The 57,671-nt window shown below is 66.3% G+C and carries 45 protein-coding genes and 1 pseudogene; 20 read left to right on the top strand and 26 right to left on the bottom strand.

The annotated features are described in order from the left end of the window. Together DID99_RS20605 and DID99_RS20610 are read right to left on the bottom strand one after the other, a co-directional pair. A partial coding sequence (locus DID99_RS20605; protein ID WP_185733796.1) for an autotransporter-associated beta strand repeat-containing protein occupies positions 1-2,548 on the bottom strand: 2,548 nt, incomplete at its 3' end. Positions 2,549-3,403: 855 nt separating this feature from the next. After that, the gene (locus DID99_RS20610; RefSeq protein ID WP_044847899.1) at positions 3,404-4,438 is read right to left on the bottom strand and encodes a rod shape-determining protein; all 1,035 of its coding nucleotides are present in this window, start codon (positions 4,436-4,438) and stop codon (positions 3,404-3,406) included. A gap of 270 nt (positions 4,439-4,708) precedes the next feature. On the opposite strand from DID99_RS20610, the gene DID99_RS20615 reads away from it, so the two are divergent. Next, a complete protein-coding gene (locus DID99_RS20615) occupies positions 4,709-7,126 on the top strand; it encodes a patatin-like phospholipase family protein (protein ID WP_124667435.1) in 2,418 nt (805 codons plus the stop codon). Between the two features lie 70 nt (positions 7,127-7,196). Here DID99_RS20615 and DID99_RS20620 read toward each other — a convergent pair whose 3' ends face one another. After that, the gene (locus tag DID99_RS20620) at positions 7,197-8,327 is read right to left on the bottom strand and encodes an ATP-binding protein (protein WP_044846904.1); all 1,131 of its coding nucleotides are present in this window, start codon (positions 8,325-8,327) and stop codon (positions 7,197-7,199) included. Between the two features lie 64 nt (positions 8,328-8,391). Beyond that, entirely contained in the window at positions 8,392-9,102 is a 711-nt protein-coding gene (locus DID99_RS20625; RefSeq protein ID WP_124485306.1) for a response regulator, read from the bottom strand. Between the two features lie 220 nt (positions 9,103-9,322). On the opposite strand from DID99_RS20625, the gene DID99_RS20630 reads away from it, so the two are divergent. Continuing rightward, positions 9,323-10,237, top strand: a complete 915-nt coding sequence (locus DID99_RS20630) for a glutaminase (protein WP_124523240.1) — start codon at positions 9,323-9,325, stop codon at positions 10,235-10,237. A gap of 228 nt (positions 10,238-10,465) precedes the next feature. On the opposite strand, the gene DID99_RS20635 is transcribed toward DID99_RS20630, so the two are convergent. Further along, the gene (locus DID99_RS20635; RefSeq protein WP_124667436.1) at positions 10,466-11,257 is read right to left on the bottom strand and encodes an SDR family NAD(P)-dependent oxidoreductase; all 792 of its coding nucleotides are present in this window, start codon (positions 11,255-11,257) and stop codon (positions 10,466-10,468) included. Between the two features lie 75 nt (positions 11,258-11,332). Then, the gene (locus DID99_RS20640; protein ID WP_124485304.1) at positions 11,333-12,097 is read right to left on the bottom strand and encodes an SDR family oxidoreductase; all 765 of its coding nucleotides are present in this window, start codon (positions 12,095-12,097) and stop codon (positions 11,333-11,335) included. 138 nt (positions 12,098-12,235) lie between these two features. Here DID99_RS20640 and DID99_RS20645 point away from each other — a divergent pair, with 138 nt between their 5' ends. Then, positions 12,236-13,180, top strand: a complete 945-nt coding sequence (locus DID99_RS20645; protein ID WP_124485303.1) for a LysR family transcriptional regulator — start codon at positions 12,236-12,238, stop codon at positions 13,178-13,180. A gap of 384 nt (positions 13,181-13,564) precedes the next feature. Here DID99_RS20645 and DID99_RS20650 read toward each other — a convergent pair whose 3' ends face one another. Beyond that, a complete protein-coding gene (locus DID99_RS20650) occupies positions 13,565-14,446 on the bottom strand; it encodes an AraC family transcriptional regulator (protein WP_124667437.1) in 882 nt (293 codons plus the stop codon). Positions 14,447-14,598: 152 nt separating this feature from the next. Between DID99_RS20650 and DID99_RS20655 the strand changes: the two genes are divergently transcribed. Together DID99_RS20655 and DID99_RS20660 are read left to right on the top strand one after the other, a co-directional pair. After that, positions 14,599-15,576, top strand: a complete 978-nt coding sequence (locus DID99_RS20655; RefSeq protein WP_124667438.1) for an oxidoreductase — start codon at positions 14,599-14,601, stop codon at positions 15,574-15,576. Between the two features lie 107 nt (positions 15,577-15,683). Then, positions 15,684-16,655, top strand: a complete 972-nt coding sequence (locus tag DID99_RS20660; protein WP_260426272.1) for an aldo/keto reductase — start codon at positions 15,684-15,686, stop codon at positions 16,653-16,655. A gap of 322 nt (positions 16,656-16,977) precedes the next feature. On the opposite strand, the gene DID99_RS20665 is transcribed toward DID99_RS20660, so the two are convergent. Next, positions 16,978-17,538 carry a hypothetical protein gene (locus DID99_RS20665; RefSeq protein WP_124667439.1) on the bottom strand — a complete coding sequence of 187 codons (561 nt, stop codon included), beginning with the start codon at positions 17,536-17,538 and terminating at the stop codon, positions 16,978-16,980. Between the two features lie 260 nt (positions 17,539-17,798). Between DID99_RS20665 and DID99_RS20670 the strand changes: the two are divergent. Further along, a pseudogene (locus DID99_RS20670) lies at positions 17,799-18,344 on the top strand (transposase); the annotation flags it as partial. 204 nt (positions 18,345-18,548) lie between these two features. On the opposite strand, the gene DID99_RS20675 reads toward DID99_RS20670, so the two are convergent. Next, a complete protein-coding gene (locus tag DID99_RS20675; RefSeq protein ID WP_124667440.1) occupies positions 18,549-20,138 on the bottom strand; it encodes a tetratricopeptide repeat protein in 1,590 nt (529 codons plus the stop codon). Positions 20,139-20,980: 842 nt separating this feature from the next. On the opposite strand from DID99_RS20675, the gene DID99_RS20680 reads away from it, so the two are divergent. After that, the gene (locus DID99_RS20680; protein ID WP_124667441.1) at positions 20,981-21,862 is read left to right on the top strand and encodes a PGN_0703 family putative restriction endonuclease; all 882 of its coding nucleotides are present in this window, start codon (positions 20,981-20,983) and stop codon (positions 21,860-21,862) included. Between the two features lie 77 nt (positions 21,863-21,939). On the opposite strand, the gene DID99_RS20685 is transcribed toward DID99_RS20680, so the two are convergent. The 6 genes from DID99_RS20685 to DID99_RS20710 form a co-directional block, all read right to left on the bottom strand. Beyond that, a complete protein-coding gene (locus DID99_RS20685; RefSeq protein ID WP_124523247.1) occupies positions 21,940-22,323 on the bottom strand; it encodes an ATP-dependent protease in 384 nt (127 codons plus the stop codon). 597 nt (positions 22,324-22,920) lie between these two features. Next, entirely contained in the window at positions 22,921-24,240 is a 1,320-nt protein-coding gene (locus DID99_RS20690; protein WP_124667442.1) for an MFS transporter, read from the bottom strand. A gap of 58 nt (positions 24,241-24,298) precedes the next feature. After that, positions 24,299-25,513 (bottom strand): tricarballylate utilization 4Fe-4S protein TcuB, encoded by a 1,215-nt coding sequence (tcuB, locus tag DID99_RS20695; RefSeq protein ID WP_124667443.1) that lies wholly within the window; start codon positions 25,511-25,513, stop codon positions 24,299-24,301. Further along, a complete protein-coding gene (gene tcuA, locus DID99_RS20700; RefSeq protein ID WP_124667444.1) occupies positions 25,500-26,909 on the bottom strand; it encodes an FAD-dependent tricarballylate dehydrogenase TcuA in 1,410 nt (469 codons plus the stop codon). The genes tcuB and tcuA overlap by 14 nt, the downstream gene beginning before the upstream one ends. Positions 26,910-26,972: 63 nt before the next feature. Beyond that, a complete protein-coding gene (locus DID99_RS20705) occupies positions 26,973-27,926 on the bottom strand; it encodes a LysR family transcriptional regulator (RefSeq protein WP_124485294.1) in 954 nt (317 codons plus the stop codon). Between the two features lie 218 nt (positions 27,927-28,144). Next, positions 28,145-28,771: a bifunctional 2-polyprenyl-6-hydroxyphenol methylase/3-demethylubiquinol 3-O-methyltransferase UbiG gene (locus tag DID99_RS20710; protein WP_185733798.1), complete on the bottom strand. Its 627-nt coding sequence runs from the start codon at positions 28,769-28,771 to the stop codon at positions 28,145-28,147. A gap of 256 nt (positions 28,772-29,027) precedes the next feature. Here DID99_RS20710 and DID99_RS20715 point away from each other — a divergent pair, with 256 nt between their 5' ends. Next, positions 29,028-29,663 carry an isochorismatase family cysteine hydrolase gene (locus tag DID99_RS20715; protein ID WP_124667446.1) on the top strand — a complete coding sequence of 212 codons (636 nt, stop codon included), beginning with the start codon at positions 29,028-29,030 and terminating at the stop codon, positions 29,661-29,663. Positions 29,664-29,742: 79 nt separating this feature from the next. On the opposite strand, the gene DID99_RS20720 is transcribed toward DID99_RS20715, so the two are convergent. Further along, positions 29,743-30,474, bottom strand: coding sequence for a ribonuclease T2 (locus DID99_RS20720; RefSeq protein ID WP_124523259.1), 732 nt, complete (start codon positions 30,472-30,474; stop codon positions 29,743-29,745). A gap of 416 nt (positions 30,475-30,890) precedes the next feature. Then, positions 30,891-32,294 (bottom strand): HdeD family acid-resistance protein, encoded by a 1,404-nt coding sequence (locus DID99_RS20725; protein WP_124523983.1) that lies wholly within the window; start codon positions 32,292-32,294, stop codon positions 30,891-30,893. Positions 32,295-32,839: 545 nt separating this feature from the next. On the opposite strand from DID99_RS20725, the gene DID99_RS20730 reads away from it, so the two are divergent. Together DID99_RS20730 and DID99_RS20735 are read left to right on the top strand one after the other, a co-directional pair. Further along, complete coding sequence (locus DID99_RS20730) at positions 32,840-33,397, top strand: helix-turn-helix transcriptional regulator (protein ID WP_044846911.1); 558 nt, start codon at positions 32,840-32,842, stop codon at positions 33,395-33,397. A gap of 109 nt (positions 33,398-33,506) precedes the next feature. Further along, complete coding sequence (locus tag DID99_RS20735) at positions 33,507-34,088, top strand: HD domain-containing protein (protein ID WP_124667447.1); 582 nt, start codon at positions 33,507-33,509, stop codon at positions 34,086-34,088. A gap of 176 nt (positions 34,089-34,264) precedes the next feature. Here the strand turns inward: DID99_RS20735 and DID99_RS20740 are convergent, their stop codons facing one another. Continuing rightward, positions 34,265-35,803 (bottom strand): MFS transporter, encoded by a 1,539-nt coding sequence (locus DID99_RS20740; protein ID WP_124667448.1) that lies wholly within the window; start codon positions 35,801-35,803, stop codon positions 34,265-34,267. Between the two features lie 188 nt (positions 35,804-35,991). Between DID99_RS20740 and DID99_RS20745 the strand changes: the two genes are divergently transcribed. Continuing rightward, positions 35,992-36,927 carry a LysR family transcriptional regulator gene (locus tag DID99_RS20745; protein WP_124667449.1) on the top strand — a complete coding sequence of 312 codons (936 nt, stop codon included), beginning with the start codon at positions 35,992-35,994 and terminating at the stop codon, positions 36,925-36,927. A 42-nt stretch (positions 36,928-36,969) separates the two neighbouring features. Here DID99_RS20745 and DID99_RS20750 read toward each other — a convergent pair whose 3' ends face one another. The 6 genes from DID99_RS20750 to DID99_RS20775 form a co-directional block, all read right to left on the bottom strand. Then, the gene (locus DID99_RS20750) at positions 36,970-38,109 is read right to left on the bottom strand and encodes an enoyl-CoA hydratase/isomerase family protein (RefSeq protein WP_124667450.1); all 1,140 of its coding nucleotides are present in this window, start codon (positions 38,107-38,109) and stop codon (positions 36,970-36,972) included. Further along, entirely contained in the window at positions 38,106-38,897 is a 792-nt protein-coding gene (locus DID99_RS20755) for an enoyl-CoA hydratase (RefSeq protein ID WP_124523269.1), read from the bottom strand. The genes DID99_RS20750 and DID99_RS20755 overlap by 4 nt, the downstream gene beginning before the upstream one ends. Next, complete coding sequence (mmsB, locus tag DID99_RS20760) at positions 38,894-39,796, bottom strand: 3-hydroxyisobutyrate dehydrogenase (protein WP_044846886.1); 903 nt, start codon at positions 39,794-39,796, stop codon at positions 38,894-38,896. Before mmsB ends, DID99_RS20755 begins: the two co-directional genes overlap by 4 nt. Before the next feature lie 18 nt (positions 39,797-39,814). Then, on the bottom strand, positions 39,815-41,344 hold the full coding sequence (locus tag DID99_RS20765) for a CoA-acylating methylmalonate-semialdehyde dehydrogenase (RefSeq protein WP_124667451.1): 1,530 nt from the start codon (positions 41,342-41,344) through the stop codon (positions 39,815-39,817). A gap of 114 nt (positions 41,345-41,458) precedes the next feature. After that, positions 41,459-43,165 carry an AMP-binding protein gene (locus DID99_RS20770; RefSeq protein WP_124667452.1) on the bottom strand — a complete coding sequence of 569 codons (1,707 nt, stop codon included), beginning with the start codon at positions 43,163-43,165 and terminating at the stop codon, positions 41,459-41,461. Between the two features lie 300 nt (positions 43,166-43,465). Continuing rightward, positions 43,466-44,599: an acyl-CoA dehydrogenase family protein gene (locus DID99_RS20775; protein ID WP_044846910.1), complete on the bottom strand. Its 1,134-nt coding sequence runs from the start codon at positions 44,597-44,599 to the stop codon at positions 43,466-43,468. 137 nt (positions 44,600-44,736) lie between these two features. On the opposite strand from DID99_RS20775, the gene DID99_RS20780 reads away from it, so the two are divergent. From DID99_RS20780 to DID99_RS20790, 3 genes are all read left to right on the top strand, one after another. Next, a complete protein-coding gene (locus DID99_RS20780) occupies positions 44,737-45,771 on the top strand; it encodes an AraC family transcriptional regulator (protein ID WP_124667453.1) in 1,035 nt (344 codons plus the stop codon). Positions 45,772-45,892: 121 nt separating this feature from the next. Then, entirely contained in the window at positions 45,893-47,479 is a 1,587-nt protein-coding gene (locus DID99_RS20785; protein WP_124667454.1) for a nodulation protein NfeD, read from the top strand. After that, positions 47,476-48,249: a slipin family protein gene (locus tag DID99_RS20790; RefSeq protein WP_044846881.1), complete on the top strand. Its 774-nt coding sequence runs from the start codon at positions 47,476-47,478 to the stop codon at positions 48,247-48,249. The genes DID99_RS20785 and DID99_RS20790 overlap by 4 nt, the downstream gene beginning before the upstream one ends. 134 nt (positions 48,250-48,383) lie before the next feature. Here DID99_RS20790 and DID99_RS20795 read toward each other — a convergent pair whose 3' ends face one another. After that, positions 48,384-49,661, bottom strand: a complete 1,278-nt coding sequence (locus DID99_RS20795; protein WP_124667455.1) for a haloacid dehalogenase-like hydrolase — start codon at positions 49,659-49,661, stop codon at positions 48,384-48,386. Between the two features lie 498 nt (positions 49,662-50,159). On the opposite strand from DID99_RS20795, the gene DID99_RS20800 reads away from it, so the two are divergent. The 5 genes from DID99_RS20800 (at position 50,160) to DID99_RS20820 (ending at position 54,840) form a co-directional block, all read left to right on the top strand. Further along, positions 50,160-51,059, top strand: a complete 900-nt coding sequence (locus tag DID99_RS20800; protein ID WP_124667456.1) for a M24 family metallopeptidase — start codon at positions 50,160-50,162, stop codon at positions 51,057-51,059. Between the two features lie 49 nt (positions 51,060-51,108). After that, the gene (locus tag DID99_RS20805) at positions 51,109-52,896 is read left to right on the top strand and encodes an SDR family oxidoreductase (protein WP_124667457.1); all 1,788 of its coding nucleotides are present in this window, start codon (positions 51,109-51,111) and stop codon (positions 52,894-52,896) included. A 34-nt stretch (positions 52,897-52,930) separates the two neighbouring features. Further along, positions 52,931-53,836 carry a metal-dependent hydrolase gene (locus DID99_RS20810; protein WP_124485276.1) on the top strand — a complete coding sequence of 302 codons (906 nt, stop codon included), beginning with the start codon at positions 52,931-52,933 and terminating at the stop codon, positions 53,834-53,836. 89 nt (positions 53,837-53,925) lie between these two features. After that, positions 53,926-54,213 carry a hypothetical protein gene (locus DID99_RS20815; protein WP_044846876.1) on the top strand — a complete coding sequence of 96 codons (288 nt, stop codon included), beginning with the start codon at positions 53,926-53,928 and terminating at the stop codon, positions 54,211-54,213. Between the two features lie 252 nt (positions 54,214-54,465). Then, positions 54,466-54,840, top strand: a complete 375-nt coding sequence (locus tag DID99_RS20820; RefSeq protein ID WP_124485274.1) for a DUF2917 domain-containing protein — start codon at positions 54,466-54,468, stop codon at positions 54,838-54,840. A 173-nt stretch (positions 54,841-55,013) separates the two neighbouring features. On the opposite strand, the gene DID99_RS20825 is transcribed toward DID99_RS20820, so the two are convergent. After that, positions 55,014-55,292: a hypothetical protein gene (locus DID99_RS20825; RefSeq protein ID WP_027807295.1), complete on the bottom strand. Its 279-nt coding sequence runs from the start codon at positions 55,290-55,292 to the stop codon at positions 55,014-55,016. A 775-nt stretch (positions 55,293-56,067) separates the two neighbouring features. Between DID99_RS20825 and DID99_RS20830 the strand changes: the two genes are divergently transcribed. Beyond that, positions 56,068-57,369: an NCS2 family permease gene (locus tag DID99_RS20830; RefSeq protein ID WP_044846874.1), complete on the top strand. Its 1,302-nt coding sequence runs from the start codon at positions 56,068-56,070 to the stop codon at positions 57,367-57,369. Positions 57,370-57,671 lie beyond the last annotated feature (302 nt).

Genomic DNA, 57,671 nt, shown 5'->3' on the forward strand with positions numbered 1-57,671 from the left:
TCGCGCCGCTGTACGTGCCGCTCGCGGTTCCGCCGAGCGTCAGCGCGTTCGCGCCGAGATTCACGTTCGTGCCGGCCACGCCCGACAGCGCGCCGAGCGTTTGCGCACCCGACGCATTGCTCAGGTCGAGCGTCGCGCCCGCGTTCGCGAGATTCATCGCGCCGGTCGCCGACAGGCTGCCGCCCGCGCCGATCGCCAGCGTGCCGGCATTGATCGTCGTGCCGCCCGTGTAGGTGTTCGCGCCCGTCAGTGTCACCGTCGCCGCGCCGTTTTTCACGAGCGCGCCGGCGCCGGAAATCACGCCGCCCAGCGCGAGCGCATTGCTGCCGCCGAGCGTGAGTGCCGTGGCCGTGCCGAGATCGATCGCGTTGGCGACCGACAGGCTCGTATTCGCATCGAGCGTCGCCGCACCGCCGACGGTCAGCGTGCCGGCGCCCAGCGCCGCGGCGTTGCCGAGCACGAGGGCGCCGGCGTTCAGCGTCGTGCCGCCCGTGTAATTGTTCGCGCCGCTCAGCGTCAGCGCCGCCGCGCCGTTCTTCACGAGCCCGCCGCCGCCGGAGATCGTCCCGCCGAGCCCGAGATCGGTGCTGCCGCCCAGCGTCAGCGTCGTGCCGGTGGCGACGTTGATGCCGTTCGCGAGCGACACGTTGGTGGTCGCATCGAGCGTCGACGAGCCGTTGACGTTCACCGCGCCGGAGCCCAGCGCCGTGTTGCTGCCGACGACGAGGTTGCCGCCGTTCAGGTTCGTGCCGCCGGAGTAGACGTTCGTGCCGGTCAGCGATTGCGTCCCGGGGCCGGACAGCGTCACGCTGCCCGAGCCGCCGATCGTGCCCGCGTAGGTCGCGTTGATGGTGCCGTTGAGCGTCAGCGAATTGCCGCCGAGGTCCACGTTCGTGCCGGCCGCTCCCGCCAGCGCTCCGATCGTCTGCGCGCCCGACGCGCCGCTCAGGTCGAACGTCGCGCCCGCGCCGGTCAGGTTCACCGTGCCGGTCGCCGCGAGGCTGCCGGCGCCGCTCAGTGCGAGCGTGCCGCTGTTGATCGTCGTGTCGCCCGTGTAGGTGTTCACGGCCGTCAGCGTGGCCGTCGCGGAGCCGTTCTTCACGAGGCCGCCGTTTCCGCTGATCGTGCCGGACAGCCCGAGGCTGTTGCTGCCGCCGAGCGTCAGCGTCGCGCTGTTGTTGAGATTGATCGCATTGTCGAGCGTGACGTTCGCGCTCGTGTCGAGCAACGCCGACGCATTGACGTTCACCGCGCCGGTGCCGAGCGCCCCGTTGTTGCCGACCACGAGGTTGCCGCCGTTCAGGTTCGTGCCGCCCGTATAGGTATTGGCACCCGACAGCGCCAGCGTGCCGCCGTCGTTCTTCGTCAGCGCACCGCTGCCCGACACCGTGCCCGACAGCGTGAGCCCGGTCGCGCCCTGCACCGTCAGCCCGGTGCCGAGCGTCACGTTGTTCGACACGTTGAGCCCCGCCGTGCCCGCCTGCAGCGCGCCGCCGTTGGCCGTGATCGTGCCGGTGCCGAGCGACGCGTTGTCGTTGATGATCGCGACGCCGCCGCTCGACAGCGTCGCGTCCTGCACGGTCGCCGCGCCGTTGATCGTCCAGTTGCCGCTCGCGACGTCGAGGTGATTGAAGTTGACGTAGTTGTTGATCGCGATCGTGCCGTTCGCGGAGGTGCCCTGCTGCAGGTTCAGCGTGTTGTTGCCGCCCGCGCCGCCGTCGACGATCCCCGTCGCCGCCACGTTGAGCGTGTTCGGGCCGACCGTGATGTTGAACGCGCCGCCGGTGCCGCCCGCCGCGTTGACCGACGAGCCCGTCACCGCGTTGAACGTGTTGGTGCTGTTCGCGCCCATCGACACGCTGCCGTTGATCGTGCCCGAGTTGGTGAACGTGTTGCCGCCCCCGGGCGTGCCGTTCGTGGCGAGCGACACGCGGCCGTTGATCGTGCCGCTGTTCGTCATGTTGACCGTGCCGCCGCCGTATGCGGCGACCACCGGCGCATCCGCGCCGGACAGCGTCGCGCCGACCAGCGGGTTCGAACCGATCGTGCCGGTGTTGTTGATCGTCGACGTGCCGCCGGTGCCGTTCTGGACCGACAGTGCCATGCCGGTCACGCCGCTGATCGCGACCCCGGTCGAGCCGAGCATCGTGCCGTTGTTGGTGACGGTGGTATTGCTCGCCGACGCATTGCCGAGCACCGCGCCGCTCGACAGCACGCCGAGCCCCGAGCCGAGCGCGGACGGGTCGATCGTGCCGTTGTTGGTCAGCGTGTTGTTGTTGCCGGTCAGCGACATCGCGGTGCCGCCGACGCCCAGCAGCACGCCGACGCTCGCGCCCGGATTGACGGTGACGTTCAGGTTGTTGGCGCTGTTTGCATAGCTCGGCGCCAGCGGATTCGCGACGCCCGAGCAGGTGACAGTGGTGCCTGCCGTGCTGCAGGTCGCGTACGCGGGAACGATGCCTGCGCCGGACAAGGCCAGGAAGACGCCCGTCGGCAACAGGAATTTCGGAAACGGCTCTCCGCTCTTCTTCGAATGCGCAATGTTCATGCTTCCCCTCGTGCTCGGCATGGCCGGTGAATCGAGCCGGCGGCGGCGGAAAATCCGGGACGCAAGCGTGCCCTCCGGCGGTCGCGGAACGACGTCGGTCTATTCGTGGATGAACTGCGGGTTAATCGATTCTCGTTTGCGAGTGCAAACTCAACCGGACGACATGATCGTGGCCCCTTGTTCTTATGCAGCGACTTTCTGGTTGATTTGATTACCGCCCTGCTTTTTGTCAGACAAGGCTATATCAAATAAACAGGGTTTTCCAGTCGATGTTTGGTTATCGGAGCGAGGTCGATGGAATACGTATTTTTTACTCGTGCGATTGCGTGAAACGACTGTATTAAAAGGATCTTTCGGTCATTCCGTCATGCCAGGCAAAGTTACCTGCACCACGAGATCAGTAAAAACACCGATAATTCATACTAATCGCCGGCCGGTTTTTCGCGACTCAATTTAAATAATGACGGCGGCAGTTGGCGCAAATAATCCGAACCCATTTTATTTAAAGAATTGAGAGCATGGATTCTCAACACACTTGCAGAGTGCCTTCGAATTCGGCGCACATGATCCCGCCGCCTTGAAATGAAAAATGAAAGCCGGAAGGTTAATCGCCCCCCGGCCACGCGGCCCCGCTTGAAACGCGGGTTCAAAGGTGTCGGACTTCAGGACAAGCGTGCCGCCGGCTTGCACGGCACGCGGCCCGGCATGCTGCCACGGCCCGCTCGCGCATGGCCAGGCACTGCGGTCGACACGGCGTGTCGAGCGTGTCCGGAGCAGCCGGACGATGTTCGGCATGCCGGAGCTTCGGGGTTCGAAGAATGTTCAACGAAGGTCGACGCGCCTGCCCGGCCGGCGTCAATCCACCGGACACATCGCGAGCCGCCCCATCGCCTCCCCGGCGCCGCGCACCGCGCAGGTGGCCGGCTCGTCGGCGATCCGCGCGCTCAGCCCGGTCTCGTCGCGCAGCAGGCGTTCGAGATCCGCGAGCAGCGCGCCGCCGCCCGTCAGCACCACGCCGCGATGCGCGATGTCGGTCACGAGTTCGGCCGGCGCGTTTTCCAGCACCGACTTCACCGCGCCGATCACCTGCTTGAGCGGCGCGGCCAGCGCGTCCGCCACATCGTGGTTGGACAGCTCGATCGAACGCGGCAGGCCGTCCTTGACGCTGCGCCCGATCGCGCGCGTCGACGCGCGCGGCACGGCGCTGGTGGCCGAGCCGATCGTCTCCTTCACGCGCTCGGCGGTCTGCTCGCCGAGCAGCACGCCGTACAGGTTGCGCACGTGATTGACGATCGCCGCGTCGAACTGGTTGCCGCCGACCCGGATCGCCTCGCGATAGACGACACCGCCGAGCGCGATCACCGCGACTTCGGTCGTCCCGGCACCGATGTCGACGACCATCGAGCCGACCGGCTCGGTCACCGGCAGGCCCGCGCCGAGTGCGGCGGCGAGCGCTTCCTCGATCAGTTCGACGTCCGATACACCGGCCGCGAACGCCGCCTCGCGCATCGCGCGACGCTCGACCGCCGTCGCATCCGACGGCACGCACAGCGTGACCTCGACGCGGCGGCTGAAGCGCGAGCGCGTGCGCGACATGTCGATGAAGCGCCGAAACATCTGCTCGGCGGCGTGCGCATCGGCGATCACGCCGTGCCGCATGGGCCGCACGGCCTCGAGATGCCCCGGCTCGCGGCCGAGCAGCGCCTTCGCGAGTTCGCCGACCGCCTCGAGCGTCGGTCGCGCATCGGACGCGCCGCCCTTGCGAAAGCAGACGACCGACGGCTGGTCCAGCACCACGCCGCGCTCGTGCGTATAAATCCGCGTACTCGCCGTTCCAGGGTCGATCGCAACGGGTTGCGCAAACAACTTTCCGAACAGCGGTGTCGACATGGTTACCCTTTTGTTGAACAAACGGCCGAAGCGGCCAGGCCGCATCCCCGCGGCGCACCTTCGCCGCCCCATTGAGGTCTTAGCGGCAAATCGTGCCGATACTTTAAGCAATTCCAATGATTATTTCGCGACGAAATTGCCGAAACCGCGTTTCGGCAGGCCCGCGGCTACGCATCGGCCGCTCGCGTTGCGCTTGTAAAACACGGTAATCTCTCGGTCTTGCCTGCTCCCGGCAGGCGCCCGACGCCCGATCACGCCAGGTATTCCACCATGACAGCGACCGCCTCTCTCCGCTGGCTCGGGGTGCGCCGGCTCGGCGCCACGCTCGTTGCGCTGTGGTGCTGCACCGTTGCCGCGCAGCCCTTGCCGGCCGCCGACACCGCCGCGCGCACCGCGCCGGCGGCTACTCCCGCCGCACCGGCCGCCCCTGCCACGGCGGCCGCCCCCGCCGCCACGCCCGCATCGACCTGCAACGCCGACGGCGGTCCGGCCGGCCGGCCACCGGTCGGCCTCGTGCTGTCCGGCGGCGGCGCGCGCGGTTACGCGCACCTGGGCGTGCTGAAGGTGCTCGAGGAGAACCGCATCCCGATCGACTGCATCGCCGGCACGAGCATGGGCGCCGTGGTCGGCGGCCTGTATGCGAGCGGGATGGCCGCCGACGAGATGCAGAAGCAGCTGTCGGAGGTGAACCTGGCCGACATCGCGTTCGACGTGACCGACCGCGCCGACCTGCCGCAAACCAGCCGCGAGGACGAGCGCCTGTACATCAACAGCCTGACGCTGGGCTTCGGCAAGAAAGGCGTGAAGGCGCCGGTCGGCCTCGTGCAGGGCAACCGGCTGCAGGCGCTGCTCGCGAACTGGACCGCCGCCGTACCGACCAACCAGCCGTTCGACCAGTTGCCGATCCCGTATCGCGCGGTCGCGACCGACCTGCAGACCGGCCAGATGGTCGTGCTGGACCGCGGCTCGCTGCCGCTCGCGATCCGCGCGAGCATGGCGATGCCCGGCCTGTTCGCGCCGGCCGAGATCAACGGCCGCGCGCTCGTCGACGGCGGGCTCGTCAGCAACCTGCCGGTCGACACCGCGCGGCAGATGGGTGCGAAGGTCGTGATCGCCGTCGACATCGGCTCGCAGTTGCGTCCGCTCGACGCGCTCGCGTCGCCGGCGGACGTGATGCAGCAGATGGTCGGCATCCTGATCCGCCAGAACGTGACGTCGCAGCGCAAGCAGCTTGCCGCGCAGGACGTGCTGCTCACGCCCGACCTCGGCGCGCTCGCGTTCACCGATTTCCAGAACGCGAAGCAGGCGATCGCCGCCGGCGCGGCCGCCGCGACCGCGGCGCTGCCGCGGCTCAGGCACCTCGCGCTCACGCCGGAACAGTACGCGGCCTACCGGTCCGCGCATGCGCAGCCGCTGCCGCCGCCGATCCGCATCACGCGGGTCGAGATCAAGACGACCGGCGGCGTGCCCAGGCGTGTCGTCGCCGACGCGCTGCACGTGAAACCGGGCGACACCTACGATCCGGCGACCGTCAGCCAGGACCTGCTCGGACTGACGACCGGCGGCAATTTCGAGAGCGTGACGCAGCAGATCGTGAGCCACGGCGACGAGAACGTGCTCGAGATCGATGCGCGGGAGAAATACTGGGGGCCGAATTTCCTGCTGTTCGGCGTCGGGATGTCGAGCAGCTCGACCGACGAAGGCGGCTTCCGCCTGCACGTCGGCTACCGGCGGCCGTGGCTCACCGAATCGGGCCTCGAGTTCCGCGCGGACACGACGATCGGCAGCGACCTGCAGTCGGCGCGCGTCGAATTGCGCCAGCCGTTGCCGGCCGCATACGGCTTGTACATTTCGCCCTATGCGGAATACCAGCGTCGCTACGTGAACCTGTACGACAACAGCGGCGAGGTGAAGCTGAACCAGTACTTGATGCAGACGGCGCGCACCGGGCTCGACTTCGGCCTGCCGATCGCGCGGCTCGGCGACTTCCGGATGGGTATCGGCTATGCGACCGGGCACGGCTCGCCGAACTACAACCTGCCGTTCCCGTTCGATGACGGCAGCTCGACGCTGATCTGGCCGAGCTTCACGTCGCAGGCGCTGACCGCGCGTGCGCGGCTCGTCATCGATCAGCTCGACGATCCGATGTTCCCGCGCCGCGGCTACTACGGCGAATTCCGTGTCGAACGGTCGCTGTGGTCGCACAACAGCCAGTCCGCGGAGGACCTCGCCGATACATCCAACACGCCTTACACCGAGCTCTACGCCAAGGCGATGATCGCGCAGCAGTTCGGCCGGCACAGCGTCAGTGCAACGATCGAGGGCGGCAAGAGCATCGGCGGCACCAACCTGATCAACGCGTTCAACTTCACGCTCGGCGGGTTCCAGCATCTGGCCGCGTATGCGGCCGACCAGCTGACGGGCAACGAACTCGCGTACGGCAACGTGACCTACATGAACCAGCTGATGACGTTCAACGCGTCCCCGATCAAGGCGCTGTCGGTCGGCGCCAGCGCGGAACTCGGCAACGTGTGGTCGAGCGGCGTGAAGGTCGGCGGCGGCACGCTCAAGCAGAGCTATACGTTCTTCACGAGCCTGTCGACCTCATTCGGTCCGCTGTACATGGGTATCGCGCTCGCGCCGGGCGGCCGGCGCAACATCTACTTGCAGCTCGGCCGCACATACTGATGGCGGCGCGCGCGGATGGCGGCGGGCATCCGCCGCGTCACCGCCCGCGCCTTGCGCAGCCGGACGCCGGCTAGATCGGCCAGCTGATCTCGAAGCGCGCGCCGCCGAGTTCGGCCGGATCGACGACCGCGATCCGGCCGTTGTGCGCGTGGAGCACCTGCCGCGTGATCGCTAGGCCGAGCCCGTAGCCGCCGGTGCGGCGGTCGAGCCGCACGAACGCGTCGAAGATCCGCTCGCGTTCGCTCTCCGGCACGCCAGGCCCGTCGTCCTCGACATAGATCGCGATGTTGCCGTGTTCGATCGCGATCCCGACGACGATCCGCGACGCCGCATATTTGCTCGCATTGCGCAGCAGGTTGCGCATCGCGTACGACATCAGCCGCCGGTCCATCTTCACGCGCAGGTCCGACGCGATCGCGATGCGCGACTCGATCGCGCGCTCCGGATACAGCAACTGCGCGTCGCTGACCTGGTGCTCGAACCACGCGACCGGCGCGGTCAGCTCGAGGTTCGACTGCAGCGAGCTGTATTCGAGCCGCGCGTACGTGAGGCTCATGTCGATCAGTTCCTCGAGTTCCGTCACGTCCTGCGCGATGCTCTCCAGCGCACCGTGGTATTCGGCGGCCGAGCCCGGCTCGCGCAGCATCTCGAGCGCGAAGCGCACGCGCGCGAGCGGCGTGCGCAGCTCGTGCGAGATCCCGTTCGTCAGGTCGCGCTGCGCGGCGATCAGCCGCTCCATGCGCATCGCGAGCGCATTCAGCGTGCGCGCGAGCGGGCCGATGATCACGCTGTGCGACTCGCGTGCGCGCGTGTTGAAGCGCCCGCCGGTGAAATCGATCGCGCGCTCGCGCACCATCACGAGATCCGACCAGACCGGCCGCATCCACCGATACGCGGCGAGCGCGGGCGCGGTGAACACGAACGCGAGCACGATCCAGATATCGCCCGGCAGCGCGTCGAACGCATGCCACACGACTTCCGGCGACAACACCACGCACAGCGCGAGCGCCGGCACCAGCGCGGTCAGCAGCACGAGGCCGAGCAGGTGCAGGTAGGTGCGCACGTACAGGCGCGACCAGCTCGGAATGCGGTCGGCGCGCGTGTCGGTCCACGCGCGGCGGAAATGCAGCCAGCGCCATTTGACATAGCGCAGCGCGGAAAGCGGCGCTGCGTCGGGGTGCGAACGGGTGCGTCGGATCATCGCGGCTTCCGGCTATCGTGCGATGCGGGGACGCGGCGGCCGACGGCGTCGCGCCAGGGTGGCGTCATTCCCACGCATGCTTGCTGAACTGGTAACCCTTGCTGCGGATCGTCTTGATCCGCTGCGGGTTGCCTGCATCGTCGTGCAGCTTGCGGCGCAGCTTCGAGATGCGCCCGTCGATCGTGCGGTCGAGGCCGTCGAATTCGACCCCGCGCAGCTGCAGCATCAGGTCGTCGCGGCTGACGACCTCCCCCGCACGGCACACCAGCACCCACAGCAGGTCGAACTCGGCCGACGTGAGGTCGGGCGAGCCGCCGCCGGGCAGCACGACCGAGCGGTCGGTGCGGTCGATCGAGAACTGGCCGAACGTGTAGCGCTCCGGCTGCGACGCGGCGCCCTCGGCCGCGCGCGCGGGCACGCGGCGCAGCTGCGCCTTGATCCGCGCGAGCAGGATGCGCGGCTCGACCGGCTTGTGCACGTAGTCGTCGGCGCCGAATTCGAGGCCGAGCAGTTCGTCGAACGGCTCGTCGCGCGCCGTCACCATGATGATCACGCCGTCGTACTGCTTGCGTGCCTCGCGGCAGATCTCGAACCCGTCCTTGCCCGGCAGGTTCACGTCGAGAATGACGAGATCCGGGCGCGTGGACAGGATCGCCGGCACGGCGGCGTCACCATGCAGCACAGTGTCGACTTCATAGTCGTTCTTGCGCAGGTAGCCGGCGATCAGCGTGGACAGGCGGGTGTCGTCTTCGACGAGCAGGATGCGAAAAGGCATGGGCAACGGTCGGATCGTACGGGGAGACCGCGGCGGCGGCAGGCTTGCACCGGCTGCCGGCCATCGGTCGAAACGTACCGCATGATACTGCGCCCGCCGCCTGCCTGTTTGCAGATCCGAAAAATAAGGGCGCGATTGGCGCCGCGCTTGACGAACCGGCGCCGAAACGGTTCCATACGGGCTCTTTGGAAACCGGGCCGCCCGCCCTGCCTCGCACGCGATGAACTATCAGCCGATCCTCGAACGCATCCATACCGAACTCGCCCCCTGGATCGGCCAGGGACGCGTCGCCGACTACATTCCCGAGCTCGCGAAGGTGCCCGCCGACAAGTTCGGGATGGCCGTCGTGACGCTGGACGGAAACGTTTACACGGTCGGCGACGCGCGGGAGCGCTTCTCGATCCAGAGCATCTCGAAGCTGTTCGCGTGCACGCTCGCGTTCCAGTTGCTGGGCGACGCGCTGTGGGAACGGGTCGGTCGCGAGCCGTCCGGCACCGCGTTCAATTCGCTCGTTCAACTCGAAAGCGAGCGCGGCAAGCCGCGCAACCCGTTCATCAACGCCGGCGCGCTGGTCGTCACCGACGTGCTGTGCCGCCGCTTCGTCAGGGCCGAGACGGCGCTCGTCGAGTTCGTGCGGCGGCTGATCGGCGCGACCGACCTCGACTACGATTCGCGCGTCGCGCTGTCGGAGCTGCAGCACGCGGAACGCAACCGCGCGATGGCGCATTTCATGGCGAGCTTCGGCAACATGCAGATGCCGCCCGATACGGTGGTCGACGCGTATTGCCGCCAGTGCGCGATCACGATGAACTGCGTCGAGCTGGCGCAGGCCGCGCTGTTTCTTGCGAACGGGGGCGTCGCGCCCGTTACCGGCGAGCGGGTCGTCGACGCGAGTTCGGCAAAGCGGCTGTCGGCGCTGATGCTGACCTGCGGCACCTACGACGCGGCGGGCGACTTCGTATATCGCGTCGGCTTGCCTGCCAAGAGCGGTGTCGGCGGCGGGATCGTCGCGGTGCTGCCGGGGGAGATGGCCGTGTGCGTGTGGGCGCCGGGGCTCGATGCGAACGGGAACTCGCTGGCGGGGACGTTGGCGCTGGAGTGGTTGACGACTTATACGGAAAGGTCGATTTTCTGACGCACGGAATTCACGCGCAACGCATTCTTCGCGATGTGACGATCGATTCGGCACGCACCTGCACGTTGAATCGGGAATTCGTTCTCGGGCAGCGATCGACCCGGAGGACACGCTCGCAACGCCCGAAACCGGACGTCGCACTCGTCATGAATCGAGCGCGACAACCGATCGCATCGGAACATTGAGCGAGCAAGATTCGGACAGGCCGGCGCAAGTCCGGCCACGCAGCTAGAAGGCGCTCTTTATCACGCCCCCGTCGGCTCGCAACGCAGCGCCGGTCGTCGCCGACGAAAGCGGGCTGGCGATATACGCCACGAGGGACGCCACTTCCTGCGGCGAACCGAATCGCTTGATGAGCGATGTGGGACGGACCTTCTCGAAGAATTCCTTTTCGAACGCTTCAAACGATTTGCCGTCGGCCTTCGCGAGCGTCTCGACGAATTCGCCCACGCCGCGCGATTTCGTCGGCCCCGGCAGGATGCTGTTGACCGTGATGCCCGTGCCGGCAACGGCTTCGGCCAGCCCGCGCGCAACCGCGATCTGCGCGGTCTTCGTCACCCCGTAGTGGATCATTTCGGCCGGAATCTGCACCCCGCTTTCGCTCGAAATGAAAATGATGCGCCCCCAGTTGGCCTGCTTCATCGCCGGCAGAAACAGCCGGGCGAGGCGTACGCCACTCAGGACGTTGACCTCGAAGAAACGCTTCCAGTCCGCGTCAGGAATCTCTTCGAATGGCTTGGGCTCGAAGATGCCGAGGTTATTGATCAGGATTTCCACACCCGGATAGCGTTGCGCCAGTTCGTCGGCCGCTTCGGCCGTACTCAGGTCGCCCGCAAATCCAGCCACATCGCCGCCGGTATCCGCTTTCAGTTGCGCGACGACGTCATCGACAGATGACTGGGAGCGTCCGTTCACGATCACACGAGCGCCTTCCTGGGCCAGCGTGCTGGCGATAGCGAGGCCAATGCCGGCTGTGCTGCCGCTCACCAGTGCGAGTTTGCCTGTCAGATTCAGGTTCATGAGTGATTCCTTTTTCCGTGGACAAAGTAGACGTGACGACATCGAGTCTCGAACGACTGGATGTCGCCAACAGGTTTACGTACGCGTAATCGATGCGCCGCCATCGACCAGCGAGGCAGTGCCGGTGACAAAGGACGAATCGTCGGATGCGAGATAAAGCACTGAACGCGCCAGTTCTTCCGGCTTTGCCACGCGCTTGAGCGCATGCAGTCCGGTCACGAACGCCTGCGATTCTTGAGTGTCGTTCATGCCGCGATACATCTCCGTGTCCACGGCGCCCGGCAACACCGCGTTGACCCGCACGCCTTGCGCGCCGTACTCCGCGGCGAGTGCCTGCGTCAAGCCGATCAGCCCGGCCTTGCTCGCCGCGTAGGCCGCCGTGCCGGGAAACGCGAACGAGTAACCGACGAAGGTCGACGTGAAGATGATCGATCCGCCGCCTTGCTTCAGCATTTCGGGAATCTGGTGCTTCGCGCCCAGGAAGGCACTGGTCAGATTGGTCGCCAGCGCGGCGTTCCAGCCTGCTTCGGAAATACCGGTGGTCGGGCCCATCTCGCCGAGCGTACCTGCGTTGTTATAGGCGATGTCCAGACGGCCGAAGCGGCTCACTGCAAGCGCGACCAGCGCTTTCGCGAAGTCCTCCGACTGCACGTCGCCGGCCAGATACGCGGCTTCGCCGCCTTCGCTGGCGATCTCCGCCGCGAGCGCTTCGAGTTCCGCCGCGCGCCGCGCCGCAATGACTACCTTGGCGCCTTCCTTCGCGAACAGCTTCGCAGTAGCGCGGCCAATACCTGCGCTGGCACCCGTCACGATGGCGACTTTTCCTGTCAAACGTTGCATTTCCAATCTCCTGATCCGCTGCGTCGGCCAGCGCCCGATGCGTTGGCCCGTGAGAGCAATATAGGCTTCAGTCTTGATTGCAGAAAGGCATAAAAAATGGTCCTATCATTAAGTTTTTGTGAATGATCGAGGATTGGTATGGATCGCCTTCGCGCCTTCGAGGTTTTCGTGACGGTGGTGAGCCGTGGCGGCTTCGCGCGCGCGGCGGAAGCGCTCGGCACGTCGCCGGCCAACGTCACGCGGTACGTGCATGAACTGGAAGCGCACCTCGGCACGCGCCTCCTGAATCGCACGTCACGCACGCTGTCCCTGACGGAGGGCGGCGAGACACTCTACGCCCGCTGCAAGTCCATCCTCGACGAGGTTGCGGAGACGGAGGGGCTTGTGTCATCCGCGTCGGTCGAACCACGTGGACGACTGCGCATCAATGCGCCCGTGAGCTTCGGCATTCTGTATCTGGCGCCGCTATGGCCCGGGTTCATGCAGAAATATCCGCGAATCGAACTCGACATCGGGCTGATCGACCGCGTCGTCGATATCGTCGACGAGGGCTACGATCTCGCCATTCGCATCTCGCGCGCCGGCTCGACCAACCACGCGGCACGCAAGCTGGCGACATCGCAAAACATCTTGTGTGCGTCGCCGGCCTATCTGGCCCGCTTCGGACATCCGACCGCGCTGACGGACCTGGTCGAGCATCGCTGCATCGGGTACACATATGCGGCCACTGGCGACGAATGGGAACTGATCGATGGTAACGGCAAGACCCATCCTGTGAGGGTCGACTGCCATATGCATACCAATAACGGCGATACGGCGCGCTCGGCAGCGCTCGCCGGGCAAGGGCTGATCTGGCAACCCACGTTCCTGATCAACGACGATCTGCGTGCAGGCAAACTCGTTCACGTGTTGCCTGAGTATCGTCTACCCGAGATCGACATACTTGCTGTCTACCCGAGCCGCCGACACTTGAGCGCCAGAGTGCGCGTCATGATCGATTTCCTGGTCGATGCGTTCGGTGGCGTGCCGCCGTGGGACCGGGAGGACGGAAATCGGGCAGGCGCCACGCCGGCGATGCGTTGAAGGCGCATCCCGAACATGCGTCCGCCATGTTCGGGCATTCAGGCTGCGGGAGCGCGATCGTTCCGTGCTCTGGCGCGCTGACATCCGGATGACGGCCCCGGCCAGCCTTTGACCACGGTCGGCGACTGTCTGGAAATTTCAGCATCTCCGGACATGGAATGCGCGCGAAAGCCCGTCACCTCGGCGCAGGCGACATTCGAATGTCGATGCGATAGAACCCGCCGACATCCACGACTGGCCGAACCCGGTCCGACGGCGAAGATCGCGCCGCATTGTTGGAGTCCGCGGACCGTCATTCCATACGTTGCAAATTTGATTATTGACGGGTGTCCGTTGCGGGCCGCACGCCCCGTGGGGGAAAGTCGAACGAGAGAAACGGCATCGCTAGTCTGCAACGCAATGGGCGCGCTCTCCTGCCCCGTGGAAACGGGCCATGTCACGCGCGGGAGACACTCCGAATTGGCGTGCATATTCACGGCTGAATTGACTCGGGCTTTCATAGCCCACGCTAAAGCCGATGCCTGCGACATCTCCTTGTTGCGCTAAAAGCCGGGCGCGAGCGGTCTGGAGGCGGATTTGCTTTTGATATTGAAGCGGGCTCATGGCGGTTGCCGCCTTGAAATGGCGGTGGAAAGATACTGGGCTCATGCCTGCCAACGCGGCCAGGCGTTCGACCCGCACCGACTCCGAAAAATTGGTGCGCAGCCATGTGATGGCACGACTCACCTGCGAGAGGCGGCTGTCCGCCATGGCAATCTGGCGGACCATGGGGCCACACGGGCTTTGCAGAATCCGCCAGAACACCTCGCGCCGGATCATGGGCGCAAGGACTGCAATGTCCTCCGGCCGGTCGAGCAACCTGACCAATCTCCACATCGCATCAAGCAAATCGGGCCCGGCGTGGTTGACCTCCACGCCGGCGGCGCCGCCCTGTGGCGCCATTGGCTCGGCGATCAAGCTCGCGAGCATGCCCAAGTCCAGGTCCAGCGTGACGGCGGAGTATGGCGCCTGGGTGACCTGCCCTGTCGCAGGCAGGTCCACGGACACGGCTACGTAGTCGCCCGGCACGATGTCGAATAGCCGGCCTCCGAGCACCGTCCGCTTTGCCCCTCCGAGGATTAGGGCCAAAACCGGCCGGTGGACCACGTAGGTGACCACCGAAAGATCCGTCTCGACATAAAGCGTCAGCCCGCCAACGGCGGTTTCAGTCGGGCCTTCCCCGCCATGGCGCTCGACCAGCGCGCGAAGTTCGTACAAGTGGTCCAAGCCTGCCTCCAAACACCTCAGGGCATTGCACCCGCTCCGGAAACATCAATTGACAGGATTGTGCAAGAGATTGGCGGCATTGCGCTACCGCCGCGAACGGTCGCTGCGATTCAATGGAGCGTCCCAAACGCAGAATTGAACGAGGAAACCGTATGACGCACACGCCTCAAAAACCAATCGGTTCAGGCTTCGGCCCCGCCTCGACCGCCGACGAGGTGATCCGTGGCATCGATCTTACGGGCAAGACCGTCGTGGTAACCGGCGGCGCTTCAGGTATCGGAATCGAGACCGTCCGTGCATTTCGTTCCGCAGGCGCCAGGGTCATCGTGCCGGCCCGCGATACAGCCCAGGCCGAAGCAGCCCTCGCGACCATGCCTGACGTCATCGTGGAAGCGATGGACTTGCTGGAGCCTGCAGCGATAGACCGATTCGCCAGTCGCGTACTGTCGCTGACGGACACGCTGGACATTCTTGTCAACAACGCTGGAGTCATGGCCGCACCGCTGACACGCGATGCGCGCGGCTACGAAATGCAGTTCGCGGCCAACCACCTCGGCCATTTCCAACTCACCTGCCGGCTATGGCCCGCACTCGTGCGCGCGGAGGGGGCTCGCGTCGTAGCGCTCAGCTCCTACGGACATCGCCGCGCCGGCATCGATTTTCGCGACCCTCATTTCGAGCGTCGTGAGTACGACCGATGGATAGCCTACGGCCAGGCCAAAACCGCGAACGCCTTGTTCGCCGTCGCGCTGGATTCAATCGGCCGGCACTGGAACGTGCGCGCATTCGCCGTCCATCCCGGTGGCATTGCCACCCCGCTAGCGCGCCACATGCTGCCCTCCGAGATCGAAGCGAGCCGGATCTTCGATGCCGAGGGCAAGCCGGTCATTGATCCGGAAAACAACAAGAAGACGCCCGAACAGGGGGCGGCCACCTCCGTGTGGTGCGCGACGAGCCCTCAACTAGCCGGCATGGGCGGCGTCTACTGCGCCGATTGCGACATCGCCATCGCGCTTCCCAGCGACGGGAGCCCTGAAATGCACGGCGTCAGGCCCCGTGCCATCGACCCCGTCTCCGCCGGCCGTTTGTGGCAGCTCAGCGAACAACTGACGGGCGTGACGCTGGACTGAGCAAATTCGATGCGACTCGGGACAACCAGTCGCGCCTTATCACCAACCACTATGGCAACGTAGCCAGGAGAAAAAACATGCGAACGGTATCACTCGGGAGCCAAGGCATGGCGGTCAGCGCGCAAGGCCTTGGGTGCATGGGAATGAGCACTACCTACGGGCCCAGCGACGAGCACGAAAGCCTTGCAACCCTCATGCGCGCCCTCGACCTCGGTGTGACGTTCTTTGATACGGCGGAGGTCTACGGCCCATTCATGAACGAGGAGCTTCTCGGCAAGGCCTTCATAGGCAAGCGCGACAAGGTCATCCTGTCGACCAAGGCAGGATTTCGCTACACCGAGCACGGCAAGCTCGCCATGGAAGGTGAGAAGCCCTTGGTCACGGGCGATCCGTCGCATATCCGAAAGTCGGTCGAAGGATCGCTGCGACGCCTGAGGACCGACGTCATCGACCTCGTCTACCTGCATCGCATCGATCCGGCAACGCCGATCGAAGTGACGATCGGCGCGCTAGCCGACCTCGTGCACGAAGGCAAGATCCGCTACCTCGGCCTTTCCGAGGCATCGGCAAAGACGATCCGGAAAGCCCACGCGGTTCATCCGCTCACGGCCGTCCAAATGGAATATTCGCTGTTCGAGCGTGGCGTCGAGCACAACGATGTGCTGGCGACCGTCCGAGAGCTGGGAATCGGTTTTGTCTCCTACTCGCCGCTCGGCCGGGGCTTCTTGACCGGTGCGCTGAAACATCTGGATAACCTGCATCCGACCGACTTCCGCCGGTTCGATCCGCGCTTCCTGGGAGAGAACCTCCAGTCCAATCTACTGTTGGTCGACCGCATCACCGAGATCGCTGAAGCAAAGGGCGTCATGCCGTCTCAGCTCGCCCTTGCATGGGTGACGAGTACCGGAACGGTGCCCATTCCGGGAACGCGACGCATCAGGTATCTCGAAGAGAACGTCGCCGCAGTCGATATCACGCTGACCCAGGACGAGATGAACGCCCTGGATGCGGCCGCTCCGTTCGGCGCTGCAGCTGGCGAGCGCTATTCGTCCGGAATGATGGCCACACTCGGTCATTAGGACAGCAACTCGCAGGAGGCGCCGCGAGCGTTTGCGCAGGCAGTGATCGACGTTGACAGGTTTTGATCCGGCAGACTCCGGCCTTGAAGGCGCGCGCCTCAGCCAGACTGTGGTCAACACGACGTAAGTACCCAGGGGCCGCGCCACGACGTATACGAGCTGTGGCCTGTCGGACATCTTGCGATTTCGCGCAAGTTTGAAAGATGCATAACTCTTGTTCTCGGGAGCGGGTTTGCTTCGTAACTCCCCGCCGTGCACCAAGACTCCCGCCCATCCTATTCGCCGAAGGCGGTGCGGTACGCGATCCGGCTTCCAACGAGGGCTACGATTCTGTTCGTCCAGGTAGAGCAGCCACGGAGACCTGACTGCCGGCGAGCATCCTGTTGGCTCGGCGCATGAACACCCAGTGCCAAATCCAGAGGAGAACCGCAACTCCGCCGGCGACGGTGCCAATGGTATTGGGTATTAGCGAAAGAACCTGGGCAAGACACCACCCGATGCCGCTGATCCGGCCGAACGAGCGCAAACCCGACAGAGCCGGATTGATACGAGACTCCGCCTCCAGGGACTTCGCGACGTTGGAAATAATGAAGAAGTCCTCGATGAAGTTGTATGGCAAGAGGAACATGAGCCAGACGCTGTTGGGTTCGGCCGCACGCGATCCTCGGTTGACCGATTTCAGGGTGGTCCTGAGGTCGCTCGCGTAGGCATAGACCAGCGCCAGGAACACCGCGATGACGACGATGCCACCGATCGGCCCAAGCATCTCCATTTCGCCGAGAACGCCTCCGCCTTCAGCGGGATAGATAAGGGGATAGGCGAGCCCAAAGGCAATGGGGATGCTCAGAATGGCTTTGAGAATGGTCCGCGCAGTCGTGCTCATGTATATCGGCTGGAGTAGGTGCGTTGTCGCAGGCAGCATAGCGAACGATCATCCTCGCCGTGCGATTATTTCCTGATATATACCGCCTTTTCTCGCGACTCCAGCCGAGCGGTGTTCTCGATTGATTCGACCCGTTCGATGGCAGCAATGCAGCCCGCCGAGAGGTGCGCCTCCTGTGCGACGGCCGGCACGAGCCGGAAAGCGAGCCTAGCCAAAGCTTTGTGTGTGAAGCATAAACTGGCGACCAAAGAGCCACTTTTATGCCACGCAAACGCACGGAAGAAGTGACGAGAGAACTGGGCAAGGGCTTGAACCTTGACTCGGAATTGATCAAGCAACTGGTGCCAGGGACGCTGGACCTAGCGACGATCAACGAGGAGCTTGCTGCGCTTAAGAAGGGGGCCTTCGAACGCGCACTGGGCAGTGAGTTGACCCACCGCCTGGGCTACAAGAAGGGCGAAGCCAAGCCGCTGGTAGCGCGAGCCGCAAGCGCGTCGCGACTGACGACGACCTGCTCGACGTCGAGATTCCGCGCGACCGTGAAGGCACCTTCGATCCGGTGCTGATCGCCAAGGGCGTGCGACGCTTCACCGGGTTCGACACAAGATCATCGCGTGTACGCCGCGAACCTAGCCCCGTGGGACACGCGTGGCGTGAGCATGCGGGAGATTCAGGGCTTCCTGCTCGAGATCTACGGCATCAGTGCGGTGACCGACGCGGTGATCGACGAAGTGCTGGAACGGCGGCAGCGGCCGCTCGAGCCAATGTATCCAGTCGCATTCTTCGACGCCTTGCGCGTCAAGATTGGCGGCACGCGACGAACGCTGGTACAACAGCCATCGCGATACGCCGTGCTACAGGTCCATGCAGCTATATCGGTAAGCTACGTTGGACGACTGGAGCAGACCAGTATCGAAGATGGCCGATGCTTTGGCTGGCAATGACGCAATTGGGTGATCGCTGCGCGGGAGTCGTGTTGATGTCCCGCCTCGACGATGACTTGCTGGCCGTCATTCCATGCGGCGCAGAACTTCCCGCTCCGATCTCAATGCGTCACGAACGGCCTCGGTGACGCTCCGCCAGTTTCCGGGTGCCGCCTGACGGAAAATACGGACATTCGGATACCAAGGCCCCACGTCGCCTTTCGCTCCCCAACGCCATTCCGGCGCCCCGAGCATGACCCACGCAGGCAGGCCCAGGGCGCCAGCCAGATGCACGGGCGCCGAGCAGATCGAGATCGTCAGATCCAGGGACGTCGCAAATACAGCCGTATCGTAAAGATCGTTCCATTCACCGGATGGGTTAAGGATCGACAATCCGCTCCGTGCCGCGAAATCCGGCTCGAGCGGATGTTTCTGCAGCACGAACCAGTCGACATTTTCAATCTCGGCCAACGGCCGGAGATCTTCCGGTGCAAGACTGCGCGCCCGCCCCGCAAAATAATTGGGCGACGTGTCCCAGCACAAACCGATTCGCAGACGGTCCGATGCACGACGGCGGTCGGCCAGCGCGTTGGCAACATCCGGATCTTTCAGCTTGATATAGCCGTCACGGTAGGTCGGCACCTCGCCATCGAGCACCCCAAGCCTCGCGGGCAGCAAATTTTCGAAGATCCAGTAATCGTAGTTGCCCCAGGTCTCGACAGGCCACGCCCCCAAGAGTTCGTCGACGCCGTCGAGGTCATGCAGAAGCCGCATCAGCTCCGGTTTGACGCAAAGCGTGACATGGGCACCCGCTGCCTTCAGGTTTCTGGCGTAACGTGCATACATCAAGCAGTCGCCGAGGCCGAGATGGCTGATCACCAGAAGGCGCTTGCCTTCAAGAGGCTGCCCGCGCCACAAACGATCGTGATAGGTCGTCATTACACCGGGGCCGCTACGCAACGGCTCAAGATTCGCGAGCATTTCATAGCGCCGCCAGCCTGCCTTCGTGTCGCCCAGCAACAGGAGCAGATTCGCCAGCGGAAAAATGACATCGCCTCGGTGCGGATCGTGTTCGGCGGCCCGGTACAGATAGCTTGCGCCTTCCTCCAGCCGTCCCAACAGGAAGAGCGAGATACCGCACTGGACGAGCGTGCCGACGTCGGTGGGGTACCGCTCCAGGATGGCGCGCGCGATCTGGACAGCCCCTTCATGATCGTCGAGAAATCGATGGCGCGCCCTCAATACGACCTGCGGATCGCCAAATTCGGCCGCCTTCGCGCCATGTTCTCGGGACGCGTCGAAATCGAGCATCTGGAAACTTGCGTCCGCCAGCATCAGGTGCAACTCGGCGTTCGATGGAAATGCCGCCACGCCCGCTTTCAAACTTTCGATGGCAGCGGCACGATCGTTCAGGTGATTGAAGCAGAGCACCGCCCTGCTGCGCCACGGAACGGTCGATGCAGGCGTCGCAGCGATCGCACGGTCGCAGACCTCCAGCGCTTTCCCTGCCCGGCCCGCGCGGACCAGCACATCGACGCAGGATTGCAAAACTGTGTCGTCATGGGGATATTTTTCAAACAGGACGTGAAAAAGATCCGCTGCCCGGTCGAACTGCCCGGCGGCCTCTGCTTCGCGCGCTTGTGCGGCGATGCGAGTGAATTCGTCATCAAACGACATCTGATTTTCCGATCATCAGCCGGGCCAGAACCAACCTCGACATGGTGAGTATTCCGTAGTTACCAATCCATCTGTACTGTCGCGGCAGGCATATGCCGCTACCGACGCGACGGAATCTCGCGCTCTCAATATTCGCTGCAATAGAACGGCTCCAAAGCTCCGGAGAAACATTCAGCACAGGCGATCGCCGTTTTTCTGTATGTCTTGCCGCGTTCATCATGAAGTTTTGCCGCGCGATGTGGTCGCCTGAACCTCAATCGAAGCAACGAGCCGTCGTCAATGAACTGACCCGCCTCCGCTTACACACCCGTACCCTATCGGTACACTTTTTACGCTCGACGGCAGTTTCCCCCGAATTCTAAGCGCTCCAACCAGCACGGATCGATGCATGGCAGTCAATTATTGTTAAACCGAATCATGGGGTGACTAAGGGGAATATTCCCGTCGTTGCGCTGGGGCAACCCGAAAATTTGCAGAAACTGCCGTTGCAACGGCATTTCCGTAGACCGATCGGCTACGGATGGCGCTACCGGGCCTGCGGATCTCCGGGAACAGATCGAAAGTGCGATCGATAGGCAGGGTTACAGCCGGGCGATATCGTCGGCGCGCGCTCGATGTGGTGCAATCGGCTCCATGCCGCAAAGCCCTATCCGTACTGGAAGCTTCACAGTTACCCTCGATCTCCCGATCGAATGTCCGCGCCCCGCTGTCGTCATTCGCGCCTCCACGGCTACGGCGACCACGTCCAGGATGCAATGGTCATTGCGATCGATTCGCTCCCTATGTAGCATCTTCCGACATGTCGACGACGTGGGCCGCGGGTTTCGGCATGGCAAACCGAGTTGACATCTTTCATCGTCCCGCTCAGTGACCGAGTGTGGGGCGTCGAACGGTACATCCGGCTGGACCGACTCGCGAGCGCCTTGCTGGCTCCGCCGGTCGGCATGTTCATTGATCCGATGCGGGGGGGACGTGTGAGCGGCCAACCATTTCTATCCGGGATTCCCGTCGATCACGTGCTTGATCGCCTCGCGAAAGCCGGAGGCAAAGAGATTGAATCCGGCAAGTTTTCGAGCCCTGAAAGCTCGGCGGCACTCGCGGTCAATTGCTTTGGCTGGTTCATCGAACGCCCTTGCCAACTGCCGCCACTGAAAGGCCTCGAGGACGCAGGCGTTCCGGAACTGGTAGACATCGAATTCTGCGCGCGATTTCCATGGGCTGGCGGGCGGCATCCCTGGCTCGACGCCATCGTGCAGACGCCCAGGTGCCTCATCGGAATCGAGAGCAAGCGTTTCGAGCCTTTCCGGGACGTGAAATCGGTCAGCCTGTCAGCCGCCTATGACCGTCCGGTGTGGGGCGCCAATATGAAGGGTTACGAAAGGATGCGCGACCGATTGCGCTCAGGAGACGTGAGGTACGTTCATCTCGATGCCGCGCAACTGATCAAGCACGCGTTCGGTTTGGTGACCGAAGGCGCCCGGCGCAACCGCGCACCCGCATTGTTTTATCTTTTCGCCGAACCGGCGGCGCGAGCCGGCCATGTCATCGCCCCGGACAACCTCGCCCGGCACCGGGATGAAATTGCCAGCTTTGCAGAAGCAGTTGCGGGGGACGCAGTGACGTTTCATTCCGCGAGCTACAGGGAGTGGATCGGGACCTGGTCGGTGCTCGATGGACGAATCGCGGTGCATGGACAAGCCATCATCGAAGCGTTCGAACCGTGACGGGAACACGAAGAACGCATTGCATCACCTCCAGCCGGGCACCAAGCCCGACCTGCGCTCCCAACGGCAAGCAATGGTCAGAGATCTCCGCGCACTTCACCGGTTCCCAGCGCGCTGCGCTGCCGGTTGACTTCCGCCCAAAGCTCATCGCTGTCGTCATTGCGCAGCACGACCATCCAGTCCAGTTGATCGTCGGTCACGCCGAAGTATTCCAGGATTTCCCGGCGAACCGCATCGACGAACTGCGCGTATTCCGGGGTTGCCTGCGCCTGCGCGTGCAGGGCGTCGTATGCGGCATCGTCCGCGCCGCCGCCGTGCTCGTCGATATAGCGCGAGATCCATTGGTCCAGTTCGCGGTCGTAATCGGCCTCGGCGCGCATCGCTTGCACAGCCGTGTAGAAATCCAATTGCGCAAACGCGGCGATTGCCGCCGTTGTCGCTTCGTCGAAGGTAGTCGTCATTCCATCTCTCATGTCGGTCAGGGCACATCATCGCACGGGCCGCACCTGGGCAGGTGCCTCGAATCCGGACGGCACAACACACCGCCTCGCGCCACCGGTCGACCGGAGCAAAGGCACCGTGAGCGGGGGCACGTCTTCCAGTGCGCCACTCACCGGGGCCGCCCGGCAACAGGACACTCATTTTGCCGCATTGCGAGCACAGTGAAGAAAGCAACCGGGCGCGGCAAATCGCGGAACAAGTTTCGAGCGTATCGCCGCAGGCGTCACTCCGGTACTCAAGCGCCAATGCGGGTGCCGGTCGTGCATGACTCGTAATGGCCGAATCGAACGCCGTTGGATACCTCCCCGGCGGTCCGTTGCCGGTTGAATCCGCTCCCCTTGCCGAAAAGCCCACTCGTCGGTCAGTCGAATAGCCTTCGGCCCATGATCTGCGCGCCGGACACACGAGCCTGTCAACCACAGACCCGCCGCTCCTGCGGCAAAGCGGAGTGGCCTGCGCTGCTGCGCAAGCCGGACCGCATCGCCCCTCTTGTCGCCGCTGAAAAAGCGCAAGCCCGGCACGAAGCCGGGGTGACGGAAACGCCGCTGTAATCGCTCTCAGGCCGACGATGCCGCCGACGCGTTGCCGCCTGCGCGGCGACGGTACAGCTCCAGCGTCGCGCAAAAGCCGCAGAGCGCGGCGAAGCTCAGCCAGTAGCCGGGTGCGGCCTTGTCATGCAAGACCTGAATCAGATACGTCGACACGGCCGGCGTAAAGCCGCCGAACAGCGCCGTCGCGAGACTGAACGCCAGCGAGAAGCCCGCGACGCGCACTTCGACCGGCATCACTTCGGTGAGCGCGGCGACCATCGCGCCGTTATACATGCCGAAGAAGAACGAGAACCACAGCAGCACGATCAGCATGCGCGCGAAGCTCGGTGCATCGGCGAGCCAGGACAGCGCCGGATAAGCCGTGAAGATCGTCAGCGCGGAAATGGCGAGCAACAGTGGTTTGCGGCCAATGCGGTCGGAGATCGCGCCGCCGATCGGCAACCAGACGAAATTCGACGCAGCCACGAGCAGCGTCACCATCAGGCTGTCGGAGGTGGACAGCTTCAGCACCGACTTCCCGAAGGTCGGCGTATACACGGTGATGAGATAGAAGGTGGTGGTAGTCATCGCCGTCAGCAGCATGCCGCCGATGACGGTGCGCCAATTGCCGAGCAGCATCGCAAAAATCTCGCGCGCCTGCGGATGATGCCGCCGCGCTTCGAACGCCGCGGTCTCCTGCAGCGAGCGGCGCAGCACGAACAGGAACGGCACGATCGCGCAACCGATGAAGAACGGCACGCGCCACCCCCATGCAGCGATCTGCTGCGCGGACAGCCACTGGTTCAATCCGTAACCGATGGCCGCCGCCACGACGATGGCGACCTGCTGGCTCGCCGACTGCCAACTCGTGTAAAAACCCTTGTTGCCGGGCGTCGCCATTTCCGCGAGATAGACCGACACGCCGCCCAGTTCCGCGCCCGCCGAGAAGCCCTGCAACAGACGCCCGAGCAGCACGAGCGCTGGCGCGACCAGGCCGATGGTCGCGTACCCCGGCACGCAGGCAATCAGAACGGTGCCGCTCGCCATGATCGACAGCGTAACGATCAGCCCGGTGCGCCGCCCGACCTTGTCGATATACGCGCCGAGAAAGATCGCGCCGAGCGGACGCATCAGGAAGCCCGCGCCGAACACGGCGAAGGTGAGCATCAGCGACGCGAACTCGCTGGTGGACGGGAAAAAGATCTTCGCGATCGATGTCGCGTAGAAGCCGAACAGAAAGAAATCGAACTGTTCGATGAAATTGCCGCTGGTCACGCGCAACACGGCGGCGGCCCTCGTCATGGGCGAAACGCCGGACGTGGCGGCGATCGATTCTGTGCGGTTCATTGCGTCTCCTGCTTCTTGTCTATGGTGATGGGCGCCCAAGGCGCACCCTAGTGACTTGCTAATCCGAACCGAGGCTCAGCGTGTTGCGTTGCCGCTTCTCTATCGACGATTTGAGCAATGCCGCCGAGCGGAAGATGCCGTGCGCGAACTTGCCGTAAGGCAGCGTGGCGAACAGCGCCATCACGATGCCGAGATGAATCGCGAGCAGCGACGGCATCGCCGAGGTCGTGCGGAGCGCGAGCAGCGCGAGACCGGATGCGCTCGTCAGAAGCAGGAGCGCGATGAAGCCGCGGTCCATCGGACGCTGACGGGGATCGCCCCGCTCCGGAACGCGTTTCAGGTTCAGCCACAGCAGTCCCGCCGGCCCCGCAATCAGCCCGATGCCGCCCGCCGTTCCCATCAGCACCGGCACGCTCAGAAACGGATACGGCGCTTCCAGACCGAATGCATAGTGATAGAGCGTCGCGACCGCGGTTGCCGCAAAGCACAGCATGAAGCCGTAGAACGTCAGGTGATGGAAACGACGCCGCGCCAGCGTGAAGGCATCGTCCTCTTCGTTGCAGCCGTCGCCGTGGCCGCCGTCCAGGTACTTGAGCGTCAGCGCGTTCCTGGCCGCTTCCGCGACGGCTGGCGCGCTCGCGCTCGCCGTTCCTGCCGACACGTCGCGCCAGAAGCGCGTGACACCCAGACCGAGCGCGAGAACGGCGAACAGGAAAACGATGCCGAACATCGCCGCGAGCAGGTCGTGCGGGAAGATCGCGTAGAAGTTCGCCGGCGCGACATCGCCCGACAAGCCGCCGCGCAATGCCGTACCGAGCAGCAGAAACAGCGCGATTCCGGCCGCCAGTGCAACCGACAATGTCAGGCCGTTTCGCTTGTACAGCGCGCCGAACGACGCGGGAAACGCGTATTCGGTATAGGTTTCGAGCCGGACTTCGGCCATCGCTTTCGGCACGTTCACGCCGAATTCGTGCGGCGGCGCGTATTGGCACGCGTGATAGCACGCGCCGCAGTTGTGGCAGAGATTCGCCAGATAGTTGACGTCCGCCTTGCCGAATTCCAGGCGGCGCGTCATGGCCGGGAACACGGCACAGAAGCCTTCACAATAGCGGCAGGCGTTGCAGATCTGCATCTGCCGTGCCACTTCGGTTTCGGCGGCGCTCATCTGCACGATGGGGATCACGCGCGCCGTGCTGCCGTGTGGAGTTTTTTTCGTATCGACCGAGCACGCCGTGCGCGTGCGTTCGGGCGCGAGCGGGTCAGACTGCTGCACTGGTTGCCTCCGTTGTCTTGAGCGCGGCGCGTGCGGCCTGCGTCCCGGCAATGCGCCCGAAGGCCGTGCCGATCGACATGCCGACGCCCGCCGTATAGCCCTTGCCGAGCACGTTGCCGGCCATCATTTCGCCGGCGACGAACAGGTTTTCACTGGCTTTGCCGCCGAAGTGAACCTGCGCGCGGTCATTGGTCTTGAGTCCGAGATACGTGAACGTGATGCCTGGCCGTAACGCATAACCGTAGAACGGCGGTGTCTCGATGCGGCGCGCCCAGTGCGTCTTGGGCGGCACGAGGCCTTCGGTGTGGCAGTCGTCGAGCGCGGTGTGGTCAAAGGTGCCGTCGCGGCACGCATCGTTGTAGCGCGTGAGCGTTTCCATGAAGCGCGCCTCCGGCAGCCCGAGCTTGCGCGCGAGTTCCGGCAGCGTGTCGGCCTGTGCGCCCGGAAACACCGGCGGCATGAAGCGGCCGATTGCTTTCGAGTCGATGATCGAATAGCCGATCTGCCCCGGCTGATGCGCAACGAGGCGTCCCCAGATTGCATAGCGCTTCGGCCAGAAATCCTCGCCTTCGTCGTAGAAGCGCTCGGCGTCACGATTCACCACGACGCCCAGCGACACGCAGTCGATGCGTGTGCAGATGCCGCCGTCATACAGCGGCGCGCGCGCATCGATGGCGACGCAATGCGACTGGGACGGGTCGCCAATCATGTCCGCGCCAGCGTCGGCCATATGCTTGATGAGCACGCCCTTGTTGAAGCGCGTGCCGCGAATCAGGAAGTTGTCGACGGGCCATTCGCCGCGCTCGTTTTGCCCCCACGCTTCGCGCAGCCATTCGCGATTCGATTCAAAACCGCCTGCCGCCAGCACGCAAGCGCGCGCCTCGAAGCGCTGGCTGCCGCTGCGCGCCGCGATGAAGAGACTGCCGTCGAGTTCAAGCGAATCGACGGGCGTTTCATAGCGGATATCGACGCCGAGCGCTTCGGCGCTGCGGTAATACGCGTTGACGAGCGCCTTGCCGCCGCCCATGAAGAACGCGTTGGTGCGTGCCACGTGCAGCGCACCGGACAGCGGCGGCTGGAAGCGCACCCCATGCTTCTGCATCCACGGCCGGCACGACGACGACGCGCGGATCGTCAGCCGCGCGAGATGCTCGTTCGTGATGCCACCGGTGACTTTCAACAGGTCCTGCCAGAATTCCTCTTCCGGATAGGCGTCGACGAGGACGTCTTGCGGCGCATCGTGCATGCAGCGCAGATTGCGCGTGTGTTGCGAGTTGCCGCCGCGCCATTCGCGCGGCGCGGATTCGAGAAGCAGGACCGAGGCGCCCGCTTCGCGCGCCATCAATGCGGCACACAGCGCGGCATTGCCTCCTCCGATTACGAGCACATCGACCATCAGACTTGCCTCCTTTTGGACAAATCGTAAAGGTCTCGTGCCCGCGTCGCTACCAGCCAGCCGTCAACGGGTCTTCACTTTTTGTGAAGGCTGAGGTTCCCGCAGCCGCGCACCGGGCCAGCGGCCTTCCTGCACCAGTCGACGGGCGACATCGGCGAGCACCACGCGCGCAGCGAGACCGGCGGGAGACAGTTCGTCATCGGAGATGCTGGCGAGCATGTTGGGCCGCGTGGCGTATTTTTCAGCGACGGGCACGCTCGTCAATATCACGTTCTCGGGCCTTGCGAGCGCCGCGCCCGGTTGTATCGTCGCGCCGATGCCGGTGCGGACGAAGTCCATCAGGAGCGCAAGGCCGTCGACTTCGGCGACGATGTTCGGCTCGTACTCGGCGCGCCTGAACGCCGATAACAGCAGCGAACGCAGCCCGTGCGTGCCGCTGGGGAGAATCAGCGGAAGCCTGCCGAGATTTTTCAGCCGGACGGACGCGCTCGTCGGCATGCCATCGAGATCGCCCGCGCCGATCAGGAACAGCCGCTCGTCCAGCAGCGGCAGCACGCTCCAGCGTTGCGCGGACTCCTCACGGAACAGCACGGCGAGATCGATCTGACGCGCGCTCAACATGGACGCAAGATAGCCGGAGAGACTTTCGACCATGTGCAACCGTACATCGGGATAGCGCGAGCGCATGGCCTGCATGAATGCGACACCCAGCACGCTCGCCGTGCTCGGCGCCATGCCGACGCTGACATGGCCCGACAGACGGGCCGAGCGTGCGGCAAGCGCGGCATCGTCGATATGACGCAGCGCGAGTTGCGCCTGACGCCAGAACGCCAAACCTGCATCGGTCGGAACGACGCCCGCCGAGGTGCGTTGCAGCAAACGCGTGGACAGTTCGCCTTCGAGGCGGCTGATCTGCTGACTCAGTGCCGAGGTCACCACGCCGAGTTCCAGAGCTGCCTTGCCCATGCTTCCGTGTTCGACGACACTGAGAAAATAGCGTAGTTGTCTGAGTTCCATTCCGCGCTCGATCAGAAGGATTGGGCGGCTATTTTGACAGAACGTCGTCGGGTAATCCTCAGTGTCGAGGTTGGATCTTTACAGCACGTGCGTCTCTGCAGCAGTCGCACATATCCGGCAGAGACCAACCCCTTACTGCCACCGCTCTCTTCGAGAACAGGCGCTGATCGCTCCATACGCGCTTACCGAAGCCACCCTGGCTCGAGCTTCGACCGAAGCTAACCCCGCGTGCCGCTTTTGACGAATGCCAATCGGCTCCACATCACACCCGCACGCCGATTTCCACGCTGTACGGATTCGGTCTGGACATTCAGCACATTGCGCAAGCCATGAGCATTTGCGAGCTGCATGGTTTCTTCCGCTGAGACGTCGAACATCCGTCGTCCTTCCGGAACCGGTCCGTAACGCAAGGACACGACCAGCACCGCGCCGTCGCACAGGAGAGCGCTGACGTTCGGCATCGCCCGACGACGCTCGTCTTCATCAAGGTGCATCCAGACCGCCGACAGCATCACGAAGTCAAATTCCTTTCGCCTCGTACGCAAAATCGCGAGATCTGGCAGGCTATCGTCCAGCCATTCGATCCGAGGAGACGAATGCCGCCTGATTCCCGCAACGCGCAACGCATCCACCGGTTCGACGGCTACGACCGAATGCCCCATCGCCGCGAATGCAGCCGCATCGGTTCCGATACCGGCTCCAACATCGAGAATGCAAGACGGGCGCGCGGGAACGAGATGCAGGATGGGCTGATGATGTTCCTCGAACGAGATGTCCTGCCATTGCTCGATGAGCGAATGTGCATGCTCCGCGTAGCCTTCGGTGCCGCGTACATTGATGGACACCACCGTTCTCCAAATGTCGGTGTTTCGCGAAGTTTGCCAGATTGCCGGCATTTCAGTATCGCCGACCCGATGTCCAGAGCTGAACGAACCCGGTCGTCCAGGGCGGCACCGCACTCGCCCGCTCGATCTGCACCAGGATGAAATGTCGGTTTATATTGCCGGAGTTCCAACACGCTCGCGCCGGAATGGTTGACGACGTATACGGTGCGGTCGATTTTCTGAAAACACCGAAGTGACTCATGGGAGAGCATCAGTCATGCAACCGGAACACGCTTCAGATCTCGCGACGACTCGCCATGCAGGCGCGAAAGGCAGCACGCACGCGCCGATACCCTCGATCGTTCCGGCAAAAACCGCGCTCATCGTGATGCACTACCAGACCGACATCCTCGGCCTCTTTCCGTCAGTCGCCCCCACCCTGCTCGCCAATACGCGCAAGCTGTGCGATGCAGCCCGGGTGAGCGGTGTCCACGTCTGCTTCGCGAATCTCCGCTTCAGCCCCGGCTATCCGGAAGTCAGCCCCCGCAACAAGAACGGGCAAGGGATCAAGCAACTCGGCCTGTTCGTCGACGACGGCCCGTGCCCGGAGCTCGGCCGGCTAGACAGCGAGCCGCTGACTATCGCGCATCGCGCGAGCGTGTTCTTCCGCACCGACCTGCAGGCGCGGCTCATCGCGCGGGGTATCGATACGCTGATCCTGGTCGGGATTGCGTCGACCGGCGTCGTGCTGTCGTCGGTCGCACACGCCAGCGACGCGGATTTCCGGCTGTATACGGTGAAGGACTGCTGCTACGACCCGGATGAAGTCGTGCACGAGCATCTGTTCGCGACGGCGTTCGAGACGCGCACGACGGTGCTGTCGCTCGCGGACGCGCTGCGGCTGCTCGCTTAGGCGCACGATATCCGCGCCACGCCGGCCGGAACGCTTCCGGACGGCGCCTCGCGCATCACGCCGTGCGCGACTTCGCGCGTTACTTCGCGATATACACGCCCGACGTCGGGCACGTCCCCTGCGTATTCCCGTCCGTCACGAGCGAGGCCGCGCTCGGAAACTGCGCGGTCGCGTTCGTCTTGACCGCGATCCACGCTTCCGTGAAATAGCTGACGCCATTGGTCTTCGTGCACTTCAGCGACACCGCGCTGCGCGTATTGCTGCCGAACGCGCCTTCGAACGCGGACAGCAGCTGGTTGCGCGTCACCGTCTTGCCCGCGTTGGCCTGCAGGAACGCGTTGAACGACGTGTTGCCCAGCCGGCTGATCATGCCGGCCGCCTGGTTCCAGTACGCATCCGGCGACGCCGAGTTCGAGCAGGTGCCGTGCTTGAACCATTCGTGCTTGTCGAGGCACGACGCCACGCCCGGCATGTAGGTCGACAGCGTGCTGCGGGTCGCGGTGCTGACCGGATACGCATCCATGCTGCACCACTGGTGCGCGTTGTCGAGATCGACGTCGCTCTGCGGCACGCCGCAGTAGAACGGCTGGTTGCCGTCGTACCGGTTCGGCCAGAGACCATGCAGCGACAGGCTCGTCGCCGCGTACGTGCCGGCGAGGTTCGTACACTCCGGCGTGTCGTGCGACGCGCAGAAGCCGGGTTCCCACGAAGCAGCGAGCAGCAGGTAGTCGTAGCTGGTCTGCGCGACGGCGTGCAGCGAGGCGGATGCGACGGCGATTGCGGCCGCGGCGCGGGCGAGCGTCTTGAGCATGGCGTTTCCTCGGAAAAGGCTTGCGGTCGCGGGATGCGCCACAAGGTTGTCGAATGTCTGCCCGCGATTGTTGCTCGCGCAACGTGGCATCAATATGAAGGTGGACGAAGGAATTCGTAGTCGAACGCCACCCCTGTCAGCGCCGGCACCGGTACCAATACGCGCCCTTCTCCGCCGGAGACGCCGGCTCGCCCTGCAACGGAGCATCCCCACGATGACGGCCTGCCGGCCGGGCAGGCCCTATCGCGTCGCGATCGGAACGGGCAAAGCATCGAACTCGCGGACAGCATGCCCCTGCTCACGGCTCGCTGCTGCCAAGCTGCATGCGCGCACGCGCGGCCGAATCCGCGCCTTCGAGCGCGAGAATCTGTCACACGCCGATGCTCACGCGCCGGCCCTCGTCCGGCGCCACGCGATCATTTCACCGACGCGGCCTCCGATCCGCCGGACGACATCGCCGCGCTGTCCTGCTCGCGCCACGCGCGGCGCGACGCGATGATCGCCTGCACGGCCGAGCGCGCGACCTTCCACCACGCGAACGGACGCGGATCGGCGAGCATGCTGAGCGCGCGCGCATAGTCGAGCGTGAGCCCGGGCGTCCAGGCCATCGTCACCGCGCGCTTGCGGATCTGCGCGGCGACCCACAGCTCGGGCGTGAGCAGCAGCCGCACGAATGCGCCCCACCCGGCCCGCGTGCCCTTGAGCCGCCACACCGCGCCGTCGAGCGCCGCTTCGAGCGCGTTCGACACGGTGCTCGAACAGTTGCGGTGCGTGAGGTTGTACGTGACCGTCTGCCGATACGACGACCAGAACGCGGCCAGCTTCGCCGGATCGTAGTTGCGAATGCGGACACGCACGGTCGACGGACACCACGCCTTCGACTCGGTCGCATAGTCGGGCTGGAACAACCCGGGCACGTCGTTCTCGCGCGTCGCGCGCAGGATCCGCGTGAATTCATCGGGAGAACGATCGATCTCGACGGCCGGATAAAGGCTGATGTAGATGCCCTCGGGCGACTCCAGCGCCGCATGGCCGGTGGAGATAACCCCGTTGACGTCCACCGCCGCGATGTAGCGGTCGATCACCGGATAGCGCTGCGCTTCGGCCTTCGACGTGCCGGTCGGCGTCCACACGTGCACGGTCAGCGCGTGCTCGTGGTCGGCCGGCGGGCCGTCCCATTCGGATTGCGTGAAGCGCGGGAGGTCGGCAGCCGTATCGATGTCAGGCACGATCGCCGGCGCCGGCGACGTGACGAACGCGGGGTTGCGCGTCAGCCGCCGCACGCGCGCGGCGAGGCTCAGCATGTGCATGCCGCCGAACATCAGCAGCAAGCCGAGGCAGTACGGCACGGTGCCCACATAGTGAGTCGGATACGGCTGGTAGAAGAAGATCGCGAGCAGGATCTCGACGACGCCCCACGCGAATGCGACGTGCCAGCGCCGGTAACGCACCATCCACGCGGACGTGCACTGCAGCAGCCCGTCGACGAGAAACAGCGTGCCGAAGATCATCGACAGCAGGAAGTGTCCGTGATGATGGCCCGCGAACACGAGCGCGGCGGCCACCACGACCGCGATGCCCTTCACGTAGCGCAGGATGCGCTGCCCGCCGACGCCGCTGCCGGCCACCGCGAGCGTCGCGAGCCCCTCTATCAGGAACAGCCACGCGAACAGTTCGATCGGAAAATGCAGCGCGCCGTCGAGTGCGTCGACGAAGATGCCGACACCCGCGACGACCCACAGCCAGCCCAGCACGGTCAGTCCACGCCAGCGCGTTCGCAGATATTCGATGCCCAGCAGCAGCAACACCAGTCGTACCATGGCGCCCTCGTATTGATTTTTTCGGGATACGCGCAGATCACGCGCCTCCGGTCGTGCCGATCGTGCATCGTGCGATGCGGAAGTCGGACGGTGGCAATGCTGACCGGCGCGTCATGCATCGACATGTCCAATGACGGCCGGCGCGCTCCGCTTTCGCCGAATAATAAGATATGGCGGAGCCGGTTGAAAGCCTGGCGAAAACATTGCCGGCGGAGCCGGACGCCCGGCGTGTCGATAGAGACGGCGCGATTGGCGGGGTTGCGGCTGCTATTCCGCCGAGGGTTTCGACGTACCGTCCGGGATGGCCGCACCGTTGCTCGACCAGCCGTACACGATCTAAGCTCGGCATGTCACGATGGCGATCGCAGGTCTGGATCTCACGATGCAGCGCACACCGATCACCGCCGACGGCACACCCGCCCTTGGCGGACGACGCGCGTTCCGATCGGGTTCGTCGTAATCCAGGCATCCCGGAAATGACGGCCCCATTCATCCATTGCGCAACGCGGCGCCTGCGCGGCCCGCATCCCGAACGGAATACGAACATGCCCGCCTCACCGCTTCACACCCCGCCGCTCGGCCCGCAACTCAAGCGTTGGCGCACGCTGCATCGCGTGAAGCAGAGCCATGCTGCCGAGTTGTTCGGCGTCGCCCAATCGACGATCTCGCGCTGGGAAGCCGGCATCCAGCAGATGTCGCCGGACGAGCGCGCGACGGCCGAGCGGCTGCTTGCCGCGCGTCTCGATTCGGCGGGCGACCACGCGCTCGCGCGGCTGATCGCGAGCAGCGCGGCGCGCATGCATCTCGTGTGCGACCTCACGCACCGTCTGCTCGCGTGCTCGCCGTCGCGCGCAGCCGAGTTCTCGCGGCCGCTGCCGACGCTGCTCGGCACGTCGCTGTGGCGCTATGCGTCGCCGGAGATCGTCCGCATGGAAGCCGCGCTCGACCCGCTCGGCTGGCACGATCACGCGGGGCCGCCGAGCGTCGAATTCGCGACCGGCGCCAATGCGTCGCGCGTCGTGCCGATCCGCGGCAGCACCTGCCGATGGACGCGGATGACGCTGTCGGACGGCTCCGCCGCGCGCCTCGTCGAAACGCTGTAGCTCGCGCGGCGGTCGCGGGGTACGAGCGCGGCGCGCATATTTCATGCGTGGACGCAGCGCGGCCGCACGGCGTACGCTTGACGGCACGATCCAAGCATTCCCACCAGCCATGAACCTCGACACGATCCACGCGCGGCTCGATTTCCTGCGCGAAGCCGAACGCCTGAAAGACGTGCTGCGCAGCGGCCACACGTCGAGCGGGCGCGCCGAAAGCACGGCCGAGCACAGCTGGCGGCTGTGCCTGATGGCGCTCGTGTTCGCCGACGCGCTGCCCGACGTCGGCACGACGAAGCTGCTGAAACTGTGCGTCGTCCACGATCTCGGCGAAGCGCTGCACGGCGACATCCCCGCGATCGAGCAGGCCGCGCATCCGGACAAGAGCACGCACGAACGCGACGATCTGCTGACGCTGACGGCCGGGCTCGATCGCGCGCTGCGCGACGAGATCGTCGCACTGTGGGACGAATACGAGGCGGCGGCATCACCGGAAGCGCGCGCCGCGAAGGCACTCGACAAGCTCGAGACGATCCTGCAGCACAACCAGGGCAGCAATCCGCCGGACTTCGACTACGCGTTCAATCTCGGCTACGGCCGGCGCTACACCGACGCGGCGCCGCTGTTCAACGCGATCCGTGCGATCGTCGACGCGGACACGCAACGCAGGATCGACACACGCGGCGACGGCGCGTAAGCGCGCGGAACCAGCCGCGCACCACACCGCGTGCGGCAATCGCACAAGATGCGCACGCACCTGAACGGACGGGAATCGGCGCGATGCCAGCGCGCGGCGAGGAACGCGACCGGCCGATGATGGCGCTCGTTGCCGCGTCACGGCAACGACGCGTCACCCGACGCGCGGCGCACGCGTCATTCACACACCGTCACCCCCCGCCGCGCCGGCGCGAACGCCACCGCGCTTGCCGTCGCAAGCACGGCCACGCCGGCCGCGCCGTACACCATCACCCAGCCGAAGCCGTGCACGAGCGCCGCGTGCAGCGCCGCACCGTTCGGGTCGGCCTTGGCGAGCGCCGGCGCGATCGCCTGCAGCCCGTCGGTGCGGCCCGACGCGATCTGCTGCGCCAGCGCGCGCAGCGCCTCCACATCGACCGCTCCCGCGACGCCGGCCTTCAGGCTCGCGACGATCCCCGCGACCAGCACGAAGCCCATCGTCGCGATGTTCAGCGCGAGCGAGATCATCCGCGCGCTCATGTCGATGCCCGACGCCATCCCGGCCCGCGAACTCGGCACCGCGCCCGTCGTCGTGTTCGTGACCGGCGTGTTGGTGAGCCCGAGCCCGATGCCGGCGATCACGCAGCCGGGCAGCATCGTGAGCCAGCTCGCGTGCTCGACGCCGCTGCCGATCCGCATCAGCGCGAAGCCGGCCGCGATCGTAAACAGGCCGCCCGGAATCACGACGCCTGGCCCGTAGCGCAGCGCGAGCCGCTCGCCGAACGGCGGCGCGACCAGCGTCGGCAGCGTGTACGCGAGCAGCGCGAGGCCGGCCATCACGCTGTCGTAGCCGAGCGCGACCTGGAACCAGATCGGCAGGTAGATCATGAACGGCCAGAAGCTGAAGTTCATCCCCATCGAGCCGAAGATCGCGCCTGTGAACGCGCGAATCCGGAACACGGAGAAGTCGAACATCGGCCGCGCGCTCGTGCGCTCCGCGACGAAGAAGCCGGCCAGCGCGAGCACGGTCGCGCCGAGCACGCCGAGGCCGGCCGCACTCGTGAGCCCCAGCTCCGCGCTCTGCGTGATATAGAACGCGAGACCGAGCACCGCGAGCGACAGCGTGACGATGCCCGCGACGTCGAGCGTGCCCGCATGCGGATCGCGCGACTCCTGCACCGCGCCGCAAATCAGCACGAGCGCGACGGCCGCGAGCGGCGCATGCACGAGAAACACCCACGGCCAGCTCGCCGCTGCGACGATCGCGCCGCCGACGATCGGCCCGAAGCCGAGGCCGATCCCGAACACGATGCCCCAGATCCCGAACGCGCGGCCACGCTCGCGCCCTTCGCGGAACTGATGCGACAGCACCGCGATCTGGCAGATCAGCATCGCGCCGCCGCTCGCGCCCTGCAGCAGCCGGCCCGCGACCAGCACCGGCACGTTCGGCGCGAGCCCGCACAGCAGCGACGTCGCGCCGAACAGCACGGTGCCGATCACGTACACGCGCTTGCGGCCGAACCGGTCGGCGAGCGTGCCGGCCGCCATCAGCACCGTCGTGCACGCGATCGTGTACGCGTTCATGATCCACTGCATGCCGTTGAAGTCGCCGTGCAGCACGCGTTCGAGCGTCGGCAGGATCACCGGCACGCTCGAGATCTCGAGGCCGAACATCAGCGACGTGAGACAGACGGCCGCCAGCGCGACCGCATTCCTGCGGGAGTCGGATAGGGTCATGCGTATTGCGCGACGGCCCTCGACAGGCCGTGCGCCTCCAGGTGAGAAGGATGCGCCGCGTGCGGCCGGCAACGCACGCTGAGCGGGAATCGGTACTATAGTGAGAATTTCCCTCCCCATTGATGCGTCCATTTCCCCGGACTCGGGAATCACAGGACGCAATCAGGGCAACCCCAGCACACCCCGCCATGACCGACAAACTCGACGGCGTAACGACCTTCGTCCAGGTGGTGGAATCCGGCAGCTTCGCGCTCGCCGCGGAACGGCTCGACATGACGCGCTCGGCGGTCGGCAAGGCGATCGCGCGGCTCGAGAAGCGGCTCGGCGCGCGGCTGCTGCAGCGCACGACGCGCAGCCAGAGCCTGACCGACGACGGCCAGGCGTACTACGACCGCTGCGTGCGCGCGCTGGCGGAGCTGGAAGCGGCCGAAGCCGATCTCGATTGCGGCCGCAACGAAGCGCGCGGCAAGCTGCGGCTGAGCGTGCCGCTCGCGTTCGGGCATCACTGCGTGACGCCGATCGTGCTCGATCTCGCGCGCATCTATCCGCACCTGCGGATCGACGTGTCGATCACCGACCGCTTCGTCGACCTGGTCGAGGAAGGCATCGACCTCGCGGTGCGGATCGGTTCGCTCGCGGACAGCACGAGCCTCGCGGTGCGGCGGCTCGGCACGCAATACGGGAGCCTCGGCGCCGCGCCGTCGTATCTCGCGCGCTACGGGATGCCGCAATCGCTCGACGATCTGAGGAACCACCGGACGATCGCGTACTCACGCTCGGGCGTCGCGCAGCCGTGGGACCTGCGCGCGCCGGACGGCTCGACGGTGCGCATCGACATGCCGCACCAGCTCAGCTTCGACGACGTGCAGGCGATCGCGGCGGCCGGCGCATCGGGGTTCGGGATCGCGTGGCTGCCGAGCTGGCTGCTCGATCATTACGTGAAGCGCGGCGAGATGGTCGTCGTGCTCGATCGCTGCTTCGTATGCGAAGGCGACATTCACGCGATCTGGCCGAAAACGCGCTACCTGCCGCGCAAGACGCGCTGCGTGATCGACGCGCTCGTGCAGGCGGTGCCGCCGATGATCGAGCGGCCGCAGCCCGCGAGCATCAAGAAAACCGGTTGAAACCGACGCGCCGCACGGGCGCGCCGGGCCGTCACGCGGCGCTCACGCCGCGCCGAGATCGGCGAGCGGATGGGCGAACAGCTTCCACGGCGACGTCAGGAAATGCCGCACGCGCTCGGCGCGCAGCTCGACGAGCGACGCCGGCGCCCAGCGCGGCTTGCGATCCTTGTCGACGAGATGCGCGCGCACGCCTTCGCAGAAGTCGCCCTCCTCGATCGCGCGCGCGACGATGCCGAGCTCCATCCGGAACGATTCGGCGAGCGTCATCTGGCGGCCGCGCAGCAGCGCTTCGCGCGTCACGCACAGCATCGTCGGCGAATGGCCGGCGAGTGCATCGAGCGTCGCCTGCAGCCATTGACGATGCTCGCGCGACAGCTCGTCGCGCGCGAGCTCCTGCGTGAGCGTCGCGACGATCCGCTCGACGGTCGAGCGCTTGTCGAAGTGACGGACGATCCACGCCATCTGCGTATCGAGCGCCGCATGCGGCACGACGTTGCACGGCGGCTCGAACACCTTGCGCAGCGCCGGCAGCACGTCGCCGTCCCATTTGATGCTGTCGATGCGCGTCTCGAACGTATCGAGCCACGCCGACGGCACGCACAGATCCGCGAGCTTCGCGCTCAGCGCGTCGGCACCCGACAGCATCGCGCCCGTCAGCCCCACGTACAGCTCGAGCTCGACCGGCATGCGCGACAGGAAATGCGTCGCGCCGACGTCGGGCACGAGGCCGATGCGCGTCTCGGGCATCGCGATCTTGCTGCGCTCGGTCGCGACGCGCAGCGCCGCGCCTTGCGCGAGCCCCATTCCGCCGCCCATCGTCACGCCGTCCATCAGCGCGACCACCGGCTTCGGGAACGTGTGGATCGCGTAGTCGAGCCGGTATTCGTCGACGAAGAACGGCAGCCAGGTCTCGCGCTGCGCGACCATCCGGTGCAGCGCGCGCACGTCGCCGCCCGCGCAGAAGCCCTTCTCGCCCGCGCCGCGCAGCACGACCGCGACGATCTGGTCGTCGGTGCGGCAACGCTCGAGAAGCGCGGCCAGCTCGCCGATCATCGAATAGGACAACGCATTGAGTGCGGCCGGCCGGTTCAGCGTAATGAGCGCCACGCGGTTCACCACGCGAAACAGCACCTCCGGCGCGGGTTGCGCGAAGCTGTCATGAGTCGTCACCGGCGTGCTCATCGTTGCGACTCCCCGTCGGTGTGCCATTGCGGCGCGCGCTTGCCGAGAAACGCGGCCACGCCTTCGCGCGGATCGTTCGTGTCGAACAGGTCGACGAAGCGCTCGCGCTCGACCGCGAGCGCCGCGCTACGCGGCACGCCGCGGCGCGCGAGGCCGATCAGCTCCTTGCTGTAGGCGACCGCATGCGGGCTCTGCCGTGCGACGTTGCGCGCGAGCGCCAGCGCCGCATCGCGGGCCGCGCCGCTTTCGACCACGTCCTCGACGAGGCCGATCCTGAGGGCCGTCGCCGCGTCGACGCGCGTGCCGGCCAGGATGATCTTCTTCGCCCAGCCTTCACCGACGAGCCAGGGCAGCGTCTGTGTGCCGAGCCCGCACGGCAGCAGGCCGACCGACGGCTCGGGCAGCGCCATCTGCGCGTGCGTCTCGGCGATCCGCAGGTCGCACGCGAGCGCGCATTCGAGGCCGCCGCCCATCGCATAGCCGTTGATCGCCGCGATCGTCACGACGCGCGCGTCGTGCAGCGCCTCGAATGCCGCGCCGAAACGCGCGGCCATCGCGCGCGCGACCGCGCGGTCGCCGTCGGCGAACGTATTCAGGTCCGCGCCCGCGCTGAAGAACTTCGGGCCGTCTCCGGTGATCACCAGCGCGCGCACGCGCGGGTTCGCATTCAATTCGGCGACGGTGGCCTGCAGCTGCTGCAGCCCGTCGGCGGTGAAGGCGTTCGCGGGCGGACGCTTGAGCGTCGCGCACGCGATCGCGCCGTCGTCGACGTAGTCCAGTTCGATCATGAGGCGTCCTTCTTGGTGGCCGGTTGGTACAGGCGGATCACCGCCGAGAAATCGAGCTGCCCGTCGCCGCGGCTGCTCATCGTCTGGTACAGCTGCTGCGCGAGCGCACCGAGATAGACGGGCTGGCGCGCCTGCTTCGCGGCGTCGTTCGCGAGGCCGAGATCCTTCAGCATCAGGTCGGTGCCGAAGCCGCCGCTGTAGCCGCGCGACGACGGCGCGGTGTCGATCACGCCCGGATACGGGTTGTAGGTGTCCGAGCTCCAGCAGCGGCCCGTCGACGTGTTGACGATGCCGGCCAGCACCTTCGGGTCGATGCCGAGCGCGACGCCGAGCGACATCGCTTCCGACACGGCCGCCATCGAGATGCCGAGCACGAGGTTGTTGCAGACCTTCGCGACCTGCCCCATCCCCGTCGGCCCGCAGTGGACGATGTTCTTGCCCATCCCGGCGAGCACCGGCTTCACGCGCTCGAAATCCGCATCGCTGCCGCCGACCATGAAGGTCAAGGTGCCGGCCGCCGCGCCGCCGGTGCCGCCCGACACCGGTGCGTCGACGAACGCGCCGCCGTGCTCGCGCACGAGCGCGCCGAACGCCTGCGCGCTCGCCGGGTCGATCGTGCTCGAATCGATCACGGTCGCGCCGGCGCCGAGGCCGGCCAGCACGCCGTTCTCGCCGGCGAGCACCGAGCGCACGTGCGGCGCGGCCGGCAGCATCGTGATCACGAAGGCCGCGCCCGATGCCGCGTCGCGCGGCGATGCGGCGACCTGCGCGCCGGCGTCCTGCAGCGCGCGCAATGCGTCGGCGCTCAGGTCGAACGCATGCACTTCATGGCCGGCCTTCAACAGGTTCAGCGCCATCGGCGCACCCATGTGGCCCAGTCCGATAAAACCGATCTTCATGTTCGTGTCCTCCGCGGCTCAATGCAGCCGGATCGTCGTGTTCACCGGGCCGGCCGTCGTGTCGTCGTCGAACCAGCGCGCGGTGACCGTCTTGGTCTGCGTGTAGAACTGCACGACCTGCTTGCCGTACGGGCCGAGATCGCCGAGCTTCGAACCGCGCGAACCGGTGAAGCTGAAGAACGGCACCGGCACCGGGATCGGGATGTTGATGCCGACCTGGCCGACGTCGATCTCGCTCTGGAACTTGCGTGCCGCCGCGCCGCTCTGCGTGAAGATGCCCACGCCGTTGCCCATCGGGTTCGCGTTGACGAGCGCGATCGCTTCGTCGAGCGTGTCGGCTTCGAGCACGACCAGCACCGGACCGAAGATCTCGTGCGTGTAGATCGACATGTCGGTCTTTACGCCGGAGAAGATCGTCGGGCCGACGAAATTGCCCTCCTCGTAACCGGCCACCTTCACGTCGCGACCGTCGAGCTCGAGCTTCGCGCCTTCCTTCACGCCCGCTTCGATCAGCGACAGGATGCGTGCCTTCGCTCCGCGCGACACGACCGGGCCGACGTCGGTGCCGGCTTCCGCGCCCGCGTTCACCTTCAGCAACTTCGCCTTCGCGACGAGATCGGGCAGCCAGTCGCGCGCCTCGCCGACCAGCACCGCGACCGACGTCGCCATGCAGCGCTGCCCGGCCGCGCCGAAGCCCGCGCCGACCAGCGCGTTGAGGGTCTGCTCGCGATTCGCATCGGGCAGCACCACCGCGTGGTTCTTCGCGCCCATCATCGACTGCACGCGCTTGCCGTGCTGGCTGCCGAGGTTGTACACGTGCGTGCCGACGGCCGTCGAGCCGACGAACGAGATCGCCTTCACGAGCGGATGCGTGCAGATCGCGTCGACGACTTCCTTGCCGCCGTGCACGACGTTCAGCACGCCCTTCGGCACGCCGGCCTCGATCGCGAGTTCGACGAGCTGCATCGTCGACATCGGATCCTGCTCGGACGGCTTCAGCACGAACGTGTTGCCGCATACGATCGCCATCGGGAACATCCACAGCGGAATCATCGCGGGGAAGTTGAACGGCGTGATGCCCGCGCACACGCCGAGCGGCTGGCGCAGCGTGTAGGTGTCGACGCCGCCCGCGACGTTCTCCGCGAATTCGCCGAGTTGCAGCGTGCCGATCGAGCACGCATGCTCGACCACTTCGAGGCCGCGGAAGATGTCGCCTTCGGCATCGGGCAGCGTCTTGCCCTGCTCGGCCGTCAGCGTCTTCGCGATGCGCTGCAGGTTCGCGCGCACCAGATCCTGGAACTTCAGCATGATGCGCATGCGCGCGGCGATCGGCGTGTTCTTCCACGTCGCAAACGCGGCGTGCGCGGCCTGCACGGCCGCGTCGACTTCGGCGACGGTCGCGAACGGCACGCGCGCAAGGACCTGCTGCGTCGCCGGGTTGACGATGTCGCGCCACTCGCTCGTGGTGGACTCGACGAAGGCGCCGTCGATCAGCAGCTTGACCGTCGGCACGTCTTGCCCCGTGCGGGGCGTCGGATTCGCGTTCATCAGTGCACTCTCCTTGCAGTGGGCCGCATGGCGTGATGCCACGCGCGGCCGGTTCGGTTCAGTCCGGTGGCGGGCGACGCACGGCAAAACGCGGCGCGCGCGGCCCGCGGCCGGTCATTTCAGTTCGGCGGCGAAATCTTCTTCCCAGTATTCGCCGGGCATCCGCGTGCTCGCATCGTCGCCGCGCTCGATCTCGCGGCGGCGCAGCTCGACGCGGCGGATCTTCCCCGAGATGGTCTTCGGCAGCTCCGCGAACTGCAGGCGGCGAATGCGCTTGTACGGCGCGAGCTTCTCGCGCGAGAAGCGGAAGATCTCCAGCGCGAGCGCGGGGCTCTCCTCGTAGCCCTGGCGCAGCGTGATGAAAGTCTTCGGCACCGACAGCCGCAGCGGGTCCGGGCTCGGCACGACGGCCGCTTCCGCGATCGCCGGATGCTCGATCAGCACGCTTTCCAGTTCGAACGGGCTCAGCCGGTAGTCGGACGACTTGAACACGTCGTCCGCGCGGCCGATGTACACGTAGTAGCCGTCGTCGCCACGCATCGCGATGTCCGACGTGCGGTAATGGCCGTCGCGCATCGCGTGGGCAGTCGCGTCGGGATTGTTCGCATAGCCGGTCATCAGGCCGACCGGGCGCGTCACGCCGGCGCCGATCGGCAGCGCGACCTCGCCTTCGGTCACCGGCGCGCCGTCCGGGTCGAGCAGCGCGATCCGGTAGCCGGGCAGCGGCCGCCCCATCGAGCCCGCGACGACCGGCTGGCCCGGCGTGTTGCCGATCAGGCAGGTCGTCTCGGTCTGGCCGTAGCCGTCGCGAATCGTGATGCCCCACGCCTTCTTCACGCGCTCGATGATCTCGGGATTGAGCGGCTCGCCCGCGCCGACGATCTCGCGCAGCTTCACGTCGAACGACGCGAGCGGCTGCTGCACGAGCATGCGCCACACGGTCGGCGGCGCGCACAGCGTGGTCACCTGGTATTTGACGAGCGCATCGAGCACGACCTTCGGCTCGAAGCGCGCGTAGTTGAACGCGAACACGCACGCCTGCGCATTCCACGGCGCGAAGAAGCAGCTCCATGCATGCTTCGCCCAGCCCGGCGAGCTGATGTTCCAGTGGATGTCGCCCGGCTGCAGGCCGACCCAGTACATCGTCGACAGGTGCCCGACCGGATAGGTGCGATGCGTATGCTCGACGAGCTTCGGCTTCGACGTCGTGCCCGACGTGAAGTACAGCAGCATCGGATCGCTCGCGTGCGTGACGGCGTCCGGCTCGAACGCGGCGCTCGCCGCATAGCCGTCGTTCATCGCGAGCCAGCCCGCGCGCGGCGCGCCGGCGACGATTTTCTGCTTGAGGCCGAGATCGGCCTGTTCGAACTTCGCGGTTTCGTTCTTGTCGACGATCGCGTATTTCGCGCCGCCGATCTGCACGCGATCGCGCACGTCGTCGGCCGACAGCTGCGTGGTCGCGGGCAGCACGATCGCGCCGAGCTTCATCGCGGCGAGCATCGCGTCCCACAGCTCGACACGGTTCGGCAGCATCAGCAGGATCCGGTCGCCGCGCACGACGCCGATGCCGCGCAGCCAGTTCGCGATCCGCGACGAGCGCTCGGACATCTGCGCGAACGAATACGGGTCACCCGTGCCGGTTGCCGCGTCGACGATCCACAGCGCGGGCTTGTCGTTGCCGCGCGCCATCGGGTCGAAGTAGTCGAGCGCCCAGTTGAACGCATCGAGCACCGGCCATTCGAAATCGCGGTAAGCGGTTTCGTAGTCGGTGCGATGGCGCAGCAGAAAGTCGCGTGCGTCCAGGAATGCCTGTACCGTCATCGTGTCGTCTCCAGTCTCCTGTCGACGTGAGTTAGCGCTTTAGCGCTTACTCACGTCCCATGCCTCGCGCGGTCGACGTGAGTTAGCGCTTTAGCGCTTACTCACGTCCCATGCCCTGGCGAGTCTCCATGCCCAGCGGTCAACCGGGCACGCGCTGCAGCGCATGCCCGGTTCCGTATCGCGCGGCGCACGGTCACGTCGTTGCGTGCCGCGTTTGCCGCGCTGCCCTCGTGCCCTGCCTGTTTGCCTGCCTGTATGTCTGTTTGTTTGCGTGGTTGTCGATGGAGCGCGCGTCGCGACTCAAAGCTGTCGCGCGATCACCATCCGCTGCACTTCGCTGGTGCCTTCGTAAATCTGCGTGATGCGCGCGTCGCGATAGTGACGCTCGACTTCGTAATCGACGAGGTAGCCGTAGCCGCCGTGGATCTGGATCGCGTCCGAGCACACGCGCTCGGCCATCTCGGACGCGAACAGCTTCGCCTGCGATGCTTCCGACAGGCACGGCAGACCGGCCGTGCGCAGCTTCGCCGCGTGATGCACGAGCAGGCGCGCCGCGTTGATCTGGGTGGCCATGTCGGCGAGCTTCTGCTGGATCGCCTGGTGCTCGGCGAGCGGCTTGCCGAACTGCACGCGCTCGCCCGCATAGCGGCGCGCCTTGTCGAATGCGGCGCGCGCGATGCCGAGCGCCTGCGCGGCGATGCCGATGCGGCCGCCTTCCAGGTTCGACAGCGCGATCTTCAGCCCTTCGCCGCGATTGCCGAGCAGGTTCTCTTCCGGAATCGCGCAGTTCTCGAACGTGATCGGGCACGTATCGGACGCGCGGATGCCCATCTTCTTCTCCGGCTTGCCGACGATGAAGCCCGGCGTGTCGGTCGGCACCAGGAACGCGGAAATGCCGCGCTTGCCGGCTTCCGGATCGGTCATGGCAAAAACGATCGCTACGCCGGCGCGCTGGCCGTTGGTCACGAACTGCTTCGCGCCGTTCAGCACCCACTTGCCGTCGCGCAGCTCCGCCCGCGTGCGCAGGTTGTGCGCCTCCGAGCCGGCTTGCGGCTCGGTCAGGCAGAACGCGCCGATGATGCGGCCCGCCGCCATCTCGGCCAGCCAGCGATCCTTCTGCGCGGGCGTGCCGAAGCCGAGGATCGGCCCGCAGCCGACCGAGTTGTGCACGCTCATCATCGTCGCGCAGGCGGCGTCGCCCGCCGCGATCTCTTCCATCGCCAGCGCATAGGCGACGTAATCCGTATACGCGCCGCCCAGCTCCTGCGGCACGATCATCCCGAGCAGGCCGAGTTCGCCGAGCTGCGCGACGACGGCGTCGGGCAGGTGCGCGTCGTGGTCCCACTGCGCGGCGTTCGGCGCCAGCACCTCGGTGGCAAAAGCGCGCGCGGCGTCGCGGATCATCCGCTGGTCTTCGGTGTAAAGCTCGTCCATGGCGCTGCTGTCTCCTGCGGCCGCGTGCCGCGACCGACCTTTCGTTTCGATGCAACAAGTGTAGGCAAGCGCGCGCGACTGTTCGATGCTCGCGCCGCTCATTTACACTGAGCGTTTTTGCCATACCGGCGGCTTCGATGAAGCAGGAAGAGAAGGGAACCGTCGCGATCAGCCTCGTCGCCTACAGCGTCGCGCTCGCCACCCGGCGCGGCGTCGCGGCCGAGCCGCTGCTCGCGCAGGCCGGCATCGCGCCCGCGCTGCTCGCGCAGCCGCGCGCGCGGGTGTCGGCGCAGCAATACGGCGCGCTGTGGAACGCGATTGCGCGCGCGCTCGACGACGAGTTTTTCGGGCAGGATCGCCACCCGATGCGCAGCGGCAGCTTCATTGCGATGAGCCAGGCCGCGCTGTCCGCGCAGGACGGGCTGCACGCGATGGCGCGCGCGGTGAATTTCATGCACTGCGTGCTCGACGACCTGCACGCGGAGCTCGACGCGAACCCGCAGCGCGTGCGGCTGCGCTTCGTGCACCGCAACAGCGCCGCGGCGCCCGCGATGTTTACGTACGCGACCTATTTCATCATCGTGTACGGGCTCACCTGCTGGCTGATCGGGCGACGCATCCCGGTACTGCACGCGAGCTTCCGCTGCGACACGCCGCCGGCCGACCATGAATACCCGTCGATGCTGTGCGACGACATGCGCTTCAACCAGCCCGATTCGTATGTCGATTTCGATCCCGAATTCGCGACGCTGCCGGTCGTGCAGAACGCGAAGACGCTGAAGACCTTCCTGCGCAACGCGCCGGCCAGCTTCATCGTGAAGTACCGCAACCCGAACGCGCTCGCGCAGCGCGTGCGCACGGTGCTGCGCGGGATGCCGCCCGCCGCGTGGCCCGGCGCCGGCGGGATGGCCGCGCGGCTGCACGTGGCCGAGGCGACGCTGCGCCGCAAGCTGCACCAGGAAGGCCACGCGTACCAGTCGATCAAGGACACGCTGCGGCGCGACCTCGCGTTCGAGGCGCTGGCCGATCCGGCGCGAACCATCGCCGACGTCGCGGCCGCCGCCGGTTTCGCGGAACCGAGCGCGTTCTACCGCGCGTTTCGCAAATGGAGCGGGCGCAGCCCGGCCGAGTACCGGGAAGAAGCGCTCGCGCGGGGCGGCGCCGCCGGCTGAGTGCGCGGCCGGCGGCACCGCCTTCGCGCTTTCCGCCGAAACCGCCTAATCTTCAAATATCGGGCCAACGCCCTTTCCGCGAGCCGGACGGCGTGCGGCCGCGCGCCGCCCGGACGCCCCGATGCACATTCACCGTCATGGGCCGCCGCCGGCACCTGCATCGCCCGGCGCCCGCCCCCGTCACCCGCTGTCCGCGCGGGTCGCGCGCGCCGCGCTGTTCGCGGCGCTGCTCGTCGTGTGCGCGGCGGTTGCCGCGCCGCCCCCCGCTACCCAGCCCGCCACCGCACCCGTCGCCGCGCCGCCTGTCGTCGTGATTCCGGTCAACGGCGCGATCGGGCCGGCCAGCGCCGACTTCATCGTCCGCTCGCTCGACCGCGCGGCGCGCGAGCACGCGCCGCTCGCGATCCTGCAACTCGATACGCCCGGCGGGCTCGACACGTCGATGCGGCTGATCATCAAGGCGATCCTCGGCTCGCCGGTGCCGGTCGCCGCGTTCGTCGCGCCGGGTGGCGCACGGGCCGCGAGCGCCGGTACCTATATCGTCTACGCGAGCCACATTGCCGCGATGGCGCCCGGCACCAATCTCGGCGCGGCATCGCCGGTGCAGTTCGGCATCGGCGGCGGCGCGCCGGGAGCGCCGGGAGCGCCTGGGGCGCCAGGTGCGACGAAGCCGTCGCCGGCCGGCGCATCGGGCGCGTCCGGCGCATCCGCGACACCGGCCGAGTTGCCGAACGACACGCAGTCGACCGAGATCCGCAAGGCGACCCAGGATGCCGCCGCGTACATCCGCGGCCTCGCGCAGTTGCGCGGACGCAATGCCGCGTGGGCCGAGCGCGCGGTGCGCGAGGCGTTGAGCCTGTCGGCAACGGAGGCGCGCGCGCAGCATGTCGTCGACCTGGTCGCGCAGGACCCGGCCGACCTCGCGCGCCAGCTCGACGGCCGCACCGTGACGACGACCGCCGGCACGCTGCACCTCGCGACCGCGCATGCGCCGCTCGTCGTGCTGGCGCCCGACTGGCGCAGCCGCTTCCTGTCGATCATCACCGATCCGAACGTCGCGCTGATCCTGCTGACGATCGGCATCTACGGGCTGTTCTTCGAGTTCGCGAATCCCGGCTTCGTGCTGCCGGGCGTCGCCGGCACCATCTGCCTGCTGATCGGGCTGTTCGCGATGCAGTTGCTGCCGGTCAGCTATGCGGGCCTCGGGCTCGTGCTGCTCGGGCTCGGCTGCCTCGTCGCCGAGGCGTTCCTGCCGACCTTCGGCGTGCTCGGTTTCGGCGGGATCGTCGCCTTCACGATCGGCGCGCTGATGCTGATCGATACCGACGTGCCCGGCTACGGCATTCCGTGGCCGGTGATCGTGGGCCTCGCGGCCGGTGGCGGGCTGCTCGTCGCCGTCGTATCGAGCGTCGCGCTGCGCGCGCGGCGGCGGCCGGTGGTGACGGGCGCCGAGGCGATGGTCGGCAGCATCGGCGAAGTGCTCGACGACGGCCTGCACGCCGACCAGCCGCAGGGCGCGGCCGGCGCCGCACCGTCGGCGGCGGGCTGGGCGCGCGTGCACGGCGAGCGCTGGCGCGTCGCGAGCAGCACGCCGCTGGCCGCCGGTTGCCGCGTGCGCGTGACCGGCCGCCACGGGCTGACGCTCACCGTCGCGCCGCTCTACGACGTGCCGGCACACGAACAACAACACCAGGGAGCACCGTCATGATGGGCTACACGTTTGGCTTCAGCAGCGTCCTGATCGTCTTCGTCGTAGTGCTCGTCGCATCGTCGATCCGCATCTTCCGCGAGTACGAGCGCGGCGTCGTCTTCATGCTCGGCCGGTTCTGGAAGGTGAAGGGGCCGGGGCTCGTGCTGATCATCCCGATCGTCCAGCAGGTCGTGCGGATCGACCTGCGCACCGTCGTGTTCGACGTGCCCGCGCAGGACGTGATCACGCGCGACAACGTGTCGGTGAAGGTCAATGCGGTCGTGTATTTCCGCGTCGTCGATCCGGAGAAGGCCGTGATCCAGGTCGCGCGCTTCTTCGAGGCGACGAGCCAGCTCGCGCAGACGACGCTGCGCGCGGTGCTCGGCAAGCACGAGCTCGACGCGTTGCTCGCCGAACGCGAGCAGCTGAATGCCGACATCCAGAAAACGCTCGACGCGCAGACCGATGCGTGGGGCATCAAGGTGTCGACGGTCGAGATCAAGCACGTCGACCTGAACGAGACGATGATCCGCGCGATCGCGCGGCAGGCCGAGGCCGAACGCGAGCGGCGCGCGAAGGTGATCCATGCGGAAGGCGAACTGCAGGCGTCGGAGAAGCTGCTGCAGGCCGCGCAGCGGCTCGCACTGCAGCCGCAGGCGATGCAGCTGCGCTACCTGCAGACACTGACGACGATCGCGGCGGACAAGAATTCGACGATCGTGTTTCCGCTGCCGGTGGATCTGCTGGGGGCGTTGCTGGAGCGATTGAGGCCGCCGCGCGAGCAGTGAGACGGGCGGGCGCCGGCCCGAGCGACGCCGCGGCCGATGCCGACGGGCGACGCTCGGGCGCGGGGCCGCCGCGGCCGGAAACCGGAAACCGGAAACCGGAAGCCGGATGCCGGATGCCCGCCGCCCGGCCCGCGTCAGGCCAGCAGCTTGCGGTCGGTCTTGCCGTACTTGATCGACTTCTCGTCCGGGATCATCAGCCCCGTGTGCTCGTCGCGCCCCTGCAGCAGGAAGCGCGCGTCCGGCTTGCCGATCTGCTCGGCCGCGAGCTTGCTGTCCGCGCCGATCTCGCCCTTCTTCATCCGGTTCACGATCACGCCAGCCGCGGTGTCCTTGAAGTCGCGCAGCATCCACGCGTCGCCGTCGCTGTCGCCGAACACCAGCAGCGGGCCGTAGCCCTTCTTCGACGCGAGGACGTTGCGGATGCCCACCGTCTTGCCGGGCCCCCAGTTGAAATGCCAGCCGGCCGGATAGGTGCTCGTGTACTTGCCGTCCTGCATGTCGAGACGCAGGCCGATCACGTTCTCGGGCGGCACGCCGTAGCCATAGTTCGGATTGCCGGCGAATACGCGCACGACATCGTCGAGCGACGCGGTGCTCACGTACACGTCGATGCCGTTCGCACGCAGCGTATGCATCACCGCGCGGATTTCCTCGTGAATGCGGATGCCGTGGAAATGCGTGTCGGCCACCACGCCTGCCTTGCCCGGCAGCGCCTTCGGGCTTTCGTAGCGGACCTTGCGCAGCGCGTCGCCGATCCCGTAGTTGTTCGACGCTTCCGCCATCGCCTGCAGCTCGGCGGTCGTCATGTTCTTGTAGAAGTAGATGATCCACTTGTAGCCGACTTCGAGCGGATGCGTATCGCAGATCGCGTCGTACATGAAGTACAGCTTCGCGCGAAAATCCTTGAACTGGTCGGTCTCGCGAATCTCGTCGAGGCTCTTGTCGCCGCCGAAACCCTTGTAGTTCGCGTAGAGCCAGCGGTAGTCGGACTCGACGTCGGCGGCGAGATCCTCCATCGTCACCGGCTTGCCGTCGACGGTCGTGTAGTCCTTCATGAACGCGCCCTTCGGCACGTCCTTCCACATCACGCCGACGAACTCGTCCGGCGTCAGCTTGTACTGCAGATGGTTGATCTGGTACATCAGCAACGCTTCTTCGCAGTCGTTCATGATGCACGTGTTGTCCCAGTCGAACACCGCATACGGGCGGCGCTTCCCGTCGTAGCGCGCGCTCGCGACGCCGTGCTGGTCGAGCACCGCCTGCAGGCGCGCGGCGTTGAACGGCGACCAGCGGCCCGGGTCCAGCGCGTCCGGCGCGGTCGCGCTCTTCGCGCCGGCCATGCCGGCCTTGAGCATCAGCGACGTCGCAGCGGTCGCCGCGGCCAGGGTGTTCATGAACTTGCGGCGTTGCATGGTCTGTCTCCACAGGAAGGTCGAATCGGCTTCGGTCGCTGCCCCCGCGCGACGCGCGGCACACCGGCCCCGCGAAGCCGCGAAGGCTTCGAATCGGGGGCGAATGATGTGACGAAATTATTTCGGCAATTTGACAGCGTCGCGCCGCGACACGACAGGGAGTTGATCCAGCGCGACATGCCAGGCCCGCGCCGCGGCCTCGCGTGGCGCTCCCCGGCCGGCTGCCCCGCTCGGGATGCGTGCGCAGCGACGGCCATCTGCCCCGACCGCCGCAAACCTAGAGCTTCCCCTCCATTTCGGCCTTCATTAGGAGAAATCCTCACCTCCGCGCCACGTCGAACCCGCTATGATCTTTACATCGATCAATGACACATTAAATGCTGACTGAATAACCCGCCGCCGGATCACCGGCGGATGCATTCCGGATCAGCGCCCAGCCTTGCACCGGACCCCCGTCGCGCCGACGCGCGAACCCGGGCCGACACACGGAGACGCACCATGACCGCCCACCATCCGCTGCCGGAAGTCCATCTCGACGAGCTGCCGCAATTCCGCGCGGTCCAGCAGCTTGCGTACCGCTGCGTCGAGACCGTCGGCGCGATGCTCTACCCCGGCATCACCGAGAAGGAAGCCGCGCACCTGCTGACCGAATGGCTGCAGGACAACGGCGTGCACGACTGGCTGCACAAGCCGTTCGCGTGGTTCGGCGACCGCACCGCGTTCCAGGGCTTCTCGGGCCTGAAGCACATGGGCGGCTTCAACCTCGCGTTCTTCCCGAGCAACCGCCAGCTCGAGACCGACATGCCGGTGATCCTCGACGTCGCGCCCGTGCTCGACGGGATCGTCGCGGACGTCGGCTACGCGCACTGCCTCGGCCACAACCCGATCCTCGAACAGCTGCAGGACGACCTGATGGACCATCGCGACCTGATCGTGCAGCTCGTGAAGGCGCGCCGCCCGATGGCCGAGGTCGCGCAGGCGGTCGACGCGCTGTGCCGTCGCCAGGGCGTCGAGCCGCGCCACAAGGCCTATCCGTTCAAGGTGCTCGCGCATCGCGTCGCGAAGATCCACAAGCTGTCGAAGCCGCGCTTCGTCGCGCGCTTCGGGCTGAACGCGACGCGCAACCTGCTGCTCGACCAGGGCCGCGCGGCGAAGCAGCAGGGCTGGTCGCCGCTGTGGTCGATCGACCGCCGCTCCGAGCATGCGCCCGTGCCGGGCCTGTGGGCCGTGGAGCCGCATCTCGGCTTCGCCGGCGTCGGCGCGAAATTCGAGGAACTGCTGGTGATCACCGACGACGACGCGTACTGGCTCGACGACGACCTGCCGCACGTGCGCCGCTGGCAGCGCCGCCAGGCCGAACGCGCGCCGGCCGTCGCGACCGTGCAGGCCGCCGCCTGACACGCACACGTTGCGCCTTCCTCCCGAATCCCTGAACGACGGACTCACGATGCAGCCTCTTTCCGACGAAGCGCCGCTGGCCCTGTTCGAATCGGTCCACAGCGAAACGGCCGTCGCCTCCGGCGACCTGACGCTCGCGGTGCGAACCTGGGGCGACCCGGCCCGCTCGCCGGTCGTGCTCGTACACGGCTACCCCGACGACAGCAGCGTCTGGCAGCAGGTCGCGCCGCTGCTCGCGCGCAGGCACTACGTGATCGCCTACGACGTGCGCGGCGCGGGCCTGTCCGGCGTGCCGAAGCGCACGGCCGACTATCACCTCGCGAAGCTGACCGACGACTTCGTCGCGGTGATCGACGCGCTCTGCCCCGGCCGCGCGGTGCACCTGATCGCGCACGACTGGGGTTCGATCCAGGGCTGGGAGTTCGTCACCGATCCGCGGCTCGCCGGCCGCATCGCGTCGTACACGTCGTGCTCGGGGCCGTGCCTCGACCACGTCGGCTTCTGGCTGCGCGAACGCGTGCTGCACCCGACGCCCGCATCGCTCGGCAAACTCGGCGGCCAGCTCGTGCGCTCGTGGTACGTGTACCTGTTCCACCTGCCGTTCGTCCCTGAACTCGGCTGGCGACTGTGGCTGGGCCGCGCATGGCCGGGCCTGCTGCGCCGGATCGAGAAGACCCCGGCCACGCCACGCCCGACGCAGGCCGACGACGGCGCGCGCGGCGTGCGCCTCTATCGCGCGAACTTCATCCGCTGCCTGTTCGCGCCGCGCGAGCGCTACGCACATGCACCGGTGCAGACGATCGTGCCGCTCGGCGACAAATACGTGAGCCCGGCGCTGTCCGAGAACCTGTCGCGCTGGGTGCCGCAGTACTACCGCCGTGAAGTCGCGGCCGGCCACTGGCTGCCGCTCGCCGATCCCGCGCGTTTCGCGGGCCTCGCCGAGCAGCTGATCGACGCGGTCGAATCGGGCGAGGAACCGCCCGCGCTCGCGAACGCACGCCGCCGCGCGACCAGCGGCCGGTTCAGCGGCAAGGTCGCGGTCGTCACCGGCGCGGGCAGCGGCATCGGCCGCTGCGCGGCGCTCGCGTTCGCCCGCGAAGGCGCGACCGTCGTCGCGTGCGACATCGATCTCGCGAGCGCCGAGCGCACCGCGCTGCTGCTCGGGCTGACCGGCGCGCAGGCATACGCGAAACGCGTGGACGTCGGCGCCGCCGAGGAGATGGAAGCGCTCGCGGCATGGGTCGGCAGCGAGCTCGGCGGCGCGGACATCGTGATCAATAACGCGGGCATCGGCATGGCCGGCGGCATCCTCGACACGAGCGAGCGGCACTGGGAGCGCATCCTGCACGTGAACCTGTGGGGCGTGATCCACGGCTCGCGGCTGTTCGCGCAGCAGATGGCCGCGCGCGGCGCGGGCGGCCACATCGTCAACACCGCGTCGGCCGCCGCGTTCGGGCCGTCGCGGGACCTGCCCGCTTACGCGACGACGAAGGCCGCCGTGCTGATGCTCAGCGAATGCATGCGCGCGGAACTCGCGGAAAAAGGCATCGGCGTGACGGCCGTGTGCCCGGGTTTCGCGGAAACCGGAATCATGGCGTCGACGCAATACGCGGGCGCCAACGCACAGGACGAAGCGCGGCTGCGCAAGCGCGCGACGAAGCTGTACCAGATGCGCGGCCTGAAGCCGGAAACCGTCGCGCAGGCGATGGTCGACGGCGTGCTGCGCAACCGGCCGGTCGTGGCGGTGGGCACCGATGCGCACGCGCTGCGCTTCGTCGGCCGCTTCATGCCGTGGCTCGGCCGGATGCTGGCCCGCATCAGCATGGCATCGCATTGACGGCGCAGCGCGCCGCACAGGAACGGAGACACAGATGACCGCTACCGCCGACTATCACAAGATCAAGGCCCGGCACGTGAAGTTCGACTTCAGCGACACGCCGATCACCTGGGTGCCGAACGACCCGGGCAGCACGCACATCATCAACACGCTGAACCTGCTGTTCCCGGAAGGCGAGCTGTGGTTCTGCCGCGTGTACAACAAGGCGCTGCCGCACATCACCGATGCGCGCCTGCGCGACGAAGCCGAAGGCTTCCTGCGCCAGGAAGCGGTGCATTCGCGCTCGCACGGCGGCGTGCTCAAGCATTATTACGACCGGCACGGGATCGACACGAAGCCGTTCACGCAGAAGCTGAACTGGCTGTTCACGCGCGTGCTGGGCGAAGCGCCGTTCGGGCTGAAGATCGGCCATACGCGCTTCTGGCTGCGCCAGCAACTCGCGGTGATCGCGTCGCTCGAGCATTTCTTCGGTTATCTGGGCAACTGGGTGCTCAACGCGCACGGGCTCGACGAAGGCCGTGCCGACCCGACGATGGTCGACCTGCTGCGCTGGCACGGCGCGGAGGAAGTCGAGCACCGGACCGTCGCGTTCGACATCTACAACCACATGGGCGGCAACTACCCGGAGCGCTGCCTGCACATGGCGTTCGTGATCGTGCTGCTGCTCTACTTCATCACGAGCGGCGCGAAGTTCATGTACCGGCGCGATCCGGCCGCGGGCCGCTATCCGGGTTTCGTGCTCGCGTGGTGGAAGGGTTCGCGGCGCGGGCACCTGCCTTCGTTCTGGAAAGTGATCGGCGCGGCGCTGCGCTATTTCAGGCCGGGCTATACGCCGCACCACGAAGGCTCGACCGAGCAGGCGCTCGCGTATCTGGCGCGCTCGCCGGCCGCGCAGGCGGCCGCGCACGGCGGCAACTGGGGCACGACGAAAGGCGCGTGACCGGGTTCGCCGGCGGGTTCGCGACGGTTTCGGCGGGGGCGTCCGCCGAAATGCGTACAATCGCGGCTTCATTTCCCGGAGGTGCCGCGATGGCCATGAAGAAAACCGATCTAGAAAAGAACAAGGCGCTCAAGCTGACGCACGCGATGAAGCAGTCGAGCTCCGCCCGTTTCGGCAAGGGCGCCGAGGACGCGGCGAAGCTCGATCGCCGCGCGCAACGCAAGCTCGACCAGGAACAGGGCCTCGTGCCGTTCGCGTGCAAGCTCAACGCCGAACTCGTCGAACAGCTGAAGGCACGCGCCGCCACGCATCCGAACGGCATGACGGGCCTGCTGTCCGAACTGCTCGTCAACGGCCTCGCCCAGCGCGACGCGTGACGCGCCACGTTTCTCGAAAATAGTCGTTGACAACGCCGTACGACATCGACAAACTCGTTCGCATGCCTACGTTCAAGCTCATCGCCATCGCGAATCATTGCCCGGTGAACATTCGAAAGAATGGATCACGGGAGGCGCTTGTGCGTTAGCATCCGAGCAGTACCGCATGTCACACGAGGCCTCACCGGAAACGGATGAGGCCTTTTTGTTCTGGTGCGCGTCATCCGTCCGGCTCAACGAATGGAGAAGACGATGGACCAGGCAAGCCCGTTGTTCGACCGTCCCGATTCGCGCCGCGCCGGCGCGATCGCGTTACCGACCGTCGTGATCCGATTCGCGGTTGCGCCGCGCACGACGCTGACCTGGCGCGCGCCGGGCGATGCGGAAATTCGTGCGCACGGTGCACCGCTGTGGATCACGCGGCCGCCGAGCGTCGACGACTACTGGGTGCAACCCGGCGACGTGCTGCGCATCGCGCGCGGCGATCGCATCTGGCTCGGCACCGATGACGACCGGCCGGCCGAAGCGTCGATCACGACGGCGTACGTGCGGCGCGGCGAACGGCTGAGACGCACGCTCGCGCGAATGCAACGTTTGCTCGCCGGACGATGGCGAAGACGGGATTGACGATGCGCGATTCCGTCGCGCGACGGGACACCGGAACGCGCGGAATCAACGCATCCGGAAACGGACGCACCCGCGGCGCCATGCGTCGCGGGTGCGTATCGAATGACGCGGCACGCGCGTGCGTGCCGCGAGCGATCGCGCGCCGTGCGCAACCCTTGCATGCATCGCGTGCATCAGGTGCTGGCGGCGAGACGCGGGCCCGTGCTGCGGGGAGTGGCATCGAGGTCGGGGCGTTGCGCCGCCTGCGAGGTCACCCACGGGTCGATGCCTTGCTTTTGCACCTCCTCGAGAAATGACACCCGCGTACGCCAGTAATCCGCCTGTAATTTCGCATCGATGACGCGCTGTTCGGCTGCGAACAGTTCCATGCGCGCCGTCACGAGCATCGACGCAGCGGTTTTTTCCGGCGTGGGGGCGTGCCGCATCGCCCAACGGCTGATCCAGTTCAACATGCTCACCTCCGGGATGACGGACGAACCCGCATCGGGCAATCGCAACCGGTCGCGCCTGCCCGAATGCGCAACGACCGTCACCGCACTTCACCGCCTGCCCTGCACGGACTGCGACTCCCCCGCGTCGGCAACGACTGGCCGGCGTGTGCGCGCGGTGTATCTATCCTAGAAAGACTTGCCGGTTAACGCGATGACGTCTTGCAATCTTTTACACAGAAACCACAGTCGGGCCCGCGTCGCGAAATGACAGTTGCGGACGGAACGGGTTCGGCGCAGGATAGCCCGATATCTGCAACCGCCTGGACTGATGAATGGCCGCTGCACGCCGCTGCGCACCCGCGCCGGTCATGCCGCGCGCGTTCGCGCATGCATTGGACCGTCCTGCGTTCGGCCAGCATGCGGGTGCGCGATTGCAGTCGCATGTCATCGCATGTCATCGCGCGGCGGCCGCGCGCCGCATGCCGGCCATGTCGTTGCGCCCGCATCGGCCGGCCCGGCCCGCCGCCCCTCATCGAATCGTTTCCATCGTTTCTACCTGCCCGCCTCGTCCGAACCGGTAAAATGCGCGCCTTCCTCGCGCGGCCGGCCTGTCCGACCGTTCGCGCGAACGCGGCCGATCGTGCCCCGACTATATCGTCCGAGCTATCCGCGCTATTACAATCCGCCGATAGCGCGGCAATAGTGGCTGGTTACAGTAGGCCGGCCTCGCGCTGCCTTACAACAATTCGGCACGAACAACAAGCAACACGACAACCCGACCGGAGAAAACGCCTTCATGGAATCCATCAAGCGGTATTTCGGCTTCGCTGAAGCCGGCACCGACTTCCGCACCGAAATACTCGCGGGCGTCACCACGTTCCTGACGATGGCCTACATCATCTTCGTCAACCCCGCGATCCTCGGCGATGCCGGCATGCCGAAGGAATCCGTGTTCGTCGCGACCTGCCTCGTCGCGGCGCTGGCATCGATCATCATGGGGCTGTACGCGAACTATCCGATCGCCTGCGCGCCCGGCATGGGCCTGAACGCGTATTTCGCGTATACGGTCGTCAAGGGAATGGGCTTCACGTGGCAGGCCGCGCTCGGCGCGGTGTTCATCTCCGGCTGCCTGTTCCTGCTCGTCACGCTTTTCCGCGTGCGCGAGGCGATCGTCAACGGCATTCCGAAATCGCTGCGCATCTCGATCACCGCCGGCATCGGCCTGTTCCTCGGCATCATCTCGCTGAAGACCTCGGGCGTGATCGTCGGCAGCCCGGCCACGCTCGTCACGCTCGGCGACCTGCACAAGCCCACGACGATCCTCGCGATCATCGGCTTCTTCACGATCGTCACGCTCGACCACCTGCGCGTGCGCGGCGCGATCCTGATCGGCATCATCGGCGTCACCGTCCTGTCGTTCTTCTTCGGCGGCAACCAGTTCCACGGCGTGTTCTCCGCGCCGCCGTCGATCGACGCGACGCTGTTCAAGCTCGACATCGGCGCCGCGCTGTCGACCGGCATCATCAACGTGATCCTCGTGTTCTTCCTCGTCGAGCTGTTCGATGCGACCGGCACGCTGATGGGCGTCGCGAACCGCGCGGGCCTGCTCGTCGAAGGCAAGATGAACCGCCTGAACAAGGCGCTGCTCGCCGACAGCACCGCGATCGTCGCGGGCTCGGTGCTCGGCACGTCGTCGACCACCGCCTATATCGAGAGCGCATCGGGCGTGCAGGCCGGCGGCCGCACCGGCGTGACGGCGATCACCGTCGCCGTGCTGTTCCTCGCGTGCCTGTTCATCGCGCCGCTCGCCGGGGTCGTGCCGGGCTACGCAACGGCACCGGCACTGCTGTACGTGTCGTGCCTGATGCTGCGCGAGATGGTCGACGTGCCGTGGGACGACGCGACCGAAGCCGTGCCGGCCGCGCTGACCGCGCTGCTGATGCCGTTCACGTACTCGATCGCGAACGGCGTCGCGTTCGGCTTCATCGCTTACGGCGGCCTGAAGCTGCTGACGGGCCAGGCCCGCACGGTCAAGCCGATCGTGTGGATCATCGCGGCCGTGTTCCTGTTCCGCTTCTTCTATCTCGGCAGCGAGTGACGCACGCGCATCGGTGCGTGGCATGATCAAAAGACGCCACCTTCAGGTGTAGTGCCACCCGGTTCCTGTCGCGGAACCGAACGGCATGGCGAGAAGGACGGCCCCTGACGACCCGGTCGCATTTGCGGCCGGGTCGTTTCACATGGGCGCCCTGTTTCGGCGGGCGCCCGCCTAGCTGCATGCCCGGGGGCATTTTCCCGGGCGGGATTGATGGTTGTATTACGCGAAACAATGCGTTTCGGCGTATCAAAAATCATTGAATTTACCCCAAATATCCAATCGAAATATTGGCGACTGATATA

This window comes from Burkholderia sp. Bp8986 (assembly GCF_003854225.1).
Taxonomy (GTDB): Bacteria; Pseudomonadota; Gammaproteobacteria; order Burkholderiales; family Burkholderiaceae; genus Burkholderia.

Excerpts from the sequence above, each read along its gene's own strand:
- DID99_RS20685 (WP_124523247.1), bottom strand. The coding sequence starts at position 22,323 with ATGACGACTACCTTCGACGAAGCGACAACGGCGGCAATCGCCGCGTTT.
- DID99_RS20730 (WP_044846911.1), top strand. The coding sequence starts at position 32,840 with ATGCCCGCCTCACCGCTTCACACCCCGCCGCTCGGCCCGCAACTCAAG.
- DID99_RS20755 (WP_124523269.1), bottom strand. The coding sequence starts at position 38,897 with ATGATCGAACTGGACTACGTCGACGACGGCGCGATCGCGTGCGCGACG.
- DID99_RS20665 (WP_124667439.1), bottom strand. The coding sequence starts at position 17,538 with ATGAGCACGACTGCGCGGACCATTCTCAAAGCCATTCTGAGCATCCCC.
- DID99_RS20675 (WP_124667440.1), bottom strand. The coding sequence starts at position 20,138 with ATGTCGTTTGATGACGAATTCACTCGCATCGCCGCACAAGCGCGCGAA.
- DID99_RS20800 (WP_124667456.1), top strand. The coding sequence starts at position 50,160 with ATGACCGCCCACCATCCGCTGCCGGAAGTCCATCTCGACGAGCTGCCG.
- DID99_RS20720 (WP_124523259.1), bottom strand. The coding sequence starts at position 30,474 with ATGCTCAAGACGCTCGCCCGCGCCGCGGCCGCAATCGCCGTCGCATCC.
- DID99_RS20725 (WP_124523983.1), bottom strand. The coding sequence starts at position 32,294 with ATGGTACGACTGGTGTTGCTGCTGCTGGGCATCGAATATCTGCGAACG.
- DID99_RS20660 (WP_260426272.1), top strand. The coding sequence starts at position 15,684 with ATGGCGGTCAGCGCGCAAGGCCTTGGGTGCATGGGAATGAGCACTACC.
- DID99_RS20690 (WP_124667442.1), bottom strand. The coding sequence starts at position 24,240 with ATGAACCGCACAGAATCGATCGCCGCCACGTCCGGCGTTTCGCCCATG.
- DID99_RS20780 (WP_124667453.1), top strand. The coding sequence starts at position 44,737 with ATGAAGCAGGAAGAGAAGGGAACCGTCGCGATCAGCCTCGTCGCCTAC.
- DID99_RS20815 (WP_044846876.1), top strand. The coding sequence starts at position 53,926 with ATGGCCATGAAGAAAACCGATCTAGAAAAGAACAAGGCGCTCAAGCTG.
- DID99_RS20745 (WP_124667449.1), top strand. The coding sequence starts at position 35,992 with ATGACCGACAAACTCGACGGCGTAACGACCTTCGTCCAGGTGGTGGAA.
- DID99_RS20635 (WP_124667436.1), bottom strand. The coding sequence starts at position 11,257 with ATGAACCTGAATCTGACAGGCAAACTCGCACTGGTGAGCGGCAGCACA.
- DID99_RS20785 (WP_124667454.1), top strand. The coding sequence starts at position 45,893 with ATGCACATTCACCGTCATGGGCCGCCGCCGGCACCTGCATCGCCCGGC.
- DID99_RS20805 (WP_124667457.1), top strand. The coding sequence starts at position 51,109 with ATGCAGCCTCTTTCCGACGAAGCGCCGCTGGCCCTGTTCGAATCGGTC.
- DID99_RS20735 (WP_124667447.1), top strand. The coding sequence starts at position 33,507 with ATGAACCTCGACACGATCCACGCGCGGCTCGATTTCCTGCGCGAAGCC.
- DID99_RS20830 (WP_044846874.1), top strand. The coding sequence starts at position 56,068 with ATGGAATCCATCAAGCGGTATTTCGGCTTCGCTGAAGCCGGCACCGAC.
- DID99_RS20765 (WP_124667451.1), bottom strand. The coding sequence starts at position 41,344 with ATGAACGCGAATCCGACGCCCCGCACGGGGCAAGACGTGCCGACGGTC.
- DID99_RS20630 (WP_124523240.1), top strand. The coding sequence starts at position 9,323 with ATGAACTATCAGCCGATCCTCGAACGCATCCATACCGAACTCGCCCCC.
- DID99_RS20715 (WP_124667446.1), top strand. The coding sequence starts at position 29,028 with ATGCAACCGGAACACGCTTCAGATCTCGCGACGACTCGCCATGCAGGC.
- tcuA (WP_124667444.1), bottom strand. The coding sequence starts at position 26,909 with ATGGTCGATGTGCTCGTAATCGGAGGAGGCAATGCCGCGCTGTGTGCC.
- DID99_RS20620 (WP_044846904.1), bottom strand. The coding sequence starts at position 8,327 with ATGATCCGACGCACCCGTTCGCACCCCGACGCAGCGCCGCTTTCCGCG.
- DID99_RS20615 (WP_124667435.1), top strand. The coding sequence starts at position 4,709 with ATGACAGCGACCGCCTCTCTCCGCTGGCTCGGGGTGCGCCGGCTCGGC.
- DID99_RS20655 (WP_124667438.1), top strand. The coding sequence starts at position 14,599 with ATGACGCACACGCCTCAAAAACCAATCGGTTCAGGCTTCGGCCCCGCC.
- DID99_RS20740 (WP_124667448.1), bottom strand. The coding sequence starts at position 35,803 with ATGACCCTATCCGACTCCCGCAGGAATGCGGTCGCGCTGGCGGCCGTC.
- DID99_RS20775 (WP_044846910.1), bottom strand. The coding sequence starts at position 44,599 with ATGGACGAGCTTTACACCGAAGACCAGCGGATGATCCGCGACGCCGCG.
- DID99_RS20810 (WP_124485276.1), top strand. The coding sequence starts at position 52,931 with ATGACCGCTACCGCCGACTATCACAAGATCAAGGCCCGGCACGTGAAG.
- DID99_RS20820 (WP_124485274.1), top strand. The coding sequence starts at position 54,466 with ATGGACCAGGCAAGCCCGTTGTTCGACCGTCCCGATTCGCGCCGCGCC.
- DID99_RS20770 (WP_124667452.1), bottom strand. The coding sequence starts at position 43,165 with ATGACGGTACAGGCATTCCTGGACGCACGCGACTTTCTGCTGCGCCAT.
- DID99_RS20610 (WP_044847899.1), bottom strand. The coding sequence starts at position 4,438 with ATGTCGACACCGCTGTTCGGAAAGTTGTTTGCGCAACCCGTTGCGATC.
- DID99_RS20645 (WP_124485303.1), top strand. The coding sequence starts at position 12,236 with ATGGATCGCCTTCGCGCCTTCGAGGTTTTCGTGACGGTGGTGAGCCGT.
- mmsB (WP_044846886.1), bottom strand. The coding sequence starts at position 39,796 with ATGAAGATCGGTTTTATCGGACTGGGCCACATGGGTGCGCCGATGGCG.
- DID99_RS20750 (WP_124667450.1), bottom strand. The coding sequence starts at position 38,109 with ATGAGCACGCCGGTGACGACTCATGACAGCTTCGCGCAACCCGCGCCG.
- DID99_RS20825 (WP_027807295.1), bottom strand. The coding sequence starts at position 55,292 with ATGTTGAACTGGATCAGCCGTTGGGCGATGCGGCACGCCCCCACGCCG.
- DID99_RS20790 (WP_044846881.1), top strand. The coding sequence starts at position 47,476 with ATGATGGGCTACACGTTTGGCTTCAGCAGCGTCCTGATCGTCTTCGTC.
- DID99_RS20795 (WP_124667455.1), bottom strand. The coding sequence starts at position 49,661 with ATGCAACGCCGCAAGTTCATGAACACCCTGGCCGCGGCGACCGCTGCG.
- DID99_RS20640 (WP_124485304.1), bottom strand. The coding sequence starts at position 12,097 with ATGCAACGTTTGACAGGAAAAGTCGCCATCGTGACGGGTGCCAGCGCA.
- DID99_RS20625 (WP_124485306.1), bottom strand. The coding sequence starts at position 9,102 with ATGCCTTTTCGCATCCTGCTCGTCGAAGACGACACCCGCCTGTCCACG.
- DID99_RS20705 (WP_124485294.1), bottom strand. The coding sequence starts at position 27,926 with ATGGAACTCAGACAACTACGCTATTTTCTCAGTGTCGTCGAACACGGA.